This window comes from Paraglaciecola sp. (assembly GCF_039964565.1).
Taxonomy (GTDB): domain Bacteria; phylum Pseudomonadota; class Gammaproteobacteria; order Enterobacterales; family Alteromonadaceae; genus Paraglaciecola.
The window spans coordinates 1-41,444 of the sequence record NZ_JBDVXF010000001.1; the positions used below are offsets into that span (position 1 = coordinate 1).

Sequence of the window (41,444 nt, forward strand, 5' to 3'; positions counted from 1 at the left end):
GCCATCAACGTATTCGAGGCATGGGTAAAGCAAAAACATTGCTACGCTGCGCATAACCTTAACAAATCAGTCAACTTATAACTAAGAAGGCACAGTTGTGCCCACCACTACGTTGAATATCTATTATTTCCACTAAATAGGTTGAAACTCGCCCTCTGCTCAGACCTCAGTCAATCCAAACCATTTGCACGCTGAAAATCAATAGTGAATCTTTGAGGTAGACTCAAAATCTTATTATGGGTGACTTGGTAAAATCCTGACTTGGTAAAATCCTGTAAAATCTGTTGACGGTAAGGGATGTCCCTTCTGATGGGCGTTCTCATAGAATTTTTGGTCACAAGTCGCTGCGTATTCACTATCTACTATCTGATCTCGAAGCTGCATTTTTTCTATTGCTCGAATGGCGCAGTGACGTTACGAATATCAGGGAACAATTTCCGCTTGATCGTGAGCTGACTAAACAATATTTCGGCAGCTAAAGCTTCACGCAAAGTCCCCATTAAGGCAATTGGCATTTTAATGTGTCCCACGTGAAGTTCATCTAACAGTTTATTTAAATCAAAATGAAATCACTATCGATAAAGGAATAATTAATAAAAAAATCAATGAAGAAATAGCTTAGGAAATATTTGATAATGAGCTTCGTATGATTAGACCCAAGCTATAGACTTTGCAAAGTGGAAATCAAAACACATTAGAGGAGTTTAACGACCTCTAGTTTCCTAGCTCAGTCTTAATTCAAGTCGATTCTTTATATGATAAAAACGGCCGTCACATTAGGTTTGAATAATTATCTTTCAACCTAGCGCCGTGTAAATAGAGGCAGTAAATAGTATGCAATTAAAAGCAGCGGTTTTTGGTGAGGCACTTTTTGATTTGATAGAACAGCCAGATCATACGTTAACAGCGCACATTGGAGGCTCACCATTCAATGTCGCAAGGAGTTTTGTCAAGCAACGTATTTCAACAGTCTACGTATCGCCCATATCAACCGATCGCTACGGAGATAGAATTTATGATTATGCGAAAAGCGAAGGCATGATATTGCCAGACCAGAATCGCTCAAAAAAACTAACTTCACTTGCTGTCGTAAGCTTAGATGCGAGTGGGCAGCCCGATTATTCATTGTATCGAAGTAACGTGGCTGACTTGGATGTCAGCGCAGCAAAGCTCATTGCGACCTTGCCTAATGATATTCAATTATTCCATTCAGGTTCATTAACCTTAGTACCCTCGATGCTAACGGTACTAGGACCATGTTTCGAATATTTGAAAAGTAAAAATGTATTGATTAGTGTCGATGTCAATATGCGAAAAGGCGTTGAATTAGATAATGATAAATATATCGCTGCTGTAAAAGAATTACTGAAGTTTGCTGACATTGTTAAAGTAAGTGATGAAGATTTAAACTTGCTTGGTATCGATTTACCGCCAATCGAAGGGGCTAGGCAAATATTGTCAATGTTGGATAACGGCCTAGTTGTATTAACTGAAGGGGCCGAAGGTGCAACGTTACTGGGTAATGACTTCACTGTGAGCCAACCTGTATTTCAACCCGCTAAATTTGAGGATGCAGTGGGTGCTGGCGACACGTTTTTTTCGGCTTTTTTGTCAAAGCTTTTATCGACCACTAACGAAGATTCGTTCGAGCACATAGTGAGTAACAAGGCTAAATTGGAAGCCGCGCTTATTTATGGATTAATGGCGGCTACCTTAAATGTTGAACAATGCGGCTGTCAGCCGCCAACGAAACAAGAAGTAGAAACTGCGCTAGCACTTAAAACTAGGGGCTGAGCTAGCATTATCTCGCAACGTCATGACACTGTTTGTGGTAAGCATGTTTAATTCAATCGCCCCTTGAAATTTTGTTTATTCAGATATTTACACCAGTTATCATATTATGATGCTTTTGATCAAAAACCAGTGTTCGTAAGTCATATTCTTTTTGGGGTAAATCTGCATGAATTGCCCGTATCGAGTTATTTTTAGTGTAGAGGATTTGTATGAAAGATTTTAGATTTGAGAGTCAACGTACACTTACGCGCATACTTGAGAAAATCGACCTCAGTCAGCTCAGTAAAAGTCAGCAAAATCTATTCCGAGCTAGGCTTGATGAACATTTCCCTACCTTATTCGAAACCTATTATGAGGTATATGGTTGGCAATATGACTTTTATTATCATATTCAGTCGTTAGTGGAAGTATTGCTTAAAGGCTTCACTGAGCGCTCTGCAGTGTTGAAGAAAAAAGATAAACACAAACTTGCCGATCCTTTTTGGTATAAAAGTGAAAACATGCTGGGCATGGCCTTGTATGTTGACTTATTTGGCGGCGATCTTAAAAAGCTTAAAGCTAGACTGCCTTACTTTAAAAGTATGGGCATAAACTACGTCCATCTTATGCCACTGTACCGCTCACCAGAAGGTGACAGTGACGGCGGCTATGCCGTGTCAGATTACCGTTGTGTTGACCCAAAACTTGGCACTATCGACGATTTACGTGACTTAGCTAAAGCCTTTAACAAGGCAGACATAAATATTGTTCTGGACTTTGTATTTAACCATACGTCTGATGAACACGATTGGGCACTAAAAGCAAAAGACGGCAGTTTCGAACATCAACAATTTTACTATATGTTTGACGATAAGTCGGAGCCCGAAGAGTATGAAGTGCATCTACGTGAGATATTTCCTCAAGTACGCAGAGGAAACTTTAGCTTTGAGCCGACTACGGGTAAATGGGTTTGGACTACCTTTAACAATTTTCAATGGGATTTAAACTACTCAAACCCCAGTGTGTTTAATGCAATTGCTGACGAGATGCTTTTCTTAGCTAATATTGGTTGTGACGCTTTACGCCTTGACGCGCTAGCATTTATTTGGAAAGAGAAAGGCACAAATTGTGAGAACCTGCCCAAAGCTCATACCCTTATTCAAGCTTTCAATTGTTGTTTACAAATTGTTGCACCGGCCGTTGTATTTAAGTCAGAAGCAATCGTTCATCCTGATGAAGTGCTAAAATACATCGATAAAAAAGAGTGTCAGCTGTCATACAATCCTTTACTTATGGCATTAATTTGGAACAGCCTTGCAACGCGCAAAACTAGGCTTCTTAGTGCATCGATGCAAAAAACGGGTGATATCAGCGAAGAGTGCTCATGGGTTAATTACGTGCGTTGCCACGATGATATTGGCTGGACATTTGATGATCAGCTTGCCAGCGAGCTTGGTATAAAGGGGGATGATCACCGTTTTTTCTTGAACCAATTTTATACCGGGCGTTTTGAGGGTAGTTTTGCAAACGGCGTTGCCTTTGCTGAGAACCCCAATAACGGAGACTGCAGAGTATGTGGTTCACTAGCGTCACTTTGCGGTTTAGAGCGTGCTCAACAAGAGAATAATCAAGTTGCTATTGACCTAGCCAACAAACGAATACTGTTAGTACATAGCATTATCATGAGCATTGGTGGCGTACCATTGCTCTATGCGGGTGATGACTTTGCGCTCCTAAATGATTACAGCTATGAAGAAGATCCGAGTAAAATGCATGATGCTCGTTGGGTAAACCGCATAGAAGTGAATAATGAAACCTTAGCCAACTCTCCTAACGAAAAGGTAACACAATCCTTAAAAACGATGATTGCTATCCGCCAAGAACATTCAGTTTTAGGTCATGCTATAACCCGCTTTTTATCTCCTCCCAATGATCACTGCTTTGCTTATTTACGAGAGAATGAAACTGAACGCTGTTTATGCATAGCCAATTTTAGTGAGTATGAGCTTACTATTCATCCCCATACATTTGACATTCTAGGCCAAAGCACTGCTACCGACTTATGTGATGGCAGCACTAAAGCGCTCTCTGAAAATCAAAAAATTCTGCCCTATCAATACATGTGGTTAAGGGTTGATAAACAAGTTTAGGCGTTCTGGCGACGATATTTAAGGTCGTTTTCAATTTTCGCAACGAACTCTTTGTCGAGTTTGTAAAAAAGCATCATCAAACCGCCAATAGTGAAAAGTACCGCAGGCAGTGCTGTTGCCATTAAACGTAAGCCAGTAACGGTTTCCAAGCTTTGTTCAGCATTGGCGACAAAACCGACGTAAGCTAATATGAAACCCGGTAGTGCACCACCCAAGGCAGAGCCAAACTTTAAGGCAAACATGGATGCCGATACCGTAAGACCAGAAGTACGCTTGCCAGTGAGCCACTCTCCATATTCTGCGCAATCGGTGAACATAGAAAAGAAAAGTGTGATTATCACGCCAAAGGTCCCGATTCCGAAAAAATGCAACAAAACAGTTAGGCTATACATTTCAGGTGGCACGAAATAGCCAATTATCAAAAGTACTGAGTGCAGTAAGCACATAAAAAGCACAATTCGGTGTTTAGAAAAGTAAATGACCAGAGATGAGGCAATCATTGCGCCTATGATTTGACCAATAATACCAAATGAGGTGAACACTGCGACTCTATCAAATATCCAAAAAACGGCTTCACCGCTATCTTTCATATAATATTTCACGTAATAAATGATAGAAGAAAAGCGCGCTATCAGACCAATTACAACTAAAATGCATGCACAAGCCAACATTATCCACGAAGTGTTTTTTAACAGTACAGAGATATCTTTTAATATCGAGGACTCATGTTTCGGCAAACGAATGCGCTCTTTGGTCGTGGCGTAGGTAAACCAAAAAATCAGCACTGAAGCGATAGCGAATATGGCCATTGTTAAGCGAAAGCCGATAACGTCGTCACCATCACCAAGAAATTTTGCTAATGGGGTGGCAAATGCTGCAATTAAAAGCGTACCAATGCCAGCGCATACAAGTCGATAGGTGGTGGCTTTGGTTCGTTCTTCACTTGATGGCGAAATCACAGCCAAAAGAGCAGAATAGGGAACATTGATGACGGTAAAAGCTAACATTACTCCAATGTAGGTAACATAAGCGTAAATTAGCTTTCCTGTATCAGAGAAATTTGGACCAAAAAAAATGGCAAAGCCTAATAGTCCATAAGGCAAAGCCCCCCACAAAAGATAAGGTCGGTATTTACCCCATTTCGTTTCAGTGCGATCTGCAATTGCTCCCATAAGGGGATCGCTGACTGCATCTATAATTTTAGATATCAGAAGCATAAGGGCGACAGCCGCCGGCGCCAAACCATAGATATCTGTAAAATAATACAGCAAATATAAACCAAAAAAACCAAGGTAAAAATTTGAGGCCATGTCCCCTAAGCCATAACCTAGTTTCTCTTTAAACGAAAGAGGCTGCTGCGAATCGTGCTGTGCTTGCATAAAAATTCCCTTGTTGGGCAATGTTTGATGTAAAAGAGCTTTTTACTGAGTGTTAATTCTATATTTTTTGGCTAAGTTGCAGCCACAGAGTCTAATGACTTTCCTTTATCGGATGTCAGTACAAACATCGATACAAAAACGAAAAATGCCACGACAAGCCCTATAATTTTATACGCATCTGCAAATCCAATCGCATCGTACAGCATTCCAAGTAGCACCGATAAACCACTGGCGGCGACTTGCCCCATAAACTGAAAGCCGACAATATAAATGGTAGCCGATAATCTTGCATCAAATGTTGCTGCAATATACTTAAAGATCGCCACTAGCATGATGGGTAATTCAGCTGCATGTAACAGCTTCATGGCTGAAATCGAAATAGGGTCTGCCGCATAGCCAGAGCCTATGATGCGCAATGCCATAATTGCTCCGCTCAAAAGTAATCCGTTTTTAGCGCCAATTTTATTGACAATGAAAGGTGCAATGAACATCCCTCCAGCTTCTAGAAAAACTTGAAAAGAATTTAGGTAACCATACATGGCATTACCTTCAGCCTGGGTCGGAAATTGTGCTGAAAAGTAAACGGCAAATTGCTGATCGTAAACACCATAAATACATGAAACACCAATAACCCAAGTAGCGAATGCCCAAAATTTACGCTGACGGAACAGGCCGATTGCGTCACTCAGTTTCAACGCACTAGCCTGCTTGTTTAACTCTAATTGCTTTGCCGTAGTGTCACTAATTTTGACGAAATAAAGGCATGATAAAAATATCAACGCACAAAGACTAGCAAGTACAAAATTTAGGGTTGCTGATACATTAAAAATTTGACCCGTGAAGAAGGTTGCAATTGCCCAACCTACAGATCCCCACATACGAGCTTTACCAAATTCGAACCCTGTGGAACGCCCAACCCTTTCAATATAGGTTTCAACAGCGCCAACACCGGCAAAAAATGCAGTCGAGCAATAAAATCCGCCTACGACAGCCCCTAAATACAGAGAATACTTAAGTAGCGGTGTGTAAATATAGATAAAAAACGGACCACTGAGCAGCAGCATTAGACCGACAAACCAGAGTAGGTTTTTACGCATTCCTAGCTTATCTTGCAAAAAGCCGTAACACGGCATGATAAAAAGTGCTGTTAAGGCGTTGATACTAAATACCAGTCCAGTTTCAGTGCCGTCTAGACCAATCGCTTGATTTAGCCAAATGGGATAAATTGAGAAACAAAATGACCATGTTAAAAAGAAGCTGAGTATACAACCACTGAGTAACCAGTAGTTGCGTTTTGATAGGGCATCAGTCATTAGTTTTCCTCTATTATATTGTTACGCAGAACTATGCGAGTCTCGCAAAAGCAACTGCCCGCTAATCTCTTGAGTTTTGGTATTAATTTGCAATTCTTTGTTAATCGCAATTTGTGCTGCAATTTGCCCCATTTCAAAATAGGGCAAGCTCACTGTAGTCAGTTTCGGAACGAGATTCTCGGCAATGATCTTGTAGTTGTCGTAACCAACTATCGAGATAGTTTCAGGAATTTTATAACCCATTTTCCGAATGAGCATAAACACACGCATAGCCATTTTGTCGTTACCACAACAGATAGCCGAAGGACGTTCTGGTCTTGACATAATGTCTTTTAAGGCATTTTCTAGCTCAGCAAACTCGTCATTAGGGTCGTTACATACACCTTCTACAATTAAGCCGTTGTCTTCCCTTAACCCGGCTTCTTGATGGGCTTTTCTAAAACCCTTTGTCCGTAGTGGAGTAGCAGCAATATCATTAGATAGCGTCAAGTAAGCAATTTTTGTATGCCCAAGCTTAATCAGTTCTTTAGTGAGATGAAATGCGCCTAAGTAATCGTCTGGTACGATTGTTGGGTGCCTCAGAATGCTTTCATAACAGTTGACCAAAATTAGTGGACACTTGTTAAAAGACTCTTTTATGCTGACTTTTTTATGATACACGGTCGCAAAAATTATAGCTTCAGCACGTTGTCGCCTAAAATCATCGACTAAACGAGAAAAGCTTTTGACGTTTCCTCCTGATTCTCCAATCATGAGTAATTTTCCATGTTTTTCACATTCGTGCTGGATCCCGGCAATAATGTCGAATGAGTCAGGCGTGGTTGTGAGTTTTTCAGTGATCACGCAAACAACGCCTTTTTCTTGTCCTCTTAAGGCTTGAGCAGCAGCTGAAGGATAAAACTCTAGCTCTTCCATTGCATCGTTTACCTTAAGTTTGGTCTTAGCGCTGACACCTTTATAGTTGGTCAGTACTCTCGACACTGTCTTAACAGAAACCCCGGCTTTTAAAGCAACATCTTTAATGGATGACATAAATATTCAACTGTATATTTTCAAATGGACAAATAGTCTTACACATTTGTTCGAATTTGTTGACAATTTGTTAAAATAAGTCATCATAATGACTAACGATAGACATTTTATCAAGTCTTTTTTCCCATCTTTGTTATTGTGAGTCAGTTATGCAGAATTTAGTTAGCCCCACCCTCTTGTCACAAAATACTTCGTGGGATCCACACTTCCATTTCTATAAATTAGGACACTGGATAAATGATCCTAACGGCTTGTTTTATTTAAACGGTAAATATCATTTATTCTTTCAATTGAACCCCGATGCCACAGTATGGGGGAACATGCACTGGGGCGCCGCCGAGTCAATTGACCTTATCACATGGAAACATAAGCCTATGGCTTTATATGCGGAGCCTGAGGGGCTTGGATACATTTTTTCAGGTGGAGCTGTAGTTGATATAAACAACACTTCGGGTTTTGGTATTGATGACATACCTCCTGTGATTGCTACCTTTACACAGCAGTCTGTGCAAGAGGAGCAGGTGCAAAGTATCGCTTTTTCTGTAGACGGCGGCGACAACTTTACGATGTTTGAGCAAAATCCTGTTATTGCCAACCCAGGATTGAAAGACTTTAGAGATCCAAAGGTTGTGTGGTTCGATGGCCAAGACGAACAATATTGGGTTAAAGCGGTAGTGGCTGGACAATGCGTACATTTCTATAAATCTACAGATCTAAAGAAGTGGACAAAACTATCAGAGTTTGGTGAAAACATAGGGGCGCATGGAGGCGTTTGGGAATGTCCTGATTTGTTCCCCTTACGTTGTCACAAAACGGGTCTAGAGCGCTGGGTGTTATTAATTAGTATTAATCCAGGTGGGCCAAACGGTGGCTCTGCGACTCAGTATTTCATCGGCAACTTCGATGGCGTTGAATTTACTTCTCAGGATAAAGAAACTCGATGGTTAGATCATGGTACTGATTGCTATGCGGGTATCACCTGGGATAACACACCCAATATACTTGAGGAAAGACTATACACGGCGTGGATGAGCAACTGGAATTACGCAAATGATACGCCAGACGATAGATGGCGAGGCGCGATGACACTGCCTAGAAAAATAAAACTAAGCAAAAGTAATGGTTCATATTGTTTATTAACTCCCGCTTTCCCTGACTTCGACGCATGTGGGACTCAAGAAGTACAATTTGAAAGCGGTCATAGCCTACCACAAGCCTATAAACTCGCACTTAATGTATCCCCAAAAGAAGCGGAAACAAATATAGTGTGGACAAATGAAAAAGATGAAGTCTTTTCCATATCTATTAACCTAGCAGATAAAAAAATAACAGTAGACCGAAGTCAAGCTGGGTTTTCTGAAAAGGGGTTTAACTCAACGTTGAGCATACCCATTGTGTTCAATACGAACGATACGATACATTTAGAGGTTTATGCTGATACTTGTTCATTCGAATGTTTTTTTAATGACGGCGAGCAATGTATCACTACACTAGTATTTCCATCATTACCCTTTAGCGGCTTAGATATCTCTGAACACGTAAATAACGTGATCATCAAGAATTTAGAAGCGCTGGCTTAAATCGTTTAATACAGTGTTTAGCTTCTTTAAATTGCTAAACACTGTATTTCAAGGTGCGGTTTCATCTCAGGATTTGCAATACTTCTCTACATAAGCTCCATGCTCAGGCATTGAACTAGCGCTCGTTCCAATTACATGCTTAATATCAGCCATTCGTTTTTGCAGCTCTTGCTCTGAAAATACATCTGCATTTGCGTCGTATCCCCTAGACGTTAGACCTTGTCCTACCATCACGGCTAGCCAAGAATAACGGTTGAACAGTTCTTCATTTTCTCGAAATATTCGCCCACGGCTTTCAAAAAGGGATAGCTTACGAGATAAACTATTCGGCACTTCCATATTTTTACAGTACTGCCAATAGCTTGAATCGGTGCGCTCTGTGACTTTATAGTGACAAATCAAAAAGTCACGGATTTGTTCGAGTTCTGTAACAGATTGCTGATTAAAATGATCGATATCTATTTGTTCAAAATCTAAGTCTGGGAAAAGTCTAATTAGTCTGGATATCCCAGATTGTATTAAATGAATTGATGTGGATTCTAAAGGTTCTAAAAAGCCAGAAGAAAGGCCAATTGCGACACAATTTTTAACCCATAGTTTTTCACGATGACCTGTTGTGAAACTTATTTTTCGAGGCTCACCCAATAATTTGCCTTCAATGTTTTGCAATAATGTATCTTGTGCTGTCTGGTCATCGGTATGAGCACTTGAATAAACAATGCCGTTCCCGGTGCGCTCTTGTAACGGGATCCGCCATTGCCATCCGGCCTCCACAGCCGTAGACCGTGTATATGGCGGTTGAGAATGGATTTTTTCACTGCCAACAGCCCAGGCACTGTTATTCGGTAAATATTGGCTCCAATCGACAAATGGTACCTTAAAGACTTTATCGATTAGCAAACCATAAAATCCTGAACAATCGATAAATAAATCAGCTTCTAAAATTTGACCGTTTTCCATGGAGATACTTTGCAAAAAACCGTTGTCGTTTCGTAATTGAGTATCGACAACTCGCCCTTCTATGCGCTTAACGCCTTTTTGTTCAGCGAGTTCACGCAAGTAGCCAGCGTACAAAGTACTATCAAAGTGATAGGCGTAACCAATTTCAGATAAGGGGGTATTTTTTTGCTGCACTGGGTGTCTAAAGCGGTTTTGCTTAGCGGCCATCGCCATAATGTTGTACTGATCGAGGGAATCACTATGGTCACTGGCCTGCAAGCGTTGCCAAAAAGCATGAAAGCTTACCCCTTCCATATCAATACCATAGGGTCCAAAGGGGTGAAAGTACCGCTCTCCTTTTTGCTTCCAATCAACAAACTCAATACCCAACTTAAACGTGGCTTGAGTTCGTCTCATAAAGTCTTTTTCATTTACTCCAATATGACGATTAAAGGTTTTTATATGCGGAATACTTGCTTCGCCAACACCAATGGTTCCGATTTGATCAGACTCCACCAAAGTAATGTCTAATTGTTTATTTTTAAAAGAGCTAGCCAAAGCAGAAGCACTCATCCAACCAGCAGTGCCGCCACCTACGATAACGACTTTGTTGATCGCATTCTGAGGTTTTTTCATAGATTGATTCTCAATGGTCAAAATAAAATTTAGACTAAATTTTTTGTGTTAAATGTACCACAAAAAAAGGGGACCAAAGGCCCCCTCAAAGACCCTTCACAAAGAGTCATACACAGAGTTTGTGGTACATAGCCTTAATTAGAAGCTATATTTGACGCTTGCAACAGCGCTTCGTCCGCTTATTGAACGCATTCTAACAAATTCGTTAGTGAATGGCTCAGGAGCTCCCACAGCAGCATCCTCACCTTCTGTTAAACCAATTTCATCGGTCAAGTTATTAATATTAAACGATACCGACAATTGATCATTGAAACGATAAGTTGCAAACACATTGGTTGTCATATAACCAGGCATGACTAATACGTTTTCATTTCGTACGTACGAGTCAGTGGTACCCACCAAATTCAAACCGATAGTGTATGAATCGGTATCGTAGGTGGCTAATCCAGAATATACCCAATCAGCTTGACGTTGTGGTACATTGCCAACAAAGTCTTCCAATAGATCATCACTAGCAATTTTAGCATCGGTCCAGGTCACGTTTCCTGAGAAGTTGAAATCCCCTATAGAATAAATCGCTTCAACTTCAATACCTGAAGACTCATAATCACGCAAAGATAATGGTCCACCTGTGACACGGCTTTCACCCACCACTTCTGTTGTTTCAGCGAAGAAATACACCGCATTTATGTCAAAATCGTCCATACGGTATTTGATACCGGCTTCCATCATGGTTACTTTATTTTCAATGCGCGCGTCGTCAATATCTCCTACTCGCTTTCCAAAAGCAGAGCTATCCGGATCAACAACATTTGCTGGAGTATAAAGTAGCCCCATTAGCCTTTCTGCATTCGCGCGATAGCCTAACGAGTAGCGAGCAAAAACACTCAAGTCATCGTCAAGCAGATAATTAGCGCCAAAGCTGTAAGAGAAGTAATCGTAATCAAAATCAACAGCAAATTCTGGAGATGAGTTATGTAACGTAACTTGACGCTCAACTGCGCTAATAACGCCATCATTGTTTAAATCAAAATTAGTCACTGTGTTAGGAGCTTGTGAACGTTGGCCCGTCGTGCGACCTTGATCGTAACGAATACCACCATCTAGCGTTAGGTCTCCCGAGATGTAAGTGGTGTTGAAATACAGCGCATCAATTTTGGTATCAATGTCGAAACCACCAACACAACAGTCTCCCCACTCTGCAGGGCCATAAGAGATAAGTCCACCATCTGTTAACGTTTCTCCCGTAACATCATCAATCACATCAACATAAGCAGTGTTACCATCGCCTTCAACAGATGTTAAATAAGTTGGCCAGCTTGCAAAGTTTTCAGTGGCTTGCTCTGAGTGATACCAACCGGTATGAATCTCTAATTCAGCACCACCAGACAATGAAATAACCTTACTCAAATCTAAGTTATTCATTAGGTTACTTAAGTCTTGCATTTCAGTGTGGAATAAGTGCACAAGAGCAAGAGATGTTGATGAGTCGAGTTGTTGACCTGTGCTTGGGCCTGTTGCATACACATAACTGAAATCAGTGCGGTCAGTGGTACCCGCTAAATAATTCCCAGCAAATGCACCACGGTCATCTTGAGAGCCCACGGATGCAGGGAAAGGAACAAGGAACTCGCCCTTAATATCAGCCATTTTAAATTTATTCAGCAATGACCAACCACCGCCAATGTCATCTAAATTAACTTCAAATCCAAACTGAGTTACGTCTGATTCCATACCATTGGCTAGACTTCTTTGCCCTATAGTATTGTCTTCATTTAGTACTTGAACCGAATCGGTGTATACACTTTGTAAGGTATGACCATTCGCCGAGTAACCTGGAATCGAAGAGTATGTAGGGTTAGCGTTGGTGCCACTTACGTACATAGGCGTTGGCATATAACCGACCGCATGATCGTTAAGAAGCTTCATGTTACCGCGAATATAACCACCATCGAATTCTTTGGTAAGGTTTGCTTTAATTTGCCCGCCTTTATTAGCGTCATAACCAGCTTCACGAGGGCCTTCACCTACACGGTAGAAACCACCAATATGACCATACCAGCCATTTTCCCAATTATGACCTGCTTCAAAATCGAAACGAGTACTATCGTAAGTCAAACCTTTGGTAAGAGTAGCAGAACCACCGCCTCGCTCACCTGTTTTACTAATAAAGTTAATCACTCCGCCCGGCGAATTACTTGCCAGTATAGATGATGAACCACCACGAATGGCTTCAACACGAGCTACGTTTGAATCTGCTCGCAAAAAGATATCGGCGTTAGCAAATGAAATATCACCAAATTCTAGTACGGGAAGACCGTCTTCCCATAGTTGAAGAAATTTAGCCCCACCTGACGCAATAGGTAAACCACGGATGGCTATGTTTGCATTACCATCACCACCAGATGCTTCAGAACGAACTCCAGGTATTTGTCTAAGTATTTCAGCCGTTGTGCGAGATACTTCATACACTGGGCTATCGCCCTCTAAACTCGAAATAGACACTGAAGATTCAAGCGGGTCTGAACTACCACCGGGTACACCGGTTACAAAGATACGTTCAATTTCTTGTTCTGTTGCTTCTTCTTGAGCATTTGCAGTCGCACTCGTTACCAGCATAGCAGCGCTAGATCCTGCAATAAGTGCTGAAATTGCAACAGATAATGTTTTTTTCTTGGATTGAATTCCGTTTCTCTTACTAATTTTATGATGACCCATGTGGCCTCCCGAATAATATTAATAACAAATTGATTACTATCGTAAACGGATAACATTAATTATTGTTACAAAGCGGTCTACGAATTGACTAACGATGGACATTTTACAATTTATTTACCAAGTTGCAACTTATAATTACTATTTTTATCTTTTTGGTTCGTTAGCGTCTTAGCCTCGATGTTTATTGAGACGCTGTTATTAATGATCGTGGGTAGAACTAGATTTTGATGTTAATTATCAAAAAAGGCTTAGAAAGTTGAACTCCTTTTCACTCTTTTAATAAAGAAATACAGAAATTTCCATGTTGAGAAGGGCGATTCTTTTGGATTAGCCAATTGGTTTTGGAGGTTCCCGCTTTCGCGGTTATGACGGGGGTATATAAGGCAGGATGTCACTGTCAGCTTACTCGGTAAACTTGCCGTTTAGGGCGTCATTACTGACAGGCGGTTGTTCGCTCAAAGCCGAATAAGAGCTTTGTGCTAGATTCTTTATGTGCTCCCCCAAAAACAAGAGACTAATAAGCATCACTTTCAAGGCCATGGTAACGTCCACAGCCTGACTATCATTGCGCGAACAACCTAGTATTCACATGTATTACGTCACTTATGGGATAACTTTTACATGTACACGCTTATAGCGCGTTAAAGCTGGAGTACCACGGTCGGTAACTTGTAGCACAAATTGCAAGGTTTCGGTCTGTGTTACCACAGGGGCTTTGACATGTACTCTTGCCATATTTTCAGCACTGTCAACTTTGACCGGTTGTTTTTCCATAGATCCGACTTCAGGGTAATTAAACCAATAGTAACTGAGGCTATCTCCATCTGGGTCACTTGAACCACGTGCATCTAAGTGAAATGAGCTCCCAGATTTCACTATTATATTTTGATCGTGATTGAGTTTAGGTACAGGCGGATGATTAGCCTCTTTATATGATTTGATAGTCCAATCCATACGCGATGCAAAGTCATTTTGGATCGCGTCTCGCCAACGCCACAACGTTTCTTTATAACCCTTAAAAGTTTGATTTCCCGGTTTTAAGGTTCGGCCATACTCTCCAGCAACGGGAGGCGTGTATTGGTCTATAGCATTAGTCCAAATCGCTCTAGTTTCTGGTTCAACGACTACGCCGCCGGTAAACCCCGATGGATCCATGTCTTTCAATTGCGGGATATACAACTCATAACGTCCCCCCCATCCACCCCAATTGGGATAATTAGGCTCATTCAAGCCATTGGGAACTAGACTGAGCCAAGAAGGCGTATCTCCTTCCATTCCATAAGCTACATCTGGGTACATTGCACCCAATGGTCCGTGAGCCTGCTGAATATTGTCTAGCAACCACTGATTACTTATGGTGTGGTTGTCGATCCCCTTAACATAACTATTGATACCAGTCCAAGTCGCGGCCCCATATCCACCAGGACTGACAATATAAAATAGCTTGGGGAAATTCTTTCTTATCCAAGCGCCAGAATCATCTTGGTCCGAAATGGTGTAAATGCGTAACTTACTAATTAATTGATTTAGTTCCTCTTCACTCTTGTTATTCTTTAGTTTGAATAACGCTTGCGCTAGGGTATTGGCTCCCCCCCAAACTGAAATCCATAAGGGCCTAGGGTCACTTTGTTCCAGTACTTTAATGATCCAATCAGAACCTTCTGAATCTTTTCCATCCCCAACACCTTGCATACCGTAAACAGGCAATCCTTGTTTAACTATGGCTCTGAGCTCTTTCGCTTCTGGAAATCCCTCTTCATGCAAGGCCAAGTTAGTTTTCACTTGCTTATAACCATCAATAAGGTATTCGATTGAGCTTACTGCAGCCATGTTTTTTTGATGAACCGAGGTGGTGGCAATCAGCCCTTGCAGTTCAATTTGGTTTGCATAAAGAAATAGCCGAATAAAGGTCTGGCTATCATCAGGATCTGCCTCTATATCAGATAACACTATCATACGCTGAAGCACTGGTTTAGAGGATGAGTCACCAAGGTTTTTAGCGTTAACACTAAGCATCATGGATACGGTAAAAACAGTCCCAAGGACTGCGACTAAAACAGCAATCTTACTAATTTGCATCTGGTTACCGATCATAATTTAGAATCCTGTAATTGTGTTGCTGAGGCTAATATACATCGCGATTAGCTTGCTTAATCTAACCTCAAGTGAGTTGCAAAACTCTACCACTGAGTACACGAGTGATACCATTACCAAATGTTTCATTATTGTTAATATATTTCGGATCGATTTCTCGCTAATCAAAAGACTCGAACTAACCATTAGAGACTTTGTAACGTCTAGCGCGCTCTAATATCAGTTTTAAATTCAGTTATGCATGCAACATATTCGGCGTTATGATGTTGTAGAAGTATGTGAAAAACTAACAGAGCAAGCGAAATACCATGCAAGAATTGATAGATACTGAGTTTTTGGAAGAAATTGGAATACAACAAATTGTGCATATGTTTGATCTATTGCCGAATACACTATTTTGGATTAAAGACCAAAACAGTCACATCATATACGCCAATCAGGCATTCTTAGACACTTATGGTTTTAGCGACATAGCAAAAGTAGTAGGTAAAAATGATGATTCATTGTCGCCGCCTCATATTGCCAAACAATTTATGATGGACGATAAAAAAGTCATGTCGGGCGAACTAGTAACTAACAGAGTTGAACTCAATTTGCGTCCTAATGGTGAATTTTCGTGGTTTTCGACCACTAAACGCCCCCTTCTCAACAGTCGCAACGAAATTGTTGGCTCATACGGATTTACCAATCATCTAGAAAGATCATCCAATGAGATTTCAACAATAAGTGCCATCAAAGCACCAGTCGAATTCATACGCAAAAACTATCATCAAGATATCAGTATTGAGGAGTTAGCTAAACTGGCATTTTTGTCGATTAGCGCCTTAGAACGGCGTTTTAAAAAATATCTATCAAAAACACCAAAACGCTTTATAAATGAAATCCGCCTTGAAAATGCCCGTCGACTATTAATTGAAACGCAACAACCCATTATGGAAATTGCTTACCAATGCGGTTTTTCTGAGCACAGTTATTTTAGTAAACAATTCAAAGCTTTTTTTGGCGAACTACCTTCACAAGTACGAAAAAAGTCATTCGAGTCTAACCTTGGTGATGGCACTTTCAGATAACAAACCACAATATCCAACGTCTCAGTTTACATTTTATTTTTCGCTGAAAACCTAGCGGCATTTTCAGTCTGAGTATTAACAAAAAGCCGAATCATTCTATCATCGGCTTTGAGGTAGTCGATTAAGGTTACTGGTTTACGAAATTAACTGACTGTCTAGTTAAAATTCACTTCAAATTTGCAACATCTGCGATATTCACAACTCATTCTTACAGCACATTCTCAAGTTTAAAATCAACCCACTTTTGTTCTGAACGCGTTGCCGCAACACAATTTTCGATAAACGCCATACCTCGAATGGCCTCGTCAATGCCTGGGGCTTGACTATCTAATTTTGCTGTTGCCTCAACATCGTTAAAAACTCGAATCTGTTTAGCAAAATCCATATATAAATTTGCAAATGCCTCCAAATACCCTTCGGGGTGTCCAGCCGGAGTGCGCATTGAGTTTGCGGCTGCCGGATGAAAATTACCGACGCCAGTTCGCAGTCGTTGTGAAGGTTTGTCGTTGTATTTTAGGATAAGGGAGTTTGGCTCCATTTGGTGCCATTCAATACTGGCTTTAGAGCCGTAAACGCGAATATTGAGGTTATTTTCTTCCCCGACACTAATTTGGCTAGCTATCAACACTCCTTTAGCACCGTTATCAAAACGCAACAATACATTGCCGTCGTCATCAAGCTCTCGGCCAGGTACTACAGGCGCTAAATCAGCGCAAAGCTTGGTAATGGCCAGCCCACTAATAAATTCAGCGAGATTGGCTGCATGAACGCCTATGTCTCCCATGCAACAACTTACTCCAGCACGCTGAGGGTCGAGTCTCCAGCTAGCCTGTTTGTTGTCTGGGCCAGGGGCGTCAGATAACCATCCTTGTGAATACTCGACAACAACCTTGGTAATTTCACCTAGCTCACCTGCTTCAATTCGTTGTCGTGCTTCTCTTACAAGAGGGTAGCCAGTATAAGTGTGAGTTAATCCATACAACACATCATGATTATCCAACACGGCCTTTAATGCTATGGCTTCGTCTAACGTAAAAGTGGCAGGCTTATCAGACATTACATGAAAGCCTGATTCAATTGCCGCTTTTGCTACGGGGAAATGTAAATGATTGGGGGTTACAATAGCCACAAATTGCATTCGTTCATTTTTGGGCAGAGCCGCTTCTTTTTCGAACATTTCATTAAAGTCGGCATAACAGCGATCGGGATTTAAATGCAGTTCCTTGCCTGTTGCTAAACAGTTTTCGTGAGATGAACTGAAAGCGCCGCATACTAATTCAATTTCTCCATCAATCGAAGCTGCAGCTCTATGGACTGCTCCAATGAATGCGCCTTGGCCACCGCCGACCATTCCCATGCGTACTTTATTATTAAATTCACTCATTTACTCACCTAATTGTTAATATGATGTTGCTCAGTATAATAGCGCGATACTATGATAAATATGAATTATTCGGACGGTACTGCAAACATTTCAGCGTTGATATTATTCGCCTAAAAAACACTAGTACTAAAATATACAATTGTGACTTCGAGTGCTTGTGAAAATTGCAAAAAACTGCAGAAGTGCTAAGCAAGAGGTAATCTTTAGGGTTTTTTGCAATCTCTACTTTGCTCAGACACTCTATTTGGAAATACCTTGATCTGACACAAATTATTCCAGCAACAAGTTTGATTATCACTCGTTTTGTTACAAACTAACTAGTACAGTAAAGTGTGTCGAAAATTACTGCTATTTTGTGTAGGTTACCCATCAATAAATTTATGTATAATTACAAAACAATTAACAGAATCTAAGTCAATAATGGCCTATATTCACCGTTGTATAGTTTTAGTTTCCCCGAAATTGGTACTTAGATTTGATTCGAATTAGTCAAAAGTTGTATGTCAGAGTTGCGCTTGCCATTGCCATGGTAGCTATTGTGGTATCGACTTTTGCTTCAGCGTTATCCTATTATTTTGGTTTAGAGTCACGACAGAAATCTAGTTATTTACTGGCCGAACAACTATCAAAAACGGTAGAACAAATTGCCGTAATTGCCGCTTATGTCAGTGACACCGAACTGGCCCAAGAAATTGTAAATGGGCTAGCCATCAACCCATCAATAAAAAGCGTAAAACTTAGTAACAACGAAGGCTTAGAAGCTCTTTCAGGTGAGTTATCCGGCAATTCAGAAGAAATCTCTTTGCCATTAAACCATCCCTTTATATTGAATCAGCAAATAGGTGTGTTGCAAATTTACTTAGATGACAAATTTATTCAGCAACAAACCCAAGACAGTACCCGAAAAGAGATTTTTATTTTACTAGCCGTTTCACTCATATTGGCATTTTTTGTGTCCCTTTTAGTTCATCGAAGACTCACTAAACCCATTCAAAAATTAATTGATAGCTTTGATCTGATTGACCCGCATAGCCCAGATACCATGAGAATGTTGCCATACAAACGTAAAGATGAAATTGCTAAGTTAGTCACTGGCATTAATGCTTTGATGCATGAACTGCATCACTCTTTTAGTGTCGAGAAAGACTTGCGAGTTCAGACCCAAATTCTTGAACGTAAATTCAGGCTGATCTTCGAACAAGCCAGTGCGGGGATTTGTTTAATTGATGATAACGATACAATCACCACTTTTAATCCAGCATTTAAATCTTATTTTTCTGAACAAGATAACGACGAATTAACGACGTTACATTTTCCTACACTGCTAACAAATCCAGATAAGCTTCAACAACTATTACGTGAAATTCGCAACAAACCTCAAGTTGCTCAAGTTGCCTTAGACATAGAGTGTAATGTTGGCGACAAACAAAAATGGATGCATTGTTTATTTGCCAAAGTCACTGATCAACGTGCTCAACAGCGTGATACAGGTAGCCCTATGGTTGAAGTTATTCTATATGACGTAACCGAAAGAGCCGAAAGAGAACTACAAACCCGTTTCGAAGCTGACCACGACCTGTTAACACATTTACTGAATAGACGTTCTGGCGAGAAAAAACTCAACAAAATGCTGTTTTTTAGCATCAAAAATCAACAGCCATTTGTACTAATGATGATTGATTTAGATAAATTCAAACCCATTAACGATACCTATGGTCATGAAGCAGGAGATAAGGTTTTAAAGGAGTTGTCCAAACGTATCATTAAAATGTTTAACGCTGATTCCGACGTTTGTATTCGCTGGGGCGGCGACGAATTTGTTATCGCCTTTAACGACGATGCCGACAACTACGACGCCATCAAAGAAAAGGCGGAAAAGTTATTAGCTCAAATACAACAACCAATCCAAATACAACCTGATTTGAATTGTTCGGTAGGAGCAAGTATTGGTTTAGTGATTGCTCCCGAACATGGCAAGGTACTCCATGAATTATTAGTCAATGCAGATGACACTATGTACAAAGTAAAAGAACAAGGCCGCGGCCGCGTCGAATTTTACTCGGCTGATTAGTCATTTCCCAAAGCAGTTGCAACGATAAATCAATTTTGAAGCACAAAAGTGGCTAGAAAAGGCGCGTGGTCAGACTCCGGATACTTGATATCGCTAGCAAAAGGCAAACTTTCATCATGCAAGTTTTCGTTAAAGATATCGGCTTTATCAAACATATGGTACATAGCCTGAGAAATTAACATATGATCTAACAAGTTCCCTTTACCATGATGCAAATGGCTAAACTTGATAGATTCTGCAATGGCAGAGCTACAAGGAAGCAAAACACTTCGACGCAAATCAGGATTGCCAGTGTTCTCCACCCTACCGCAAATTGCCTCTACCGGCACTTCACCAGGTTGGGCATTAAAGTCACCACAAACAATAATCTTCGCATTTAAGTCTTTGCTGAAAATGTCATCCACCAGCAATCTGGTTTCAAGGGCTTGCCCAACTCGTTTTATAGATGACAAAAAATAGCCCTCTGCCCACCCTGCAGCACTTTTCCAAGTATAGGTATTTGATTTTTGACCTTTCACATTTGAGGCAATCCGTGACTTCAGGTGTAAATTCACAATATGCACAAGTCCAAAACTCGGCACATTAATCTGAGCATATAAAATAGGCCTTTCCCAACTGACATCTTTAGCGGTCTCAACTGGTAATGCCGTAGCCTTACGATATTGTAATTTATCTAAGTGATGGTGTTTAAACTGCTCTGAAAAAGTAATTGGCCATCGTGATAGTATTACCAAGTTCCGCTTGTCGTAGGCTTGTTCATCTGAAGTCACAGTATGCACTAAGTAATAGTTGGCATACTGAGTGTCAGAAATTAACATACGTAATGCTGATAATTCACGCATTGGATTATTAGCCGTATGTTCCGCCAACTCTTGAGCATGCACTTCTTGTAAACATAAAACATCAGCATTTAGTCTAGTTAAATTACCCCGCAATACCGGAATTCTCTCACTTATAGAAGGTGAGTACTCACTACTTGATATATCCAAGTTCTCAAGATTAAAGGTCGCAACTTTAAACATAATGACTCCCAATTAAAAATAGCTCTCTAACAATAGAACAAAAATTATGAGATGAATTGAAAAGTACCCAAGTGTCAATCCCAAAGAACTCTGTATTAAAAGTAACTTGCTGTCTAATTATACCAATTCATCTTATCAATTAGTCACTCAGAGAACACGAGCGCCTTGATTAGGTGATTTTAAACCTCGCTGAGCGATCAATTGTTATGATGGATTTGTATTAACCACTGATGTAAACCCTTTTAGGGCAAAGCGATAACAGCCTTAACGAAAGTGACCGAAGCGAGGTACTGAATTGACTATCACCCAATATTTACGAAGCACCGTTTACAATATCGGGATTCACACAAGTGATCACTCAATCGAAGCACTAAATGCAAGTTAATAAATTTTCACACGCCGAATTTATTGCATTTATTTGCCGAATTTATCTTAACTTTCAGTGATTAAAATGCGCTAACATAATTAACATATTGTTAACCTTTGGGTTGATGTGGCAATCTAACAAGCAATCGTTGGTAATACCGTGCAACAATCTTTTGGAATAACAGTAGCGACGTTTATTGATCGCCAAAACACGCTTTTTGGATGCAGAGTATTTCATTCTTACTAGGCTACATACTTATATTGTGTATTTCCCGAAAAGTCTTATTTTTTTGCTGCAGCCGTTATTGGGTGTTATGAACAAACGTAAATATTTGAGTTATAGAATATTATCCAAATCATCTGATGCGTAAGGCGTAACGAAACCCCAATGATATTTAGCCAGCCAAAACTCAATCCACTTAACTTCGACTTATCCATTGTATCGAATTCAGGAGTAACTCAATGAAACAAATCAAAGGTCCCGGCATATTCTTAGCGCAATTTGCCGACGATGCTAGCCCGTTTAATTCTTTTCCTGAAATTTGCAATTGGGCAGCAAGTATAGGGTTCAAAGGTATTCAAATCCCTTCGTGGGATGGCCGGTTATTTAATTTAGAACTGGCGGCCACCAGCCAAACCTATTGCGACGAAATTAAAGGTATCGCCAATCAAGCAGGATTAGAAATCACTGAATTGTCTACTCATTTACAAGGCCAATTGGTGGCAGTGAATCCCGCATATGATCAAATGTTTGATGGATTTGCGCCAAGCCAAGTACATAATAATCCTAAAGCGCGAACTGAATGGGCAATTCAGCAAATGATGTTTGCAGCTAAGGCGAGTCAAAATCTAGGGTTAACTGGACACGCTAGTTTTTCAGGTGCGTTACTGTGGCAAACCATGTATCCGTGGCCCCAGCGCCCTGCTGGTTTAGTCGAACAAGGGTTTGCTGAATTAGCCAAACGTTGGTTACCTATTTTGAATGCCTTTGATGAAGCTGGAGTTGACGTGTGTTATGAGCTTCATCCTGGTGAGGACTTACATGACGGAGTCACTTTTGAACGTTTCTTAGAAGCGGTGGATAATCATCCACGAGCCAATATCCTTTATGATCCGAGCCATTTTGTTTTACAACAGCTCGATTATCTCGCCTTTATTGACATATACCATGAGCGGATTAAAGCGTTTCACGTTAAGGATGCTGAATTTACGCCTAATGGTCGATGTGGTGTATATGGCGGTTACCAGGCGTGGATTGACCGACCAGGGCGCTTTCGCTCATTAGGAGACGGACAAATCGACTTTAAAGCTATCTTCAGCAAAATGACCCAGCACGATTTTGACGGTTGGGCCGTAATGGAGTGGGAGTGTTGTATTAAACATCCGCTAGATGGTGCAGCAGAAGGCGCTAAATTTATTAACGAACATTTAATTAGACCAACCGAAAAAGCCTTTGATGACTTTGCTGGTGTAGAGAAAGACATCGAAATGAATAATAAAATCTTAGGAATTAAATAAGGTATAAAAACATGAATGCGACAACCAGCATCTCAGATAAAGACGCCATAAGAATTTTTCGTATTAGTTGTATAGCCCTTATCGTAACGGCTATGACCTTTGCTATTCGAGCAGGAATATTAGGAGACTTAGGTCAACAATACGGTTTGAGTGGGAAAGAGCTAGGCTGGATAGCCAGTATGGCCTTTTTAGGTTTCCCTCTTGCGATGATGTTTGGCGGAATATTATACAACGCTATAGGCGCTAAATTAATTGTATGGTTGGCTTTTGTTGGCCATGCGTTGGGCCTAGTTTTAACCATCATTGCTGACGGTTTTTGGGGCTTAATGATTTCAACCTTCTTAGTAGGCTTTGCCAATGGATTAGTGGAAGCAGGTTGTAACCCAATTATTGCGCAACTGTTCCCCGACAATAAAACGACCATGTTAAACAGGTTCCACGTTTGGTTCCCTGGTGGCATAGTCATTGGTTCATTGGTTTCTGCTGGTATGAATCAAATCGGCTTAGGCTGGGAAGCTCAAGTGGCCACGATGTTAATACCTACCGCTATTTATGGCGTAATGATGCTAGGTTTTGAATTCCCTGAATTTGATCAAGAAGTCAATTCTACAACCACTAATATCAAAGCGCTGTTCAATCCCATTTATTTGTTTTTGATAGTGTGTATGACAATGACAGCCGTTAGTGAATTTGGACCTGGTCAATGGATCAACCAAATATTGAGCGCGTCAGGTGCGCATCCAATGCTGATTTTGGCCCTTATCACTGGAATTATGGCACTTGGACGTTTTTACGCGGGTCCGCTGGTACATAAATTAAGCCCTCCTGGCGTGTTATTTTTCTCTGCGATTTTAGCGAGCTTAGGATTATTCCTAATGACTCAGTTACAAGGTAGCGCGGTGTATTTTGCAGCAGTGATCTATGCCTTGGGTATCACCTATTTTTGGCCAACGATGATCGGCTGTACCAGTGAATATACTCCTAAAACCGGCGCGTTAGGTATGTCTTTAATGGGCGGTGCTGGCATGTTTGCAATGGGTATATGGAATCCTATTATTGGCGGCTGGATCGACTCTGCAACGACAAAAGCCGAGGCAGCGGGTTTGACTGGAAACGAGTTATTGTTGGAATCAGGACATGCTGCATTAAATAACCTCATAGTTTTCCCACTTGTTTTAATCGTCACCTTTGGTGGATTTTATTGGGTTATGCGTAATAAAAACCCAGAATCCAAGGCAGATTAGTCGTTTCTTGTAAACAAATAGCAGCATTTATGCACAGTGAGTATTGAGGAGCTTAATATGCCAACTAATTCAAATAATATCGAATTAGCCAGCCAAACCATAGACGAAGAAAATCGCCGACTGTTTATGAAAAAGATGGTCGCTTTGTTTGGTGCGACTACCGCGTCGGCAGTGTTGTCGGGTTGCAGTGTTTCTGCAACCAAACAACTAGCAACACAAACTGTTTCAGCATCAAAAAACGGAGAGTTGTTGTCAGAGCAGCAAATGACAGTTTTGTATAGTATATGTGAAACTATATTACCTAGAACCGATACGCCGAGTGCCGTTGAAGTGGGTTGCCATAAATTTGTCCCGCATCAGCTGCAACACTGCCATTCACAGCAACAACAAAATGACTGTATTCAAGTAATTAATGCAATTGATAGGTTAGCAGAAGAAACGTTTTCTAAGACCTTCCCTTTGTTGCAGCCACAGCAACAACAACAAATTTTGCTACAAATAGAGAACAACCAAAGCGCGACTAGCATTCCTAAAGAACACTTTAAATTTCTAAAAGCGCTCATAGTTTTTGGTTATTTCACTTCTGAAGCCGGTGCCACTCAAGCGTTGAACTTCCAAACTGTACCCGGAGGTTTTGTTGGTTCTATACCCGCAGACGCCAATACGAAATCTTGGGGTTCGCGGGCTTACTATTAAAGCGCTCAATGCAGCAAACCTAAAAAACTAATTAGCATTACGAGTAAAACAAATGACAACAGATTTATATATTCACGAGAGCGATCACGTATACGACGCCATAGTGGTGGGGTCAGGGATCTCTGGAGGCTGGGCTGCCAAAGAGTTCTGTGAGCGTGGCATGCAAACTTTAATGATAGAACGCGGCAGAGTGGTTGAGCACAGAAAAGACTATGTGACCGAAGGAAAAGGCCCTTGGGAGTTTGCCAACAGAACTAAGGTCGACAATTTACTCGTAGAGGAAAAATATTCGGTACAGAAAAAATGTTACGCCTTTAGTGATATGACTAAACACTTCTTTGGTAATGACAAAGATCTCCCTTACAGCACCAAGGAAGGCACTGGATTTGACTGGATAAGAGCCAATCAACTAGGAGGTAAATCTTTGCTATGGCACCGTCAATCCTATCGATTAAGCGATTTTGATTTTTCTGCCAATAAAGCGGATGGACACGGAAACGATTGGCCTATTCGTTACAAAGATATCGAATCATGGTATAGCCATGTCGAAAAATTTGCTGGAATCAGTGGAAGCCAGGAAAACCTAGAGCAGTTACCCAACAGCGAGTTTTTGCCCCCATTTGAAATGACGGCACCTGAATTACATGTAAGAGATAAAATTGCCGAACATTTTCCAGACCGCCAACTGATCATGGGCCGCACAGCTCATTTAACTGAACCAACGCAGCTACACATAGAACAAGGGCGCGTTACCTGCCAAGCTAGAAACGAATGCCAAAAAGGCTGCTCTTTTGGAGCCTATTTTTCAACTCAAAGTTCGACATTGCCTGCTGCCGCGAAAACAGGAAATTTGTCTATCGCGCCTAATAGCGTTGTACACAGTCTTATTTTCGATGAAAAAACTCAGAGAGTGAAAGGTGTCAGGGTAGTCGATAACGACAACCTAAGTACTCGTGAATACTTTGCTAAAGTGGTTTTCTTGTGTGCCTCTACCTTAGGTTCAGCGCAAATTATGCTTAACACTAAAACCAAAACCTTCCCTAATGGTATTGCGAATAGTTCAGGCGTGCTTGGTCACTATTTAATGGACCACAATTACAATGCAGGTGCGACCGGCACTGTTGAAGGTTTTGACGACGTTTATTTCTCAGGTAGAAGACCTTCGGGCTTATTGGTACCTAATTTTCAATACAAACCCTCTCTCTATAAAAAAGGGTATGTCCGTGGATATGGATTAGCAGGCGGTAGTCATAGAGATAGTTGGCCGGGTTTACGCTATCAAAATGGTATTGGCGCAGATTTTAAAACTAAATTAACTAAACCCGGTAAGTGGAAATTAGGTCTACACGCACAAGGGGAAATGTTGCCTCGTTTTGACAATTATATGGCGCTACACCCGACCAAGACTGATAAGTGGGGTATCCCACTGATCCACATCGACTGTACTTGGTCAGAGAATGAAAAACTAATGATGGCAGATGCCGAACAAACCGCTTTCGATATGTTAACCAAAGCCGGACTTAAAGATATTCAGAGTTACAATTCTATTGAAGAAAACAACCCTGGTCTGGCTATACATGAAGTTGGCACAGCTAGAATGGGGCGTGATCCTAAGGAGTCTGTATTAAACGGCTTTAATCAATGTCACGATGTAGCCAATTTATTTGTAACCGATGGTTCGAGTTTTTGTTCTACCGCAGTACAAAACCCCTCACTTACTTTTATGGCTTTAACAGCCAGAGCGGTGGATTATTGTGTGAATGAGATGAAAGCCAGACGAATATAAATCTCACCTTGGCTACTAAGATTTCAGCGTCCTAGTAGCCAAACTTAAGATTAACCCGATTTTCTCAATAATAATCTTTTAAATTTATTTTTTGCTGGCGTCCAAATAGTAATTGGCTTTGTGGGTGCAACAGTAAGCAAATGATCATAATCTTTAGCGGTAAATTCGACCTCGGCTCCATGAGCCAGCATGATCGAATTAGGTTGCAACTGATGTAATTTATTCAAAGACGCGCGGTATTCAATCGGATAGTTAACGGGTATGGGTGGAATAAAACGGTTTTTCACTTTAACCATTAAATCAGCTACATATATCCGTTTTGACCCTTGATGCCAAACAGATAAATCACGATCTGTATGTCCTGTTGTAGAAACTACGCACCAATCTTCGAAGCCTGGTAGTTTATCTTGATCAACTAGTTGAAAATCTACTTTTAAATGAGGTGAATACCATAAATTTTTCTTGGGACGTTTCATTCGATGCGCAACCCACGCAGCTAAACTAATATCCACCAAATGCAACCACCTACCTTTGAGACCTTGATACCACTGGGTAGACATTTTAGCTGACGCAATTTTACAACCTGTCAAGGCTCTTAACTTATGGGCAGCACCAGCATGATCAGGGTGCATATGTGTAACAACGATTAACTTTAAATCGGTTAAAGGCCGATTAAGTTGAACGGTAATGATATTTTGAATCAGACTGATATCGGGGCGGCAGCAACCATCCAATAACAATAATCTATCGGGATACTCCACCAAATAAATCGATTGGATATAACCTTGAAACCTATGAATTTTCATTAGAGAGAAGTGACTACTATTTTTCTTCGCCTATCTCTACTTGTTGCTCTATATATTGAATTGCGTTCTGCAAACTACCAAAAGCATTGATCAAGTTTTTTCTACCTTTGTTCATTAGCTCAGGATCGTTGTTTTCAGACATCATCCACACCCAAGTGCGGATCAAAGATTCTGGGGGAATATTCTGCATAATAGCCTGCGTGTCTCTTATTCTTATTGATGAAAATCGAGAGGCATTATATCGTGCTAAATTAATGTAATCGAGTAGTGTTTATGCCAATAAGCCTCTTAATATCAGTATTATCGGGTTATTGGTTTAGATAATTTACCGAAACACTGCTCATGCTTAAACAAGGTTCAGAATGTTAAAAATTGTAGTCGGCTCAAAAAATCCCGTAAAAGTCAGCGCAGCGAAAACTGCCATAACTGAAATGTTTGCATTATCCGATTTGAATTGTGTTGCTATCAACGCACCGTCAGGGGTACCCGAACAACCTATGAATACCGAAGAAACACGAATTGGGGCCATTAATAGGGTCAAATATTGCCAACAACACTGCGAAGCAGATTACTATTTAGCGTTTGAGGGTGGCGTCGACCAATTCGAATATGGACCTGCCACATTTGCTTTTGTCGCTATCGCGAATCAAACAAAAATATCTATTGGTCGCAGTTGTCACTTACCATTACCTCCCGCCGTTTATAGCGCTTTGCAAAGGGGTGAAGAACTAGGCCATGTAATGGACCGTTTATTTAATACTGACAATATAAAACAAAAAGGAGGCGCAATTGGCTTATTAACTAAAGGTTTAGCGTCGAGAGAAAGTGTATATCGACAAGCTACCTTACTTGCTTTGGCTCCTTTTGTTCATCCTGAATTATATAGTCGATAAACCCTCGCTTCTTATTTGACGAGTTGTTAATCTGCGCCTAGATTTAACCTTTTTCAGCCTTAACAACTTTAATTGCAAAGGCAATAGTGAGTAAACATGCAAAACCCCGAAAAAGAATCACGCTCTTTTGTGTTTAAATATTTAAATAAAGTTGAAATTATTGGTTGGGGATTATGCATTTTTTCGATGCTCACTATCATATTTGCCAAAGAGCTAGCGCCTCAAGTATTACCCTACGCTTGGATTGGCGCAATTTTTGGTGCCGGAATGATAGGTTGGGGAATGGCCCGTAAACATAAGAGAAACTAGTTTTTTGTTATTTTTGAGCCTAATTCTATACCTTAAACTCTAACGTCACTACTACCCCCGCTTTGTCTTTAAGATTATCTATCCTGATTGTTCCTTGATGATATTGTGCAATGATCTTTGCTATATACAAGCCTAAACCTAGATGGGGTTGTGCAGTGTTTTGTTGTTTTCGCACCGAAACCATAGAATCGAATAGCTGATGCTGCATATTATCTGGAAGTGACGGCCCTTGGTTAGCTATGGTCACCACATAACCATTGTCACTGTTGACCATCTGTAGCTCAATTGCGGTACTTTCATCACTAAACTCAACACCGTTAGCAATAATTTTATCTAACATCTGCGCAAATAATTCAGGTGAGCCTTGGAATGTCGCGTTAGATACTGCAATTTGCACATCAAATTGCCTAGTTGCGTAAGCGATACGATAGCCCGCTACACACCCTCTTAATAATTCCTCTAAATCAAAGGTTTCACGGTCGTTACTTTGAATCGCTTGTTCTAGCCGAGTGGCTTCACTCATATTAGAGAGAATTTTACTTAACCGAGTGATGCCGTGTTTGGCTCGGTCCACGTATTGTTTGCTTTCTGTACTGTGTTCTTCTAATAACAAATTGTCTAATGAAGAATTTACTATGGCGACGGGTGTCCGCAACTCATGGGACAAGCGAGACGCCATGTTCTCAAGGTAAGTGTTGTATTGACTGAGCCTGCTTAATACATGAGTGAAAGTGCGAGATAAGTCACCTATTTCATCTCGAGTATTGGAGGGTAAAATGTTACCAATAATTTTCCCCTGTTGGTCTATGGCATCTTCAGTTTCGTTTCTAAGTTTACGAATGCGCCAAGAAATCCGTGAAGCAATTAAAAACAATGCCAAAGTACTAATCAAGATAACCAACAAAATATAGTGAAATTGACGTTCAAGGGCTTTGTTTCTTAAAGTGCGAATACCGTTGGTAGTTTGCTCAACTACTACTGCTCCCATAACCGTTTCATCAATGTAGATTGGATGAGCGGCTGACATTATCACCGCTTTATTGTCCGAACTTAAACGCCACAATGAACTGGGTGTGCCACTTAAGGCTTGGCTTATATCTTGACCTTGTAGGGCAAAAGCATCTCGTAAATCATCGACAAAATCTGCAGGAGGTTTAGTCAATATTTGATAATACAGCGGTAATAACCAGTTTTGTTCTATATATTTCCACCAGCTATTTGAGCTTTGTGTCTGTGCATCGTTACTTGACGCAAGCTTAGATTCACTTTGTACGCCCGTTGCTCGTTGAATATTGCCAGAGCGCGCCAGTACACGCCTATGTTTGTCTACTACCCACACTCTAGCATTGGAATACTTGAGCCCCTTGAGTATTTTTTCGATTTCGGGAGAGGGCACCAACACTGTCCCCAAAGAATCGACTTGTGATGGATTGGCCGTTCCCATTATATGCTCTACCGCTCTAGTGCGCGGATCATCAACATCAACAATGGCAAAAGCTATTTTGCTCGACATCATGGCCAATGGAAAACGTAACTCCAGTTGGTAACCCTTAGATGTATTCCTCCACTGCCCTTGAATTTTAGTTTCTAATCTTGCAGGTTGTAGCGACTCCAAATCATCTTCGAGTAAGTAAGCATTTACCCACCCCGGTTGCGATGGTGCGATAATATACCGTTGAAACAGCCCGGTTTGATCTGTCATCGCTATTTGCAAATGATCATTTTTATCGACTCTTAAACTATTTTTGGGCCTAAGTAGGACGTTGTCATCTGTTACATCAAACATCGCATATAAGAATCGATTGTACTGCCCAACCATATGTTTAAAGTGCAGACTATCGAGATCATAGTCTTGAATAGGATCAATCAAGTTTTGTTGACCGTAAGCAATACTTAAATGTCGGTATTCTTGCCAATCATCCAGTTTTCCATCTAACTGGATTGGATAAGCAATTTTATGTGCGTACAAATCTGTACCCGGTTTAACGTCGGTTAAATAGGCTGATTGACTATCAAATAAGGCAGGTCGTTCATGTAAAGCTGTCGCTACCGCACGGGCAGTACCTACCATGGTTTGTTCTTGGCCAATTCGCAGATAAGTCTCCATTTCCCACACATATTGATAACCCAGCCACGGAATAGCCAATAAAAATGACGAGAAAAAAAGTAACTTAAGACGCAGTCCAAAACGCAGTCTACTCATCTAATCGCTTCCCTACTTCTATCAAAACTGAACACAAACATTGTCAGTTACTTTTCCATCGGTAACCCATACCATAGACGGTCTCGACACAGTCAAACTCCTTGTCTACTAGCATAAACTTCTTACGGATCCGTTTTATGTGGGATGTAATGGTAGTGTCATCCACCACCATTTTTGATTCATCCATTAATTGTTGACGACTTTTGACATGTCCAGAAAATTTAGCAATGGCGTGTAACATCCAAAATTCAGTGACTGTTAGTTCAATATTCTGCCCTTTCCAACTAACCGTCATCCTTTTGCTATCCATTAACAAATCTCCGGTTTGTATGAGATCAGTTTGAATTTGTGGTCGGTCTAATAGTTCGGTTCGCCTAAACAATGCAGCTATTCTTGCTAGTAAATGCTGCAAACTGATATCTTTAGTAAGGTAATCGTCGGCCCCCATGCGCAACCCACAAATAGTGTCGTAATCATTATCGCGTGCTGTGAAGAAAATAATTGGCAAAGTCTTCGATAGACTTCTTAGTTGCTGACAAACCGCAAAGCCGCCGTCAATTTCATCCTCTAGTCCAATATCAATAATTGCCAAGTCAGGCAGTCTTTTTGAAAAAGCGAGTTCTGCACTACTTCGGTTAGCATAGGGCTGAACTTCGTAGCCTTGCTTAGTCAGCGCTGCAATATAGTTTTCTCTAAGTGCTTGGTCATCTTCAACCAAAGCGATTCGTTTTGACATAACTGGTGCCTCATACTGGAAGCTTGAACTATATCGTAAAAGTTCGTTGGATTGATTCCATAAATAGCGCAAAGCAGCAATTTCCATTTTTCCGCCACAATTGACCACTAGATTGCCATTTTTTCTCCCTGACCTCGCCACAGAATCTTTGTTTACTAGAGAAGAATTAAACAACCCAACTCTTGGAGAAAACCATGAAATTCAAAACGATCAAAATAGCCACTAGTATCACCTTCATCTGCTTAATGTCCTCTAACGCTGCAGCCGAACAATCGAATACTCAAGAAAAAACCAACGAAGTCATTGGTCTTAGTTCTGGTGTTTTAATTGGCAGCGCGCTAGCAGGGCCACTAGGTGGGATGGTAGCGGGAATTTTCGGAGTATTAATCGCCGAAGACATTAACTCAGATAAAAAACTCGAAGCGGCGAATGATTTACTGCAACAAAAAGATCAACAATTATTTGTCATGCAGCAAAATTTTGAACAAGCAAAAGAACGCACAATGATGCAAATTGCATCGATGGATAATGCCTTGGAACAAAGCGTTCCAAAAATTGAAAGCAATATCCAGTTTAAGACAGCCTCATATGTTTTAGAAAATCATTATAAATCACAGTTAGACTTGATTGCCCAAACCCTGCAAAACAATCCGAAATTGAGAGTCAGCTTATCAGGTTTCGCAGATAAACGAGGGGACAGTACATTTAATCAAGCTCTCTCGGAACAGCGTGCTTTAAGCGTAAAGCACTACCTTATTAAAAAAGGGATTAAAGAAGAGCAAGTAATTACTTATTCATTTGGAGAATCGTCGCTAGTGAGTGCTGGAGAATATTTTGAAGACGACTTTTTTGACCGCCGAGTGATGTTGAGAATATCTGATGACCCAACAGAAATGACAGCGGCCAATCAGTAATTTTCGCACGTTGTTCACTTTTGCTTACTAACAAGGAAATCAAACATGTTTTCACTAGCTAAGTTTGCCGTTGTTAGTTTGGTAGTTATCGCCATAGGGGCACTGCAGTTTGCAGTGCCCGCTTTTACCAGTAAACAAAACCTTACTGCTAATTCAAAGACCATAAAAACACCAAACCAACATAAAAACAGCCCTTTAGTTAATCAACCTATCAGTGATATTCAAAATCCACTTAGCGGCACCTTATATTTAACAAAAGAACTTAATGCACAAGATAAGAAAAGCTATCAACACGCAATAAGCCCCGTACTAGGCACTAAAGTTGATATAAAAGTAACGGGGATAATCGCGAGAACGAAACTAACCCAGACGTTTAAGAATGCGGGAAAAGATTGGGTTGATGCTCTGTACGTCTTTCCTTTGCCCGAAAATGCTGCTGTAGACCACCTGTTAATGTCAGTAGGTGAACGTAAAATAGAAGGCGTTATAAAGGAAAAAACCGAAGCCAAAAGGGTTTATTTAGAGGCTCAAGCACAGGGAAAAAAGGCGAGTTTAATACAACAACAACGTCCGAATATGTTTTCGAACTCTATCGCCAATATCGGTCCCGGAGAGACAATTGAGGTGACTATTGAGTACCAGCAAAAGCTACATTTCGAGCATCAACAATTTAGTTTACGTTTTCCGATGACAATTACTCCAAGGTATATGCCAAACAGTGCTACACACGCCCCCTTAATTCAACCCGATTTCCCCCTTACCCCACCCAAGACAGCTATTGACTTGCAAGTCAACTTACAGACCGGATTTGAGGTACAAGATATCAACAGTGAATTTCATCCCATAACCGTTAAACGTCTCTCTGATGGCAGCCATAATATCCAGATTAAAAAAGATAGCATTGCCAACCAAGATTTTGTGTTGAACTGGCGACCTGAACTTGGAGCGATACCCCAGTCTGCGCATTTTACTCAACTGGTTAACGGCGATGAATATGGCTTAGTTATGTTGCTAGCTCCAAATACGACTGAACCAGCAGAGTCAGCCCAATCACGGGAAGTAATACTTGTATTGGATACTTCTGGTTCGATGGAAGGTGACTCAATTAAACAAGCCAAAACCGCGTTACTGATTGCCATAGATCAGCTCAAAGTAACTGATACATTTAACATCATTGAATTTAATAGTTATGCCGAAAACTTGTGGAAAAGACCCAAACCCGCCACCCCAAATTATAAATTGGAGGCTAAACATTTTGTGAATAGTCTATCTGCCAATGGCGGTACTGAAATGCAAAGTGCTTTGAAACTCGCGTTCTCTCAGCCGAAAGTTAACGACTCAACAACATTGCGACAGGTTATTTTTATCACAGATGGCAGTGTAGGAAACGAAGAGTCACTAATGCAGTTGATCGAAAATGAACTCGCAGACTTTAGGCTATTTACGGTTGGAATTGGTAGTGCACCTAACAGTTATTTTATGACTGAAGCCGCCAAAATGGGAAGAGGTACGTTTACCTATATTGGTTCGGTTAATCAGGTGCAGCAAAAAATGCTTAGACTTTTAACTAAGTTACAACACCCAGCGATTACTGACATCGAGTTACATTTTGCTGATACAACCGTCAACACCAATCGAAAGCTTGAGTTTTACCCTAATGTTATAAGCGACTTATACAAAGATGAACCCCTAGTCATAAGTTACCGCCTAAGCACCACAAACAAGGAAGACTCTGAACATTTCCCTCTATCAAACATTAACTTATCTGCTCAATACCAACAAAAATCTTGGGTGAATGATTTACAGCTCAATGCACAAACCAGACTATCTGGACTCAACGTCTTATGGGCAAAAGAGAAGATAAGTCAATTAACTAGAGAAAAGCGTCGCGCTAGTATGCGTTTAAATGATACTGAGGCAGAACAGCTTGAATACAAAAATCAAATTACGACTACTGCACTCACTCACCATTTAGTCAGTCAATACACCAGTTTAGTGGCCGTAGATGTCACAGCAACTCGCCCCTCTGACGCTAAATCTACAAACCATAGAGTGGCAAACACTCTCCCAAAAGGCACGTCAAATCAGCAAGTTCAGCTACTCGGCCGCCTTCCGCAAACCGCGACCCCAGCGCAACTTAAAATACTAATAGGCCTGTTTTTAATAGGATTAACAATATGTATGCACTTACTTACAAAAAGAAAAGCCTTATATCTAGATTATTTTACATGGTTTCAAAACATAAATGGCTAACTGTGTTTTTGTTGCTAGGCATCTATCAATTCTCTGGCGGGTTATATATTTTTGCCAAGGCAGAGTTAGCACAATATTTGATCGCAAACGCTTGGCACAAAAACCTTCACTCAACGGAGAAACACAAACCTTGGCCATGGGCAGATACTTACCCTGTCGCTGAAATCACCATTAAAGCTCAAAAATGGTACGTCTTGGCGGGCGCTAGTGGTAGAAATTTGGCTTTTGCTCCCACTCACGTTAGCTCAACCCCTAAACCAGGGGAAAAAGGAAACAGTGTCATCGTGGGTCATCGCGATACCCAGTTTAGTAGTTTAAAAAGGCTGCAGAAAGGGGATGTAATCGAGGTAAAAAATAGACACACAAGTCAAAGATACCAAGTCACTATGTTGCGAGTAGCCTTGCAAACACAGTTAGAATATTTGCACAGCAACATTAGCAACGACACATTTGATGATGAACAACCTAGCCTAACACTGATCACCTGTTATCCTTTTGATAGCTTGTTACCTAACCCTACTCATAGGTATATTGTTAAAGCTACTGCGATTTAATGACAAACTGTCGTTAATAAAAGACATATTTAGTGACTATTTTTAGGATAAATAGAGTAATCTGTTGAAACGCCCTAATTATCAACGTATTGAAAAAGTGGAACGGAATTCGCTAGGCGTGCTTTAACCAAAAACTATCATTACAAATAAAACAAGGAATCAAGATGACAATATTAAAAACTACCCAAACAATGGCATTTGCGTTAATGAGCTTGGGATTAATAGCATGTACAGATACACAAAAAGAATCTGTTGACGAAGCTGAAACCGAAGCCAAGGAAATGGTGACTCAAGCAAAAGAAAAATCAGCTGAGTTATACGAAAAAACTAAAAAGGAAGCGTCTGAACTCGCTGATAGTGCAGCAGAAATGGCCGAAGATGCCAAGGAGAGCACAATCGAGGCATATGATGAAACCAAAGAAAAAGCCGGTGATGCTTACGACGCAGCAGCAGAAAAAGCCTCTGATGCCATGGATACTTCTAAGGAAAAAGCCGCAGAATTGAAAACTGATGCAGCGAAAAAGTTGCAAGAGGCATGTAGAGCCAGTAAGAAGAAGTTAGATCAAGACCCAGACGAATGTGAGTAAGACCGTCTGTAATTTGCGACAAAAGGGCGTTATGCCCTTTTGTCTTTGCAATATCCCAATAAGTTATACAACCTAATTTTAAATACCACTAGCCGCGACGCAAATACTAGGCTTATTCTGTAGCGCTAATCAACGAGCTACACCAAAACAATTCATACATAACCTTGAATTAACAACAGTAGACACAATATCATGGGCTCCCTGGTGACTCTTTTCTGGTTTACATAAACCAACGTCTAAGAACGTTAACGTTAGTCCCCAGTATTCGGTATGAATACACTCGATTTTTAACATGCATAGATATATCGCAATTTCGATTCAAACATAAGCTGGCAGCCAATATGAACGCACTGAGTATCAAAGGATTAACTAAAACCTATCAAGGAGGCACTCAAGCCCTGAGAGGTATTGATTTAGAAGTAAAACAAGGAGATTTTTTTGCTTTGCTTGGTCCAAATGGTGCAGGTAAATCAACTACTATTGGGATTGTCAGTTCACTGGTAAATAAGACCGATGGCGATGTCAATATATTTGAATACTCCTTAGCCTCGCAGCCAGTTGAGGCAAAATCCTGTATTGGGCTAGTACCACAAGAATTTAATTTCAATCAATTCGAACCTCTCATCCAGATTATGCTTAACCAAGCAGGCTATTACGGGGTCCCTAAAAAAGTGGCAAAGCCCAGAGCCGAAAAGTACCTTAAACAACTTGATCTTTGGGACAAACGCAACACGCCTGCTAGACAGCTTTCTGGAGGCATGAAAAGACGCCTGATGATAGCAAGAGCACTTATGCATGAACCTAGAATGCTAATCCTCGACGAGCCAACTGCTGGGGTAGACATAGAAATCCGTCGTTCGATGTGGTCGTTCTTACAAGAAATAAACCAACAAGGCGTAACCATTATTTTGACCACTCATTATCTAGAAGAGGCTGAAATGTTGTGTCGTAATATTGCGATTATTGATAAGGGTGTCATTGTTAGAAATACCAGCATGAAAGCGTTGCTAGCCACATTAAATATTGAAACCTTTGTATTGGATTTATCTAAAAACGTCAGTGCCATTAGCTTAGATGGCTTTGAAAGTCGTTTAATCGATGAGCATACCCTAGAAGTTGACGTGCCCAAAGAGGCGGGGCTCAATTCGGTATTTGAGCAGTTAACAAAGAAAGAGATACAAGTTTTGAGTATGCGTAACAAGTCTAATCGATTAGAAGAACTATTCGTGAGAATGGTCGAGTCTGGAAGAGCTTCAACCACTGATAATGCAACCACTCACACAGTGACAGGAGACACTCATGAATAACCTTGCGATGGTAGCGCTTACCACTATGTGGCGCAAAGAGTGCCTACGATTTATAAGAATTTGGATTCAAACACTGCTTCCTCCAGCTATTACTATGTCGTTATATTTTGTCATTTTTGGTAATTTAATTGGCAGTAGAATAGGTAACATGGGGGGCTTCAGTTATATGGAGTTTATTGTTCCTGGCTTAATAATGATGGCGGTGATCACTAATGCATATGCCAATGTATCCTCGTCTTTCTACAGTGCTAAGTATCAACGAAATATAGAAGAAGTCTTAGTGGCACCAGTGTCTAATTGGATTATTATTGCCGGCTACGTAGGCGGAGGCGTTGCTAGGGGCATGTTGGTTGGCATTATTGTGACCATTGTGTCGTTGTTCTTTGTTGATATACATATTCACAATGTGCTGATCATTCTAATCACCCTACTGTTAACCGCGATTTTGTTCTCTACTGCTGGCCTGATCAATGGGATCCTAGCTAATTCTTTTGACGATGTGAGTATTGTACCTACTTTTATTTTAACGCCTTTAACCTACTTGGGTGGCGTGTTCTATTCATTGAGTCTTTTGCCAGAGTTTTGGCAATGGGTAAGTAAAATTAATCCCATTATTTATATGGTCAGTGGTTTTAGGTATGGGTTTCTTGGCGTATCAGATATTAGTTTTTACTTATCTCTAAGTATATTGGTAGGTTTTAACGCGGTGTTGCTCGCATGGGCTTATTCGTTGATTAACGGTGGTGTAGGTATTCGCAGTTAACACTATGCAGCAGAAGTCTCGTACTATTAGTACTAACCAGTTAGGTATTCACCAGAACTTGCATAAAGTTGTGTCTCGGCAACTTACTAATGTCAGTCAAAAACCTTTATCTGAGCATACTCAACACGCCTTTCAAGTCGCCATTGATTGGCTTGGGGATTGGCAAGGAGATCTGATTTTAGACTCTTGTTGTGGTGTGGGTGAAAGCACTGTAAACATAGCGAAAACACATCCAAATTCTAAAGTGATCGGTATTGATAAATCAGCGTCGCGCACCGACAAACATCAGGCCTACGCGAGTGATTTAAAAAACTATCTTATTTTACGAGCAGACCTCAATGACTTTTTAAGAATGTTAGTCACCCATAAGAAAAAGCTTAGCAAACATTATTTGCTATATCCCAATCCTTACCCTAAATCAGCGCACTTGCAGCGTCGTTGGTACGCCACTTCAGCCTTAAAAGATATAGTGAGTTTAGGAGGAAGACTTGAAGTAAGAAGTAATTGGCAACTTTATATCCAAGAGTTTTCTGAAGCGTTGAATATTGCAAAAATCAGTAGCTTCATTGAGCAATACGAAAGCGACAACGCCATGACACCATTTGAGCGTAAATATTGGCAAAGTGGACAAGCAAGCTGGCGATTATTGGCCGATTTATAAGGCTAAAAACCTAGAGTGTCTAATTGGTGTTTGCTTTAGGCTGACTAAAATAAAACCCTTGTGCATATTTCACCCCCAAATTTTTAACGATTTCTAGAGTGGTTTTCTGTTCAACTCGCTCCGCAATGACGGCTATATTATTAGCGGTTGCGGCACTGATTAAGCTTTTCACAAAATCTGCTATCACTAAATCACTACCAGATTTATCAAATAGTTCGGCCGAGACTTTTATTGCAGAGATAGGCAAAGTTAAAATAGCCTGCAAGTCGCACTCTTGTTGCTCAAAGTTATCAATGACAATGTTAACCCCCAAGGCATCACAAATCTCGCAAAAATGGCTAAATTTAGCGCTTTCTAATAACGCATTTTTTGCCGTTATTTCTATCGAAATTCGTTTTGGGTTTGGATAATCTGCTAGTTGCGATTGAAGAAAGCTTAAAGTGTCTGTGTCTGTCATATCCGACAAACTTAGATTGATGTTCCATGCCATGTTGATATCTCTGAAATAACTGGCACTACGACTAAACACTGTTTGAGTGAGGTGGGCGACTGATTGCTGCCTTTCTACCAAAAATAAAAACTCTGTGGGCAAATACGGATTGTGGTCGATAGTTAACAGCCGAGCCAAACACTCATAACTCCACACCGCATTATTGCTTAGATCCATAATTGGCTGAAAAAATGGCACTACATTGTTGAGGTTAAAACTATCTGTTACTTCAGTAACTTGCATACAAAAGCATACCTTTATGTCTATTACCACTGACAATATAACAACAAATTAACAATTGCCAGATAATACCCATTTAGCGCGCTAATTTGCAGGGCTAGGCTATTGGTCTAAAGCGTGAATTAGGGTAAAGTGCGCGACTTCAAAGTTTTCAGTTAAGGTTAAGATAGTGAGTGGAGCCGAGGTCAGTTTAGAGCATTTGTATCGGGTATTTACTATGCCTGAAGGCAAAGACTCTAAACTCGCGCAGATTGAACAACACCTGTCTGACAACCTATCAGACTTTCTGTCACAGCATGTGGTGGCAAAGGTAAACTCTTTAGAGCAAATTGAAAAAAGTTTCGCAGAGTATTCAGTCCCAGAGACGCCAGAGTTTGTCTCTAAACATGCAGAAGACCTTTTGGATAAATTAGTTGCCAACTCAGTCAACACCTATTCTCCTAGCTTTATTGGTCATATGACCTCGGCGCTACCTTATTTTCATCTACCTCTAGCAAAATTGCTGGTAGGGCTAAACCAAAATTTAGTAAAAATCGAAACGTCTAAAGCCTTTACTCCATTGGAACGTCAGGTTTTAGGAATGATGCATGAATTAGTATATGACGAAACCCCAGATTTTTATCAAACCTATTTGCACAACGCGAACCATGCCTTGGGTGCTTTTTGCTCTGGTGGGACAATAGCCAATATCACTGCGTTGTGGGTAGCAAGAAACAAAGCGCTACCCGCTAATGCAGAATTTAAAGGCGTCGCCCAAGAGGGATTAGTGGCGGGAATGATGCACTACGGCTATAAAAATATGGCGATTATTTCTTCTAAACGTGGCCATTATTCCTTGTCAAAAGCAGTTGATTTGATCGGTTTAGGTAGGCAACACATGCTGACTATCGACAGCCCATCGCAACGTTTGTCACCTGACAAAGCTTTAGCAATGGGAAAACAATATCAGCAGGATAACAATAAAGTGCTAGCCATTGTGGGTATAGCAGGAACAACAGAAACCGGGCACATAGACCCTCTAGATGAATTAGCCGATGTAGCAAAAGAACTCGGTTGCCATTTTCATGTAGATGCCGCATGGGGTGGCGCAACCTTGTTTTCTCGTGAATATCACCGCTTACTTAAAGGCATAGAAAAAGCCGATTCTGTCACCTTAGACGCCCACAAACAGATGTACGTGCCAATGGGAGCAGGCATGGTATTGTTTAAAGATCCCAGTGACAGCAACGCGGTGCGTCACCACGCTCAATACATTTTACGCGCGGGTTCAAAAGATTTAGGTGCGACTACCTTAGAAGGCTCAAGAAATGGAATGGCGATGATGGTATATGCTTCTTTGCATATATTTGGTCGTCAAGGTTACGAACTGCTTATCAATCAAAGTATTGAAAAAGCTAAAATTTATGCGCGTATGATTCAGTCCCACCCTGATTTTGAACTCGTTACCTCTCCCACTTTATCTTTGCTAACTTACAGGTTAAACCCTCAAGAAGTTCAGACAAAAATGAAATCACATCCACAACTTGCCCACGACATTAATATTCAGTTGGACAATTTAACTGTGGCGGTGCAAAAGCAACAAAGGGAAGCAGGTAAATCATTTGTTTCGCGAACGCGATTACAGACTGAAAAATACCCTGAACATGCGATAACAGTATTTAGGGTCGTATTGGCAAATCCGCTCACCACAGAAACCGACTTACAAAATATCTTAGACGAGCAAATAGCCATCGCCAATAACACGGACACATGGAAAACACTTTGTTCAACACACAAAAAAGCCAACTAGGCTGGCTTGTGACACTTCAATAACTTAATACCAATTCATCTTATCAATTAGTCACTCAGAGAACACCAGCGACTTTCAATCGAGGCGTAGTCCTGCAGGAATGGCTACCCCCTTTCAAAGGACTAGAACGAAGAGTGAAAGTCGCTGGTGTTCTCCCTTTGGGCGAGG

General features: G+C 40.7%; 32 protein-coding genes and 1 pseudogene. 20 read left to right on the forward strand and 13 right to left on the reverse strand.

Translation table 11 applies throughout. The features are described 5' to 3' along the window. Positions 1-284: 284 nt before the first annotated feature. From ABJK37_RS00005 to ABJK37_RS00015, 3 genes and pseudogenes are all read left to right on the forward strand, one after another. A pseudogene (locus ABJK37_RS00005) lies at positions 285-464 on the forward strand (heteromeric transposase endonuclease subunit TnsA); the annotation flags it as partial. Positions 465-834: 370 nt separating this feature from the next. Further along, complete coding sequence (locus tag ABJK37_RS00010) at positions 835-1,794, forward strand: PfkB family carbohydrate kinase (protein ID WP_348348789.1); 960 nt, start codon at positions 835-837, stop codon at positions 1,792-1,794. 209 nt (positions 1,795-2,003) lie between these two features. Next, positions 2,004-3,923, forward strand: a complete 1,920-nt coding sequence (locus ABJK37_RS00015) for an alpha-amylase family glycosyl hydrolase (protein WP_348348791.1) — start codon at positions 2,004-2,006, stop codon at positions 3,921-3,923. Here the strand turns inward: ABJK37_RS00015 and ABJK37_RS00020 are convergent. From ABJK37_RS00020 to ABJK37_RS00030, 3 genes are all read right to left on the reverse strand, one after another. Then, positions 3,920-5,302, reverse strand: coding sequence for an MFS transporter (locus ABJK37_RS00020; protein WP_348348793.1), 1,383 nt, complete (start codon positions 5,300-5,302; stop codon positions 3,920-3,922). The genes ABJK37_RS00015 and ABJK37_RS00020 overlap by 4 nt on opposite strands. Before the next feature lie 71 nt (positions 5,303-5,373). Further along, complete coding sequence (locus ABJK37_RS00025) at positions 5,374-6,615, reverse strand: MFS transporter (RefSeq protein WP_348348795.1); 1,242 nt, start codon at positions 6,613-6,615, stop codon at positions 5,374-5,376. A gap of 21 nt (positions 6,616-6,636) precedes the next feature. Beyond that, a complete protein-coding gene (locus ABJK37_RS00030; RefSeq protein ID WP_348348797.1) occupies positions 6,637-7,647 on the reverse strand; it encodes a LacI family DNA-binding transcriptional regulator in 1,011 nt (336 codons plus the stop codon). 149 nt (positions 7,648-7,796) lie between these two features. Between ABJK37_RS00030 and ABJK37_RS00035 the strand changes: the two genes are divergently transcribed. Continuing rightward, positions 7,797-9,227, forward strand: coding sequence for a glycoside hydrolase family 32 protein (locus ABJK37_RS00035; protein ID WP_348348799.1), 1,431 nt, complete (start codon positions 7,797-7,799; stop codon positions 9,225-9,227). Positions 9,228-9,293: 66 nt separating this feature from the next. Here the strand turns inward: ABJK37_RS00035 and ABJK37_RS00040 are convergent, their stop codons facing one another. The 3 genes from ABJK37_RS00040 to ABJK37_RS00050 form a co-directional block, all read right to left on the reverse strand. Further along, complete coding sequence (locus tag ABJK37_RS00040; protein ID WP_348348801.1) at positions 9,294-10,802, reverse strand: tryptophan halogenase family protein; 1,509 nt, start codon at positions 10,800-10,802, stop codon at positions 9,294-9,296. Positions 10,803-10,940: 138 nt separating this feature from the next. Then, positions 10,941-13,520, reverse strand: a complete 2,580-nt coding sequence (locus ABJK37_RS00045) for a TonB-dependent receptor (protein WP_348348803.1) — start codon at positions 13,518-13,520, stop codon at positions 10,941-10,943. 603 nt (positions 13,521-14,123) lie between these two features. Then, the gene (locus tag ABJK37_RS00050) at positions 14,124-15,599 is read right to left on the reverse strand and encodes a nucleoside hydrolase-like domain-containing protein (RefSeq protein ID WP_348348805.1); all 1,476 of its coding nucleotides are present in this window, start codon (positions 15,597-15,599) and stop codon (positions 14,124-14,126) included. A gap of 323 nt (positions 15,600-15,922) precedes the next feature. Here ABJK37_RS00050 and ABJK37_RS00055 point away from each other — a divergent pair, with 323 nt between their 5' ends. After that, positions 15,923-16,684 carry an AraC family transcriptional regulator gene (locus ABJK37_RS00055; protein WP_348348807.1) on the forward strand — a complete coding sequence of 254 codons (762 nt, stop codon included), beginning with the start codon at positions 15,923-15,925 and terminating at the stop codon, positions 16,682-16,684. A 208-nt stretch (positions 16,685-16,892) separates the two neighbouring features. Here ABJK37_RS00055 and ABJK37_RS00060 read toward each other — a convergent pair whose 3' ends face one another. Beyond that, positions 16,893-18,068, reverse strand: coding sequence for a Gfo/Idh/MocA family oxidoreductase (locus ABJK37_RS00060; protein ID WP_348348809.1), 1,176 nt, complete (start codon positions 18,066-18,068; stop codon positions 16,893-16,895). Positions 18,069-18,543: 475 nt separating this feature from the next. Between ABJK37_RS00060 and ABJK37_RS00065 the strand changes: the two genes are divergently transcribed. Continuing rightward, positions 18,544-20,139 carry a diguanylate cyclase gene (locus ABJK37_RS00065; RefSeq protein ID WP_348348811.1) on the forward strand — a complete coding sequence of 532 codons (1,596 nt, stop codon included), beginning with the start codon at positions 18,544-18,546 and terminating at the stop codon, positions 20,137-20,139. 29 nt (positions 20,140-20,168) lie between these two features. Here ABJK37_RS00065 and ABJK37_RS00070 read toward each other — a convergent pair whose 3' ends face one another. Continuing rightward, entirely contained in the window at positions 20,169-21,161 is a 993-nt protein-coding gene (locus tag ABJK37_RS00070; RefSeq protein ID WP_348348813.1) for an endonuclease/exonuclease/phosphatase family protein, read from the reverse strand. An 828-nt stretch (positions 21,162-21,989) separates the two neighbouring features. On the opposite strand from ABJK37_RS00070, the gene ABJK37_RS00075 reads away from it, so the two are divergent. From ABJK37_RS00075 to ABJK37_RS00090, 4 genes are read left to right on the forward strand one after another with little or no spacing between them, the layout of a single operon-like run. Next, the gene (locus tag ABJK37_RS00075) at positions 21,990-23,045 is read left to right on the forward strand and encodes a sugar phosphate isomerase/epimerase (RefSeq protein WP_348348815.1); all 1,056 of its coding nucleotides are present in this window, start codon (positions 21,990-21,992) and stop codon (positions 23,043-23,045) included. A gap of 11 nt (positions 23,046-23,056) precedes the next feature. Further along, complete coding sequence (locus ABJK37_RS00080) at positions 23,057-24,289, forward strand: MFS transporter (protein ID WP_348348817.1); 1,233 nt, start codon at positions 23,057-23,059, stop codon at positions 24,287-24,289. Positions 24,290-24,346: 57 nt separating this feature from the next. Continuing rightward, positions 24,347-24,985 carry a gluconate 2-dehydrogenase subunit 3 family protein gene (locus ABJK37_RS00085; protein WP_348348819.1) on the forward strand — a complete coding sequence of 213 codons (639 nt, stop codon included), beginning with the start codon at positions 24,347-24,349 and terminating at the stop codon, positions 24,983-24,985. A gap of 52 nt (positions 24,986-25,037) precedes the next feature. Then, positions 25,038-26,771 (forward strand): GMC family oxidoreductase, encoded by a 1,734-nt coding sequence (locus ABJK37_RS00090; RefSeq protein ID WP_348348821.1) that lies wholly within the window; start codon positions 25,038-25,040, stop codon positions 26,769-26,771. Positions 26,772-26,821: 50 nt separating this feature from the next. Here the strand turns inward: ABJK37_RS00090 and ABJK37_RS00095 are convergent, their stop codons facing one another. Continuing rightward, on the reverse strand, positions 26,822-27,577 hold the full coding sequence (locus ABJK37_RS00095; protein ID WP_348348823.1) for an MBL fold metallo-hydrolase: 756 nt from the start codon (positions 27,575-27,577) through the stop codon (positions 26,822-26,824). Between the two features lie 16 nt (positions 27,578-27,593). Continuing rightward, the gene (locus ABJK37_RS00100; RefSeq protein WP_348348825.1) at positions 27,594-27,767 is read right to left on the reverse strand and encodes a hypothetical protein; all 174 of its coding nucleotides are present in this window, start codon (positions 27,765-27,767) and stop codon (positions 27,594-27,596) included. A 172-nt stretch (positions 27,768-27,939) separates the two neighbouring features. Here ABJK37_RS00100 and yjjX point away from each other — a divergent pair, with 172 nt between their 5' ends. After that, entirely contained in the window at positions 27,940-28,470 is a 531-nt protein-coding gene (gene yjjX, locus ABJK37_RS00105) for an inosine/xanthosine triphosphatase (RefSeq protein WP_348348827.1), read from the forward strand. A gap of 96 nt (positions 28,471-28,566) precedes the next feature. Next, positions 28,567-28,779, forward strand: a complete 213-nt coding sequence (locus ABJK37_RS00110; RefSeq protein WP_348348829.1) for a hypothetical protein — start codon at positions 28,567-28,569, stop codon at positions 28,777-28,779. Between the two features lie 25 nt (positions 28,780-28,804). On the opposite strand, the gene pdsS is transcribed toward ABJK37_RS00110, so the two are convergent. Continuing rightward, positions 28,805-30,982, reverse strand: coding sequence for a proteobacterial dedicated sortase system histidine kinase (pdsS, locus tag ABJK37_RS00115; protein ID WP_348348831.1), 2,178 nt, complete (start codon positions 30,980-30,982; stop codon positions 28,805-28,807). Between the two features lie 43 nt (positions 30,983-31,025). Continuing rightward, positions 31,026-31,718 (reverse strand): proteobacterial dedicated sortase system response regulator, encoded by a 693-nt coding sequence (pdsR, locus tag ABJK37_RS00120; RefSeq protein WP_348348833.1) that lies wholly within the window; start codon positions 31,716-31,718, stop codon positions 31,026-31,028. A 194-nt stretch (positions 31,719-31,912) separates the two neighbouring features. Between pdsR and pdsO the strand changes: the two genes are divergently transcribed. The 7 genes from pdsO (at position 31,913) to ABJK37_RS00155 (ending at position 38,757) form a co-directional block, all read left to right on the forward strand. Then, entirely contained in the window at positions 31,913-32,632 is a 720-nt protein-coding gene (pdsO, locus tag ABJK37_RS00125) for a sortase-associated OmpA-like protein PdsO (RefSeq protein ID WP_348348835.1), read from the forward strand. A gap of 45 nt (positions 32,633-32,677) precedes the next feature. Beyond that, positions 32,678-34,885, forward strand: a complete 2,208-nt coding sequence (locus ABJK37_RS00130) for a VIT domain-containing protein (protein WP_348348837.1) — start codon at positions 32,678-32,680, stop codon at positions 34,883-34,885. Further along, complete coding sequence (locus ABJK37_RS00135) at positions 34,861-35,439, forward strand: class GN sortase (RefSeq protein ID WP_348348839.1); 579 nt, start codon at positions 34,861-34,863, stop codon at positions 35,437-35,439. Before ABJK37_RS00130 ends, ABJK37_RS00135 begins: the two co-directional genes overlap by 25 nt. A gap of 164 nt (positions 35,440-35,603) precedes the next feature. Next, on the forward strand, positions 35,604-36,026 hold the full coding sequence (locus tag ABJK37_RS00140; protein ID WP_348348841.1) for a hypothetical protein: 423 nt from the start codon (positions 35,604-35,606) through the stop codon (positions 36,024-36,026). Positions 36,027-36,367: 341 nt separating this feature from the next. Next, entirely contained in the window at positions 36,368-37,333 is a 966-nt protein-coding gene (locus ABJK37_RS00145; RefSeq protein WP_348348843.1) for an ABC transporter ATP-binding protein, read from the forward strand. Further along, positions 37,326-38,096 (forward strand): ABC transporter permease, encoded by a 771-nt coding sequence (locus ABJK37_RS00150; protein WP_348348845.1) that lies wholly within the window; start codon positions 37,326-37,328, stop codon positions 38,094-38,096. Before ABJK37_RS00145 ends, ABJK37_RS00150 begins: the two co-directional genes overlap by 8 nt. Positions 38,097-38,100: 4 nt before the next feature. After that, positions 38,101-38,757 carry an SAM-dependent methyltransferase gene (locus ABJK37_RS00155; protein ID WP_348348847.1) on the forward strand — a complete coding sequence of 219 codons (657 nt, stop codon included), beginning with the start codon at positions 38,101-38,103 and terminating at the stop codon, positions 38,755-38,757. A gap of 19 nt (positions 38,758-38,776) precedes the next feature. On the opposite strand, the gene ABJK37_RS00160 is transcribed toward ABJK37_RS00155, so the two are convergent. Further along, on the reverse strand, positions 38,777-39,490 hold the full coding sequence (locus ABJK37_RS00160; protein WP_348348849.1) for an EAL domain-containing protein: 714 nt from the start codon (positions 39,488-39,490) through the stop codon (positions 38,777-38,779). A gap of 166 nt (positions 39,491-39,656) precedes the next feature. On the opposite strand from ABJK37_RS00160, the gene panP reads away from it, so the two are divergent. Further along, the gene (gene panP / locus ABJK37_RS00165) at positions 39,657-41,276 is read left to right on the forward strand and encodes a pyridoxal-dependent aspartate 1-decarboxylase PanP (protein ID WP_348348851.1); all 1,620 of its coding nucleotides are present in this window, start codon (positions 39,657-39,659) and stop codon (positions 41,274-41,276) included. Positions 41,277-41,444: the final 168 nt, after the last annotated feature.

Excerpts from the sequence above, each read along its gene's own strand:
- ABJK37_RS00010 (WP_348348789.1), top strand. The coding sequence starts at position 835 with ATGCAATTAAAAGCAGCGGTTTTTGGTGAGGCACTTTTTGATTTGATA.
- ABJK37_RS00015 (WP_348348791.1), top strand. The coding sequence starts at position 2,004 with ATGAAAGATTTTAGATTTGAGAGTCAACGTACACTTACGCGCATACTT.
- ABJK37_RS00020 (WP_348348793.1), bottom strand. The coding sequence starts at position 5,302 with ATGCAAGCACAGCACGATTCGCAGCAGCCTCTTTCGTTTAAAGAGAAA.
- ABJK37_RS00025 (WP_348348795.1), bottom strand. The coding sequence starts at position 6,615 with ATGACTGATGCCCTATCAAAACGCAACTACTGGTTACTCAGTGGTTGT.
- ABJK37_RS00030 (WP_348348797.1), bottom strand. The coding sequence starts at position 7,647 with ATGTCATCCATTAAAGATGTTGCTTTAAAAGCCGGGGTTTCTGTTAAG.
- ABJK37_RS00035 (WP_348348799.1), top strand. The coding sequence starts at position 7,797 with ATGCAGAATTTAGTTAGCCCCACCCTCTTGTCACAAAATACTTCGTGG.
- ABJK37_RS00040 (WP_348348801.1), bottom strand. The coding sequence starts at position 10,802 with ATGAAAAAACCTCAGAATGCGATCAACAAAGTCGTTATCGTAGGTGGC.
- ABJK37_RS00045 (WP_348348803.1), bottom strand. The coding sequence starts at position 13,520 with ATGGGTCATCATAAAATTAGTAAGAGAAACGGAATTCAATCCAAGAAA.
- ABJK37_RS00050 (WP_348348805.1), bottom strand. The coding sequence starts at position 15,599 with ATGCAAATTAGTAAGATTGCTGTTTTAGTCGCAGTCCTTGGGACTGTT.
- ABJK37_RS00055 (WP_348348807.1), top strand. The coding sequence starts at position 15,923 with ATGCAAGAATTGATAGATACTGAGTTTTTGGAAGAAATTGGAATACAA.
- ABJK37_RS00060 (WP_348348809.1), bottom strand. The coding sequence starts at position 18,068 with ATGAGTGAATTTAATAATAAAGTACGCATGGGAATGGTCGGCGGTGGC.
- ABJK37_RS00070 (WP_348348813.1), bottom strand. The coding sequence starts at position 21,161 with ATGTTTAAAGTTGCGACCTTTAATCTTGAGAACTTGGATATATCAAGT.
- ABJK37_RS00075 (WP_348348815.1), top strand. The coding sequence starts at position 21,990 with ATGAAACAAATCAAAGGTCCCGGCATATTCTTAGCGCAATTTGCCGAC.
- ABJK37_RS00080 (WP_348348817.1), top strand. The coding sequence starts at position 23,057 with ATGAATGCGACAACCAGCATCTCAGATAAAGACGCCATAAGAATTTTT.
- ABJK37_RS00085 (WP_348348819.1), top strand. The coding sequence starts at position 24,347 with ATGCCAACTAATTCAAATAATATCGAATTAGCCAGCCAAACCATAGAC.
- ABJK37_RS00090 (WP_348348821.1), top strand. The coding sequence starts at position 25,038 with ATGACAACAGATTTATATATTCACGAGAGCGATCACGTATACGACGCC.
- ABJK37_RS00095 (WP_348348823.1), bottom strand. The coding sequence starts at position 27,577 with ATGAAAATTCATAGGTTTCAAGGTTATATCCAATCGATTTATTTGGTG.
- ABJK37_RS00100 (WP_348348825.1), bottom strand. The coding sequence starts at position 27,767 with ATGCAGAATATTCCCCCAGAATCTTTGATCCGCACTTGGGTGTGGATG.
- yjjX (WP_348348827.1), top strand. The coding sequence starts at position 27,940 with ATGTTAAAAATTGTAGTCGGCTCAAAAAATCCCGTAAAAGTCAGCGCA.
- ABJK37_RS00110 (WP_348348829.1), top strand. The coding sequence starts at position 28,567 with ATGCAAAACCCCGAAAAAGAATCACGCTCTTTTGTGTTTAAATATTTA.
- pdsS (WP_348348831.1), bottom strand. The coding sequence starts at position 30,982 with ATGAGTAGACTGCGTTTTGGACTGCGTCTTAAGTTACTTTTTTTCTCG.
- pdsR (WP_348348833.1), bottom strand. The coding sequence starts at position 31,718 with ATGTCAAAACGAATCGCTTTGGTTGAAGATGACCAAGCACTTAGAGAA.
- pdsO (WP_348348835.1), top strand. The coding sequence starts at position 31,913 with ATGAAATTCAAAACGATCAAAATAGCCACTAGTATCACCTTCATCTGC.
- ABJK37_RS00130 (WP_348348837.1), top strand. The coding sequence starts at position 32,678 with ATGTTTTCACTAGCTAAGTTTGCCGTTGTTAGTTTGGTAGTTATCGCC.
- ABJK37_RS00135 (WP_348348839.1), top strand. The coding sequence starts at position 34,861 with ATGGTTTCAAAACATAAATGGCTAACTGTGTTTTTGTTGCTAGGCATC.
- ABJK37_RS00140 (WP_348348841.1), top strand. The coding sequence starts at position 35,604 with ATGACAATATTAAAAACTACCCAAACAATGGCATTTGCGTTAATGAGC.
- ABJK37_RS00145 (WP_348348843.1), top strand. The coding sequence starts at position 36,368 with ATGAACGCACTGAGTATCAAAGGATTAACTAAAACCTATCAAGGAGGC.
- ABJK37_RS00150 (WP_348348845.1), top strand. The coding sequence starts at position 37,326 with ATGAATAACCTTGCGATGGTAGCGCTTACCACTATGTGGCGCAAAGAG.
- ABJK37_RS00155 (WP_348348847.1), top strand. The coding sequence starts at position 38,101 with ATGCAGCAGAAGTCTCGTACTATTAGTACTAACCAGTTAGGTATTCAC.
- ABJK37_RS00160 (WP_348348849.1), bottom strand. The coding sequence starts at position 39,490 with ATGCAAGTTACTGAAGTAACAGATAGTTTTAACCTCAACAATGTAGTG.